This is a genomic window from Kordiimonas sp., assembly GCF_048260245.1.
Taxonomy (GTDB): domain Bacteria; phylum Pseudomonadota; class Alphaproteobacteria; order Sphingomonadales; family Kordiimonadaceae; genus Kordiimonas.
Genome location: NZ_JBLXGZ010000008.1, coordinates 1 through 57,671, shown reverse-complemented (window position 1 = coordinate 57,671; position 57,671 = coordinate 1). Strand labels below are relative to the sequence as shown.

44 protein-coding genes, 1 tRNA gene and 1 riboswitch (1 of these 46 running past the window's edge) are annotated in these 57,671 nt (G+C 57.0%); of the genes, 22 read left to right on the top strand and 23 right to left on the bottom strand.

The window, feature by feature from the left end; translation table 11 throughout:
- Together ACN0VM_RS06305 and ACN0VM_RS06300 are read right to left on the bottom strand one after the other, a co-directional pair.
- Positions 1-1,158, bottom strand: the 5' end (the start) of a protein-coding gene (locus ACN0VM_RS06305; RefSeq protein ID WP_417450010.1) for an efflux RND transporter permease subunit. 1,968 nt of this gene lie to the left of the window's left edge; 1,158 of the gene's 3,126 nt are visible here — the first part of the coding sequence; its start codon is at positions 1,156-1,158; its stop codon lies off the left edge, out of view.
- An 11-nt stretch (positions 1,159-1,169) separates the two neighbouring features.
- Positions 1,170-2,357, bottom strand: coding sequence for an efflux RND transporter periplasmic adaptor subunit (locus tag ACN0VM_RS06300; protein WP_417450009.1), 1,188 nt, complete (start codon positions 2,355-2,357; stop codon positions 1,170-1,172).
- Positions 2,358-2,589: 232 nt separating this feature from the next.
- On the opposite strand from ACN0VM_RS06300, the gene ACN0VM_RS06295 reads away from it, so the two are divergent.
- The 5 genes from ACN0VM_RS06295 (at position 2,590) to ACN0VM_RS06275 (ending at position 9,779) form a co-directional block, all read left to right on the top strand.
- The gene (locus ACN0VM_RS06295; protein ID WP_417450008.1) at positions 2,590-3,300 is read left to right on the top strand and encodes an ABC transporter ATP-binding protein; all 711 of its coding nucleotides are present in this window, start codon (positions 2,590-2,592) and stop codon (positions 3,298-3,300) included.
- Positions 3,297-5,681, top strand: a complete 2,385-nt coding sequence (locus ACN0VM_RS06290; RefSeq protein ID WP_417450007.1) for an ABC transporter permease — start codon at positions 3,297-3,299, stop codon at positions 5,679-5,681. The genes ACN0VM_RS06295 and ACN0VM_RS06290 overlap by 4 nt, the downstream gene beginning before the upstream one ends.
- Positions 5,682-5,691: 10 nt before the next feature.
- Positions 5,692-6,897, top strand: coding sequence for an efflux RND transporter periplasmic adaptor subunit (locus tag ACN0VM_RS06285; RefSeq protein ID WP_417450006.1), 1,206 nt, complete (start codon positions 5,692-5,694; stop codon positions 6,895-6,897).
- Between the two features lie 187 nt (positions 6,898-7,084).
- The gene (locus ACN0VM_RS06280; RefSeq protein ID WP_417450005.1) at positions 7,085-8,575 is read left to right on the top strand and encodes a PAS domain-containing sensor histidine kinase; all 1,491 of its coding nucleotides are present in this window, start codon (positions 7,085-7,087) and stop codon (positions 8,573-8,575) included.
- A gap of 100 nt (positions 8,576-8,675) precedes the next feature.
- The gene (locus ACN0VM_RS06275) at positions 8,676-9,779 is read left to right on the top strand and encodes a DUF2855 family protein (RefSeq protein ID WP_417450004.1); all 1,104 of its coding nucleotides are present in this window, start codon (positions 8,676-8,678) and stop codon (positions 9,777-9,779) included.
- Here ACN0VM_RS06275 and purD read toward each other — a convergent pair.
- Positions 9,776-11,053 carry a phosphoribosylamine--glycine ligase gene (gene purD / locus ACN0VM_RS06270; RefSeq protein ID WP_417450003.1) on the bottom strand — a complete coding sequence of 426 codons (1,278 nt, stop codon included), beginning with the start codon at positions 11,051-11,053 and terminating at the stop codon, positions 9,776-9,778. The genes ACN0VM_RS06275 and purD overlap by 4 nt on opposite strands.
- A 112-nt stretch (positions 11,054-11,165) precedes the next feature.
- Between purD and xseA the strand changes: the two genes are divergently transcribed.
- From xseA to ACN0VM_RS06255, 3 genes are all read left to right on the top strand, one after another.
- Positions 11,166-12,656: an exodeoxyribonuclease VII large subunit gene (xseA, locus tag ACN0VM_RS06265; protein ID WP_417450002.1), complete on the top strand. Its 1,491-nt coding sequence runs from the start codon at positions 11,166-11,168 to the stop codon at positions 12,654-12,656.
- 66 nt (positions 12,657-12,722) lie between these two features.
- Positions 12,723-13,571, top strand: coding sequence for a M23 family metallopeptidase (locus ACN0VM_RS06260; RefSeq protein ID WP_417450001.1), 849 nt, complete (start codon positions 12,723-12,725; stop codon positions 13,569-13,571).
- A gap of 9 nt (positions 13,572-13,580) precedes the next feature.
- Complete coding sequence (locus tag ACN0VM_RS06255; RefSeq protein ID WP_417450000.1) at positions 13,581-14,261, top strand: TorF family putative porin; 681 nt, start codon at positions 13,581-13,583, stop codon at positions 14,259-14,261.
- A 26-nt stretch (positions 14,262-14,287) separates the two neighbouring features.
- Here ACN0VM_RS06255 and ACN0VM_RS06250 read toward each other — a convergent pair whose 3' ends face one another.
- The 7 genes from ACN0VM_RS06250 to hutI all read right to left on the bottom strand — a co-directional run bounded on the left by ACN0VM_RS06250 (position 14,288) and on the right by hutI (position 24,578).
- Positions 14,288-15,139, bottom strand: coding sequence for a 3'(2'),5'-bisphosphate nucleotidase CysQ (locus ACN0VM_RS06250; RefSeq protein WP_417449999.1), 852 nt, complete (start codon positions 15,137-15,139; stop codon positions 14,288-14,290).
- A 39-nt stretch (positions 15,140-15,178) separates the two neighbouring features.
- Complete coding sequence (locus tag ACN0VM_RS06245; RefSeq protein WP_417449998.1) at positions 15,179-16,519, bottom strand: TldD/PmbA family protein; 1,341 nt, start codon at positions 16,517-16,519, stop codon at positions 15,179-15,181.
- Positions 16,520-16,618: 99 nt separating this feature from the next.
- On the bottom strand, positions 16,619-17,512 hold the full coding sequence (locus ACN0VM_RS06240; RefSeq protein ID WP_417449997.1) for a dienelactone hydrolase family protein: 894 nt from the start codon (positions 17,510-17,512) through the stop codon (positions 16,619-16,621).
- Between the two features lie 122 nt (positions 17,513-17,634).
- Positions 17,635-19,767: a TIR domain-containing protein gene (locus ACN0VM_RS06235; RefSeq protein WP_417449996.1), complete on the bottom strand. Its 2,133-nt coding sequence runs from the start codon at positions 19,765-19,767 to the stop codon at positions 17,635-17,637.
- Positions 19,768-20,083: 316 nt separating this feature from the next.
- On the bottom strand, positions 20,084-21,592 hold the full coding sequence (locus ACN0VM_RS06230) for a UbiD family decarboxylase (RefSeq protein WP_417449995.1): 1,509 nt from the start codon (positions 21,590-21,592) through the stop codon (positions 20,084-20,086).
- Positions 21,593-21,655: 63 nt separating this feature from the next.
- A complete protein-coding gene (locus ACN0VM_RS06225) occupies positions 21,656-23,266 on the bottom strand; it encodes a hypothetical protein (protein WP_417449994.1) in 1,611 nt (536 codons plus the stop codon).
- Positions 23,267-23,357: 91 nt separating this feature from the next.
- Complete coding sequence (hutI, locus tag ACN0VM_RS06220) at positions 23,358-24,578, bottom strand: imidazolonepropionase (RefSeq protein WP_417449993.1); 1,221 nt, start codon at positions 24,576-24,578, stop codon at positions 23,358-23,360.
- A gap of 76 nt (positions 24,579-24,654) precedes the next feature.
- Between hutI and ACN0VM_RS06215 the strand changes: the two genes are divergently transcribed.
- Genes ACN0VM_RS06215 through hutG form a run of 5 tightly spaced genes read left to right on the top strand, consistent with a single transcriptional unit; the run spans position 24,655 to position 30,821 of the window.
- On the top strand, positions 24,655-26,025 hold the full coding sequence (locus ACN0VM_RS06215; protein WP_417449992.1) for a formimidoylglutamate deiminase: 1,371 nt from the start codon (positions 24,655-24,657) through the stop codon (positions 26,023-26,025).
- Positions 26,025-26,753, top strand: coding sequence for a histidine utilization repressor (hutC, locus tag ACN0VM_RS06210; RefSeq protein WP_417449991.1), 729 nt, complete (start codon positions 26,025-26,027; stop codon positions 26,751-26,753). The genes ACN0VM_RS06215 and hutC overlap by 1 nt, the downstream gene beginning before the upstream one ends.
- A 27-nt stretch (positions 26,754-26,780) precedes the next feature.
- Positions 26,781-28,442, top strand: a complete 1,662-nt coding sequence (gene hutU, locus ACN0VM_RS06205; RefSeq protein ID WP_417449990.1) for a urocanate hydratase — start codon at positions 26,781-26,783, stop codon at positions 28,440-28,442.
- A 13-nt stretch (positions 28,443-28,455) separates the two neighbouring features.
- Positions 28,456-30,009 carry a histidine ammonia-lyase gene (gene hutH, locus ACN0VM_RS06200; protein ID WP_417449989.1) on the top strand — a complete coding sequence of 518 codons (1,554 nt, stop codon included), beginning with the start codon at positions 28,456-28,458 and terminating at the stop codon, positions 30,007-30,009.
- The gene (gene hutG / locus ACN0VM_RS06195) at positions 30,003-30,821 is read left to right on the top strand and encodes an N-formylglutamate deformylase (protein ID WP_417450073.1); all 819 of its coding nucleotides are present in this window, start codon (positions 30,003-30,005) and stop codon (positions 30,819-30,821) included. Before hutH ends, hutG begins: the two co-directional genes overlap by 7 nt.
- Here the strand turns inward: hutG and ACN0VM_RS06190 are convergent.
- The 3 genes from ACN0VM_RS06190 to ACN0VM_RS06180 are packed head-to-tail and all read right to left on the bottom strand — an operon-like array spanning position 30,805 to position 33,013.
- A complete protein-coding gene (locus ACN0VM_RS06190; RefSeq protein WP_417449988.1) occupies positions 30,805-31,260 on the bottom strand; it encodes a methyltransferase family protein in 456 nt (151 codons plus the stop codon). The two genes, hutG and ACN0VM_RS06190, sit on opposite strands and share 17 nt — an antisense overlap.
- Positions 31,261-31,270: 10 nt before the next feature.
- A complete protein-coding gene (locus tag ACN0VM_RS06185; RefSeq protein ID WP_417449987.1) occupies positions 31,271-31,684 on the bottom strand; it encodes a VOC family protein in 414 nt (137 codons plus the stop codon).
- Positions 31,685-31,693: 9 nt separating this feature from the next.
- On the bottom strand, positions 31,694-33,013 hold the full coding sequence (locus ACN0VM_RS06180) for an amidohydrolase (RefSeq protein WP_417449986.1): 1,320 nt from the start codon (positions 33,011-33,013) through the stop codon (positions 31,694-31,696).
- 204 nt (positions 33,014-33,217) lie between these two features.
- Here ACN0VM_RS06180 and ACN0VM_RS06175 point away from each other — a divergent pair.
- The 6 genes from ACN0VM_RS06175 (at position 33,218) to ACN0VM_RS06150 (ending at position 42,817) form a co-directional block, all read left to right on the top strand.
- Positions 33,218-33,307 (top strand) — tRNA-Ser (locus ACN0VM_RS06175).
- Positions 33,308-33,533: 226 nt separating this feature from the next.
- Positions 33,534-34,556, top strand: a complete 1,023-nt coding sequence (locus ACN0VM_RS06170; protein WP_417449985.1) for an MraY family glycosyltransferase — start codon at positions 33,534-33,536, stop codon at positions 34,554-34,556.
- A gap of 174 nt (positions 34,557-34,730) precedes the next feature.
- Positions 34,731-36,554 carry an autotransporter assembly complex protein TamA gene (locus ACN0VM_RS06165; RefSeq protein ID WP_417449984.1) on the top strand — a complete coding sequence of 608 codons (1,824 nt, stop codon included), beginning with the start codon at positions 34,731-34,733 and terminating at the stop codon, positions 36,552-36,554.
- On the top strand, positions 36,551-40,858 hold the full coding sequence (locus tag ACN0VM_RS06160) for a translocation/assembly module TamB domain-containing protein (protein WP_417449983.1): 4,308 nt from the start codon (positions 36,551-36,553) through the stop codon (positions 40,856-40,858). The genes ACN0VM_RS06165 and ACN0VM_RS06160 overlap by 4 nt, the downstream gene beginning before the upstream one ends.
- A gap of 191 nt (positions 40,859-41,049) precedes the next feature.
- A complete protein-coding gene (locus ACN0VM_RS06155) occupies positions 41,050-41,589 on the top strand; it encodes a PAS domain-containing protein (protein ID WP_417449982.1) in 540 nt (179 codons plus the stop codon).
- Positions 41,582-42,817, top strand: coding sequence for a methyl-accepting chemotaxis protein (locus tag ACN0VM_RS06150; RefSeq protein WP_417449981.1), 1,236 nt, complete (start codon positions 41,582-41,584; stop codon positions 42,815-42,817). Before ACN0VM_RS06155 ends, ACN0VM_RS06150 begins: the two co-directional genes overlap by 8 nt.
- Before the next feature lie 84 nt (positions 42,818-42,901).
- Here the strand turns inward: ACN0VM_RS06150 and ACN0VM_RS06145 are convergent, their stop codons facing one another.
- Together ACN0VM_RS06145 and ACN0VM_RS06140 are read right to left on the bottom strand one after the other, a co-directional pair.
- The gene (locus ACN0VM_RS06145; protein ID WP_417449980.1) at positions 42,902-44,626 is read right to left on the bottom strand and encodes an alpha/beta fold hydrolase; all 1,725 of its coding nucleotides are present in this window, start codon (positions 44,624-44,626) and stop codon (positions 42,902-42,904) included.
- Between the two features lie 55 nt (positions 44,627-44,681).
- The gene (locus ACN0VM_RS06140) at positions 44,682-45,620 is read right to left on the bottom strand and encodes a hypothetical protein (RefSeq protein ID WP_417449979.1); all 939 of its coding nucleotides are present in this window, start codon (positions 45,618-45,620) and stop codon (positions 44,682-44,684) included.
- 128 nt (positions 45,621-45,748) lie between these two features.
- A riboswitch (cobalamin riboswitch) is annotated at positions 45,749-45,954 on the top strand.
- 151 nt (positions 45,955-46,105) lie between these two features.
- Between ACN0VM_RS06140 and ACN0VM_RS06135 the strand changes: the two genes are divergently transcribed.
- On the top strand, positions 46,106-47,974 hold the full coding sequence (locus ACN0VM_RS06135; RefSeq protein ID WP_417449978.1) for a TonB-dependent receptor plug domain-containing protein: 1,869 nt from the start codon (positions 46,106-46,108) through the stop codon (positions 47,972-47,974).
- Between the two features lie 61 nt (positions 47,975-48,035).
- Here the strand turns inward: ACN0VM_RS06135 and ACN0VM_RS06130 are convergent, their stop codons facing one another.
- Both ACN0VM_RS06130 and ACN0VM_RS06125 read right to left on the bottom strand, forming a co-directional pair.
- Complete coding sequence (locus ACN0VM_RS06130; protein ID WP_417449977.1) at positions 48,036-48,563, bottom strand: fused DSP-PTPase phosphatase/NAD kinase-like protein; 528 nt, start codon at positions 48,561-48,563, stop codon at positions 48,036-48,038.
- 6 nt (positions 48,564-48,569) lie between these two features.
- On the bottom strand, positions 48,570-49,436 hold the full coding sequence (locus tag ACN0VM_RS06125) for a thioredoxin family protein (RefSeq protein ID WP_417449976.1): 867 nt from the start codon (positions 49,434-49,436) through the stop codon (positions 48,570-48,572).
- Positions 49,437-49,634: 198 nt separating this feature from the next.
- On the opposite strand from ACN0VM_RS06125, the gene ACN0VM_RS06120 reads away from it, so the two are divergent.
- Entirely contained in the window at positions 49,635-50,723 is a 1,089-nt protein-coding gene (locus ACN0VM_RS06120) for an SMP-30/gluconolactonase/LRE family protein (protein ID WP_417449975.1), read from the top strand.
- Between the two features lie 93 nt (positions 50,724-50,816).
- The gene (locus ACN0VM_RS06115) at positions 50,817-51,182 is read left to right on the top strand and encodes a hypothetical protein (RefSeq protein WP_417449974.1); all 366 of its coding nucleotides are present in this window, start codon (positions 50,817-50,819) and stop codon (positions 51,180-51,182) included.
- Between the two features lie 12 nt (positions 51,183-51,194).
- On the opposite strand, the gene ACN0VM_RS06110 is transcribed toward ACN0VM_RS06115, so the two are convergent.
- The 6 genes from ACN0VM_RS06110 to ACN0VM_RS06085 all read right to left on the bottom strand — a co-directional run.
- Positions 51,195-51,737, bottom strand: a complete 543-nt coding sequence (locus ACN0VM_RS06110) for a hypothetical protein (protein WP_417449973.1) — start codon at positions 51,735-51,737, stop codon at positions 51,195-51,197.
- A 132-nt stretch (positions 51,738-51,869) separates the two neighbouring features.
- Positions 51,870-52,613 carry a Crp/Fnr family transcriptional regulator gene (locus ACN0VM_RS06105; protein ID WP_417449972.1) on the bottom strand — a complete coding sequence of 248 codons (744 nt, stop codon included), beginning with the start codon at positions 52,611-52,613 and terminating at the stop codon, positions 51,870-51,872.
- 103 nt (positions 52,614-52,716) lie between these two features.
- Positions 52,717-54,387, bottom strand: coding sequence for an AMP-binding protein (locus tag ACN0VM_RS06100; RefSeq protein ID WP_417449971.1), 1,671 nt, complete (start codon positions 54,385-54,387; stop codon positions 52,717-52,719).
- 22 nt (positions 54,388-54,409) lie between these two features.
- Positions 54,410-55,591 (bottom strand): acyl-CoA dehydrogenase family protein, encoded by a 1,182-nt coding sequence (locus ACN0VM_RS06095; protein WP_417449970.1) that lies wholly within the window; start codon positions 55,589-55,591, stop codon positions 54,410-54,412.
- A gap of 137 nt (positions 55,592-55,728) precedes the next feature.
- Positions 55,729-56,598 carry a 3-keto-5-aminohexanoate cleavage protein gene (locus ACN0VM_RS06090; protein WP_417449969.1) on the bottom strand — a complete coding sequence of 290 codons (870 nt, stop codon included), beginning with the start codon at positions 56,596-56,598 and terminating at the stop codon, positions 55,729-55,731.
- Positions 56,599-56,600: 2 nt separating this feature from the next.
- The coding region (locus ACN0VM_RS06085; RefSeq protein ID WP_417449968.1) for a biotin/lipoyl-containing protein at positions 56,601-57,671 on the bottom strand (1,071 nt) is incomplete at its 5' end.

The following is a 57,671-nucleotide window of genomic DNA, read 5'->3' as shown; positions in this document are numbered from 1 at the left end:
GAAGGTTGACAGCATGTTGATGGAAATGCCCAGCGCAGGCAGGAATATAAAGGCACCTGCATAAGCCGTCGCGATACCCATGGCTACCCAGAAGGCAACTTTCGGGCGAAGCGTCAGCATCAGTACAATAATCACCAGGATAAGGCCCTGAAACGCGGAGCCGCCGATGGTATTCATCCGGCTTTGGAAGGCTTCGTTATTGTCAGTCCACAGTGTCAGCTTTGCACCCGCTGGCAGGCTTTCCTGGCGGTCGGCAACCCATTTGTTGATAGACTCCGATGCCTTGACGATATCCATACGTTCTGTGGTCATAACCTGCAACAGAACGGCCGGCTCACCGTTCAGCGTCGCGAGGATTTCGTTATCCTCGAAACCGTCAACGACATTGGCGACATCACCAACGCGGATTGTCGCCCCGCCATCAGTTTGGCGCACGATGATGTCGTTGAAATCATGTGCTGTATCAGCCATGTTACGTGCCGTGATCTGGTATTCACCAGCCTCGGTACGCACAGAACCGCCTGAGGTATTGATAGAGTTGTTGCGAATAGCAATGGCAACATCGGCAAAACTCAGGTTGTAGCGACGCAGCGACTCTTCCGATACTTCGATCGATACTTCCTCGCGGCGTACGCCAAAAAGCTCAACGATTGAGACCGATGGCAGTTGAGCGGCCTCACGGCGCAGCTTCTCTGCCAGTCGCTTCAGTTCACGTTCCCCCAGGTCACCATGAACAGCAACCCGGATGAATTCGTCCCGGTTTACCCACTGGGAAACGCGAGGCGGTTCAATATCGCGGGGCAGGCTGGAGATGGAGTCGACGCGAATTTTAACGTCGTTCATGAACTGCGTGAAGTCGACGCTTTGCTCGGCAAGGATATAGACTTCGCCGTACCCTTCGCCCGAGGAAGACCGCACCCATTCGATATTATCAAGGTCCCGCACAGATTCTTCAATCCGGGCGACAACCTGTTCTTCCACTTCCTGGGGGCCAGCACCAGGCCAGCTTACGGAAATCTCAAGGCCGGGGAAACGTACCTGTGGGTCCATTTCCCGTTCCATTGAAGAGAAGCCTGCGACACCGGCCAAAAAGATACCGATCATCAGCAGGTTGGCAGCAACCCCGTTGCGTGCCCACCATTCAATGAGTTTATTCATGGTTGCCTCCCCTAGCGCGAAGCGCTGTCAAGATCGTTTTTGGCGCTGCGGGTAATAGGCACTGCGGCCATCCCGTCGTGTGCGCCGCGCACCGGTGATGTTACGACTTTTTCACCGGCAACAACACCTGCAGTCACAATGACCTGGTCAGCAGAGGTGGAAAGAACATCGACCGTCCTGATTTCCAGCTTGTCATCTTTGATGACATAGACCTTGTCTTCGCTCCGCAGGGCGTCCCGTGGCATCACAAGAGCACTTTGGGGTTGCACACCTTGAATATCCGCGGCCACAAAAAGGCCAACCGCGAGCGGCATGCCATACTCTGATGTCTTGCCGTAAGGATCTTGAACTTCAGCAACGGCGTACATCAGGCGGGTCTGTTGGTCCACAGAGGCATGGGTGCGCACGATGCGGCCTTGCCATACGTGTTCATTACCGCCAAGGCTGGCGTGCAGGCGCACTTTAGGGGCATTCTCGCCGGAGGCGACAAATCCGATCGGCAGGGTAAGTTCACTCAATTGACGGTCGGTCAGCGGCAGGCGCACTTCGACTTTATCGGTCGCAAAAACGCGGCCCAGCTTGGCCCCGACCGTAACATATTGGCCGATACCTGCCGTGCGTTCCAGCACCCGCCCCTTGAAGGGAACCTTGATCTGGGTACGCGACAGATTGAGTTTGGCATTGTCCAGGTCGGCTTCAGCGGCGCGAAGCTTGGCTTGTGCCTCAGCCACTTGTGGTTGGTTCAGCGCAAGCGGCGTGGGCTCGCCGTCTTTCACCCAGTCCTGCCACTGTTTGCGTTTGATGCGGGCATCAGCCATTTCTTGCTCAAGCTTCACTTTGGCTTCTGCAAGGCGGGCTTCTGCGCTTGTCACCGTCAACTGGTAATCGAAGTCCTCGATCTGGATCAGGGCTTCACCGGGCTCAAAGCCAGCGCCTTCGGCAAACGAATCGGAAATGGAGATGATGCGGCCTGCTACCTGTGGTACCAGGTCAATCTCGGTTTTGGGGCGAACTTCGCCTTGTGTCCTGACAGAAAGCACGACGTTTTCGGCTCGTACCTCATCCACATAAAGGGAGATAGGGCGCGCCACTTCTTCTGTTTTTTCAGGGGCTTCTTTTGCTGCAGCCAGTACCATAACGGAACCAACCCCAGCCGCCAGCACCAGAACAGGTGCGACAAACTTAAGTATTTTCCTCACTGTCATCCTCGCGTTTTGCTGTGTGGCTTTGCCACTTTATTTTTTGTGGCTTATGCCACTATTTGGTTATCGTTACACATATATATCAATCCTATATAGTTGTCACGGGCTTAATTTTAAAGAGCCCATGCAACCATATGTGACCATTCGCCGTCTAACATCTTATATGATAAAGCCGTATATATATTGCTAACGCTGTTGGAATTTTATTCCATGGCATGGGGACGCAATTGTGAAAGACACATTATGCTTTGAAGTGGAAGGCCTGACCAAGGAGTACGGGGAAGGCCATTCCAAGGTGCGCGCCCTGAGGGGTGTCAACCTCACCATACGGGATGGTGAAATCATTGTGTTGTTGGGGCCTTCGGGCAGCGGCAAATCAACCTTGCTCAACATTCTTGGCGGGCTGGATAGCCCGACCGACGGGCATGTGCGCTTTCACGGTATAGACCTTGGCACCATGAGCGAACGCGCTCTGACGAATTATCGTCGCAACAATATCGGCTTTATATTCCAGAACTATAACCTCATGCCGGGGCTGACAGCCGAAGAAAATGTCGAACTCGTTACCGAGATTGCGGTAAACCCACTGCCAGCGGCGGAGGCGCTCGACCTTGTCGGGCTCAAGGAACGCACACATCATTTTCCGTCGCAATTATCGGGCGGTGAACAACAGCGTGTTGCCATCGCGCGCGCAATTGCCAAACGTCCCAGCGTGCTGTTCTGTGACGAACCCACCGGCGCGCTTGACAGTACCACAAGCCTTAAGGTGCTGAACGCGCTCGATACCGCCGCGGCAGAGATGGATACAACCATGCTGATGGTGACACACCACCAGGGTATCGCCCCGCTTGCAGACCGAGTACTGCATTTCCGCGACGGTAACATCGAAAAGGAAATACGCAACGAGAGCCGCGCGAAACCGGAGGAAATAGAGCTTTGAACCTTGCCGGGATCATACGCTTTGTCAGCCCGCTTGACCGTAAGCTTATCCGTGACCTGTGGGGTATGCGGGGGCAGGTACTGGCGGTCAGCCTTGTGGTGGGATGTGGCGTGGCGTTGTATGTAATGATGAACGGCACACTTGTGTCGCTTCAGGACACACTGGACGCTTATTACAGCCGTTACCGCATGGCGGATGTGTGGGCCCCTGCACGGCGGGCCCCGCTGACCGTGATGGACAAGTTGCGCGCCGTGCCGGGTGTTCGGGTCGCTGAAGGCAGAATAACCGCAGCGGCACTTCTGGATATGGCGGGCGAGCGAGAACCAGTGAAAGCACGCATTGTTTCTCTGCCTGAGGGGCGACAGCCAAGGGCCAATGCTGTTTATCTCAAGAGGGGCAGGTTGCCGGAGCGCGGCAGCGAGCAGGTTCTGGTTGCTGATGATTTTGTTGAAGCCTATGGCCTTGACGTCGGAGACCGGATTGAGGTCACCTTATACGGTATCCGGCGCGAACTTGTTATCTCGGGTGTGGCGCTGGCACCGGAGTTTATCTATTCAATTGCCCCCGGTGAGATGATCCCCAACCCTAAGCGCTTCGCTGTTATGTGGATGGGGTATGAAGCACTTGGTCACGCCTATGATATGAATGGCGCGTTCAATGAGGCGATTTTCCTTCTGGAGCGGCAGGCGAGTGTGTCGGAGGTTTTGCGCCGGGTGGACATCATTCTGGAACCTTATGGCGGCGCAGGCGCGTATCACCGCAGCGACCAGCTATCGGATGAGTTTTTGCAAAGCGAGTTTGACCAACTCAAAACTCTCGGCGGGCTGTTGCCGCCGATCTTTCTTGGTGTTGCGGCCTTCTTGCTCAATATGGTTATCAGCCGTGTCGTCGATCAGGAGCGCGAGCAGATTGGCCTTCTGAAGGCTTTTGGCTACCGTTCACGTGATGTGGTTTTTCATTATCTGCGTTTTGCAACCGCCATTGTGGCCATTGGCGTGCTGGCAGGCTGGTATGCCGGTAACAGCATGGGGCAGGGCATGGCCAGCCTGTACCGTGATTTTTATAAATTCCCGATTTTGTTGTTTGACCCCGGTGTCGGGCTGTATGCCCGTGCGGCGCTTTACGGGGTCGTGGCAGGTGTGCTGGGCGTGCTGTTTGCTGTGCGCAAGACCGTCCGGCTCAGGCCCGCTGTCGCTATGGCGCCTCCAGCCCCCACGGACTACAGTGTGATCGGGGGCATCGGTGCATATATTCACTGGATGGATCAGGGCCTTCGCCTGATTGTGCGGCATATATTGCGCTGGCCGATCCGATCGCTGCTCACATGTCTTGGTGTGTCGATGGGGATGGCAATCATGATCGCGGCACAGGGCAGTAAAGACGCGATCGACCGGATGATATCTATGCAGTTCGAACTGGTCAGCCGGCAGGATATCACGGTGGCCTTTACCGAGAAGAGGTCACCCGAAGTGCTGAACGAACTGCGTGCAGAGCCGGGCGTGATAAAGGTGGAGCCGTTTCTCGCGGTGCCCGCCACCATTACCCATGAGCACCGCAGCAGGCATCAGGGAATAAGTGGTGTGATGCCGGGGGCAGACCTTAACATCATGCTTGACCGCAGTGATAAGCCGATTGAACCCGCGCCGAAAGGGGTGACCTTGTCAGAAAGTCTGGCGGAGGTCCTTGATGCCAAGCCGGGTGACATGCTGCAGATTGAGTTTCGCGATGGCCTCCGGCGTCATGTTAGCCTGCCGGTGGCACGGACTGTATCCACCTATCTCGGCACCCCAGCCTACATGAATATGGGCGAACTGGGCGCCAAGACAGGCGAGGGCGACCGTATATCCGGCGCTTATATCATGGCGGACGCAGCCAAGCTGGATCTGCTCTATGCCCGTCTCAAGGATATGCCCGGGGTGGCTGCTGTTTCGACCAATGTGTCGTCCTACCGGGCGATGAAAGACACAATGGACCAGACCATGGGCACGATGACTTTTTTCAATTCGCTTTTTGCCAGTCTGATTGCCATTGGGGTAGTGTTTTCCAGTGCCCGCATCTCGTTCTACGAGCGGCAGCGGGAGATTGCCAGCTTGCGCGTGCTGGGCTTTACCATCACAGAAGTGAATTTCGTGTTGCTGGGGGAACTCGCGATATTGACTTTTCTGGCGCTGCCGCTTGGGGCGTTCCTTGGTTATCAGTTGTCGCTTTATATGGCTGTTAACCTGAGTTCCGAACTGTTCCGGGTGCCGACGATTGTCTCCAATGGCACGTTTGCATACGCGGCAATGGTTATTATTGTTGCTTCTCTTTTGTCGGCAGCGGCTATTGCGCGGCAGGTGGCAAAACTTGATCTGGTGATCGCGCTCAAAACGCGGGAATAGGGAGACTTTCATGGGGGCACCGCGCGCAAAAAATATCGTCTTTGGGGGCATGGTAGTTCTTGTTGCGGTTTTTCTGGTTTATGCCTTTTTGCCCGAACCGATCGCCGTTGACAGCGCAGCGGTTGAGCGCGGCGATATGCGCATCACCATTTCCGATGACGGCAAAACCCGCGTGCATGAATTATATGTTGTGTCTGCGCCGGTGGCTGGACGGCTGCTGCGACTGGACCCGGAGGTGGGCGACCGGGTTGAAGCGAAAAAAAGCCTGCTTGCTGTCATGCTGCCGACCGACCCCGGTTTTCTGGATGAACGCCGGGCGCAGGAAGCCGTAGCCGCTGTCAGAGCGGCGGAGGCGGCGCTGGGGCATGCCAACTCCGAAGTGGTGCGCGCCGAGGCTGAAGTTGAATACGCTCAGGCTGAAATCGATCGCACCAGAAGCCTGGTGAAAACCAATACCGCGAGCCCGGCTGCACTGGACCGCGCGAAACTGGCGTTTAAAACGGCGACAGCGCAACTGGAGACCGCGCGGTCAAGTGTGCGCATGCGTGCCGCCGACGTGGAGGTCGCGCGGGCGGCCCTTATCAAGCCAGACGCGGAAAGTGGCGCCGCAGGAGGTGTTATTCGCATCATGGCGCCCATCGACGGCGTGGTGCTGACACTTAATCACGAGAGTGAAGGGGTAGTGGCTGCTGGCGCCCCGCTGCTTGAGCTGGGCGACCCGGCAGATATTGAAATAGTCGCTGATTTTCTGTCCCATCAGGCCGTCAAGGTTGAAGCTGGCGCGCGGGTCTATATCGAAGGATGGGGCGGTGAAACACTGCCGGGCACCGTGCGCCGGGTGGAACCCAAGGGCTTTACCAAGGTGTCCGCGCTTGGTGTTGAAGAACAACGGGTCAATATCATCATCGATTTTGACGGCGTGGACGCTGAGACGCTCGCGCGTATCGGGCATGGTTTCAGGGTGGAGCCGCGTATTGTGCTTTGGCAACAAAGTGGTGTGCTCAAAGTGCCGACAAGCGCGCTTTTCAGGCACGGGCCCGATTGGGCAGTGTTCCAGATTGTCGACGCCAAGGCATTGCACACAACTGTGCAGTTGGGCCGCATGAATGACGAAAGCGCCGAAGTGCTTTCCGGGCTCTCGGAAGGTGATCAGGTGGTGCTGCATCCGGCGGAATCCTTGCGGGAAGGCGTCAGGGTTAAAAAACGCCAGAACTAAGCCCGGACTGCCGCCGCTGCGGGGGGCTTGGATTTCAGGCATCTTCCGCACGCGTACTGATGTGAAATCTTTGTGCATTGCAATTTTGCGCGTTGAACCTATGCTTCATGCTGCATTGGCGGGAGGCTGCTTGGGGGATATTGTTTTGAGCAGGAAAAGCCCTTCTTTACGGGGAGAATGCAACGACATGGACGGTACCGAAGTACTTCTGGACGCTTTGGCGGAAGGTGTCATGGTGCGCGACGGTGACCGGTTTGTCTTCGCCAATCAGACGCTACTCAAAATTCTCGGTTATACCGGTACTATGTCGTCTTTTCTGGAAGGCGGTGTGGAGCGCTGGGTACACCCCGATGATCGGCCTGTCGTGCGCGATTATCATGAAAGACGTTTCAATAATGGGGACGCCCCCGAAAGTTATGAGATGCGGCTGGTTCGCGAGGACGGAGAAACCCGTTGGGTGACTTGCCGCGCCAGCCTTATTGACTGGAACGGCAAGAGGTGTGTGGCTGGGTGCTTTTATGATATCACCGAACAAAAAGCCAAACACAGGGAATTGGAGCGCGCCGACAGTATTTTTCGAAATATCTTTCGCCTGACACCAGAGGTCATGCTGATCTCCCGTCTCTCCGATGGTGAGATTATCGACGTGAATCCGGCGTTTCTCAATATGTTCGGCCGTCGCCGAGATGAGGTGATTGGTTTGGCGACGCCAGACCTTGATATATGGGCTGACCCGACATTTTTGGGACGGTTCGTTGAAGAACTTAAAATGACGGCTTCAATGACTGACGTGCCTACAACTGTCAGGACGCGCGGCAACCTCATTCGTCATTTTAGGATATTTGCCCAGAAAGTAGATGTCGAGGGCGAACCAATGCTGTTGCTGATCGGCCGGGATGTAACCGAAGACCTTGTGCAGGCGCAGGAGCTTCAGCGTTCCAAGGATACGGCCGAACTCGCGAACCGCGCCAAGTCGGAGTTTCTTGCAAATATGAGCCATGAACTGAGAACGCCGCTGAATGCCATTCTCGGTTTTGCAGAAATCCTGCGCGACGAGATGGTCGGACCGCTTGGCAGTCCCCGTTATAAGGAATATGCACAGGATATTCACGAAAGTGGTACACACCTCCTATCCATTATTAACGATATTCTGGACCTGTCGAAGGTGGAAGCTGGGCGGCTTGAAGCTTACCTCACATGGATCAACCCGCTCGAGAGTCTTGAGATGTGCATGACATTGGTGCAGCAGCGTGCCTTTGAGGCCAGCCTCTCGCTTGAACACCATTTTGACCAGACGGTGCTGATTGAAGCCGATGAACGGCTCATCAAGCAGATCGCCCTCAACCTGCTGTCCAATGCCATCAAGTTCACTGAACCGGGTGGCAGTGTGTCCATGAAGCTTGAGAAAACTGGTAACGGCGGTTTGTGTCTCAGTGTTTCTGATACGGGCATCGGCATGACGGCAGGAGAAATTAAAATCGCCAAGCGCCCGTTTGGGCAGGTGGACAGTAGCCTCAGCCGCCGTCATGAGGGCTCCGGGCTTGGTTTGCCGCTTGTGTCGGCCTTTTCCGAAAAGCTGAATGCCACCATGACGATAGACAGTCGTCCGGGCTATGGTACACGGGTGAATGTTGTCTTCCCGCCCTTCAAGGTGAAAGTGCGCACAGGGGCAAACTGACCCGTGAAACAAGGCTGTTTTAATAGCCCGCCCGACAATAAAATGTGGAATTATCCCTCTTCCGTCCTATCGTCAAACCTCATACGAGGAGGGTTTTTCAATGACGCAGACAGAACAGGTTATCCGGCTTTTCACTGATAAATCAGCGATAGGCACCACACACATTGATAGCCAGGACGAGAACTTGTCACTGGAGGACGGGCAGATACTGGTCGCGCTCGACAGTTTTGGACTGTCCAGTAATAATATTACCTATGCTGCCCTCGGTGATTGGCTGAACTATTGGAAGTTTTTCCCCACGGGCAATGATGCCTACGGGCACATGCCGGTCTGGGGGTTTGCAAATGTGGTCGCATCGGCCAATCCGGATATCGCTGTCGGCGAACGGTTTTACGGATATTTCCCCATCTCCAGCCATCTTCGCATGCAGCCGTCGCGGGTGACCGCCCGGGGCTTTCATGATGATATGCCACACCGGCGAGAGTTGGTGTCTGCCTATAATTTTTATACCCGCTGCAGCACTGACGCTGGTTATTCCCCGGATATGGAGGACTATCAGATGCTGTTTCGGCCCCTGTTCATCACTTCTTATATGCTGGCGGATTTCCTGGCAGATAATGATTATTTCGGCGCCAAGCGTCTGGTGGTTTCAAGTGCATCGAGTAAAACGGCCTACGGCACGGCATATTGCCTTGCCGGTCAGGACGATGTTGAAGTGGTGGCCCTGACATCGGCGCGGAACGCGGAATTCGTGCAAAGCCTTGACTGCTACGACAAGGTTGTCTCTTACGAAGAGTTGAATACGTTGGGGCAGGAGGTGCCGACCGCCTATATAGATTTCTCCGGCGCGACCGACTTGCGTATGCGGATACACAAGTGTTTTGGCGACAGCCTTGTCTATGACTGTTTTGTGGGCACGGCAGCGAACACCGGTGAACGCGTCAAGGTTGACGTGCCGGGACCGAAACCTGTCTTCTTTTTTGCGCCTGATCAAATCAAGAAGCGTAACAAGGACTGGGGTCCGGAAGGGGTAACAGAACGGTTCAGCGCGCAGGAGAAAGTTTTTTACCTGAAGCTGGGGGAAGGTGCCACGCCTTGGATGGAGGTTGTATCCCGTCGCGGTATGGAAGGCGCGCAGGAATTTATCGCTACTCTTTTTAATACAGGGGGCGATCCTCGTCAGGGTATGGTGGTCAAGCTCTAGGACGTTTCGCGCGCGACAGCCCGCCAGCCGATGTCGCGACGGCAGAAACCCTCAGGCCACGTAATAGTGTCCACGGCAGCATAGGCGCGGGCCTGCGCTTCTGTGACGTTCTTGCCGGTGGCGGTTACGTTCAGGACACGACCACCGGTCGCCAAGAGTTTCTCTTCCTTACGCTTGGTGCCCGCGTGGAAGATATGCGCGCCGGTTTCAGCTTCAGCAGCCGCGAGGTCGCTGATCTCTGAGCCTTTGTCATATTTGCCAGGGTAGCCCTTGGCAGCCATCACTACAGTCAATGCGGCATCGTCTGACCACTCGGGACTATGCCCGGCAAGTTCACCTTTTGCAGCCGCTATCAAAAGCGGCACAATGTCGGAGGTTAGCCGGGTCATCAACACCTGACACTCAGGGTCACCGAAGCGGCAATTATATTCAATCAGCTTTGGCCCCTCATTGGTGATCATCAGCCCGGCAAAGAAGACACCCTTATACGGATGCCCCATGTCCGCCATGGCTTTCACGGTGGGTTCGATAATCTCGGCGGTTACGCGCGCGCACACGGCATCGGTCATCACGGGCGCGGGGGAATAGGCACCCATGCCGCCGGTGTTGGGGCCGGTGTCGCCTTCGCCCACAGCTTTGTGGTCCTGTGCAGTCGCAAGGGCGAGGGTGTTTTCACCGTCGGACAGCGCGAAAAAGCTGGCCTCCTCGCCTGTCATGAATTCCTCCACAACGACCTCTGCTCCCGCAGTGCCAAAACTGCCGGCAAACATGTCGTCGATGGCGGCGTTTGCCTCTTCAACGCTTTGAGCGATAATTACGCCCTTGCCTGCGGCGAGGCCATCTGCCTTGACCACAATGGGGGCGCCCTGTTGGCTGACGTAGGCTTTGGCGGCGTCGGCACTATCGAACCGGCCATAGGCTGCCGTCGGGATATTATATTTGGCGCAAATATCTTTGGTGAATCCTTTGGAACCTTCAAGCTGAGCGCCACCTTTAGTAGGCCCAAAGGCAAGGATGCCTTCGCGGTCAAGATCATCCACAAGGCCAGCCACCAGGGGCGCCTCAGGGCCGACAACAACAAAGTCGATTTCCATCTCGCGGCAGAAGTTGATCACCGCATTATGGTCGCCCATGTCGAGCTCCACACAGGATGCAACGTCCCCGATACCGCCATTGCCAGGCGCGCAATAGAGCATTTCCACCATCGGGCTGCGCGCAATTTTCCAACAAAGGGCGTGTTCGCGGCCACCGGAGCCGAGGACGAGAATATTCATATTTTTTCACCTGTTATATGGTGGGTTGCTTGAAGGCTGCCCCCTTGTATCATAGGTTCCCTGTCACTCAAGCCTGAAGTGCCGGGTGCGACAATCGGAATAGGGATAACGCATGTCAGATAATTTGCCGGAAATGCCGGGAAGTGAAACCTCCTCAGCCAGCAATGCCTATGAGTTCACGGTGTCGGAGCTTTCTGGTGCGCTCAAACGCTCGGTCGAGGACCGCTTCGGTCATGTGCGGGTGCGGGCTGAACTGTCGGGGGTTAAGCGTGCGGCATCGGGCCATGTGTATTTCTCCCTCAAGGATGACAGCGCAGTGCTGGACGGTGTGTGTTGGCGCGGCAGCGCGCAGCGGCTCGCTTTTGTGCCTGAAGACGGCCTCGAGGTGATCTGCACCGGCAAGCTGACTACATATCCCGCGCGGTCCAAATACCAGATGGTGGTTGAGAATATGGAACCGGCGGGTGCCGGTGCGCTGATGGCGCTTCTGGAGGAGCGTAAGAAAAAACTGGCGGCTGAAGGCCTGTTTGACCCGGCGCGCAAGCGGCCCATTCCTTTCCTGCCCAAAGTGATCGGCGTGGTGACCTCACCCACAGGGGCGGTGATTCGCGACATTCTGCACCGCTTGAATGACCGTTTCCCGCGCCACGTGCTGGTATGGCCGGTGCTGGTGCAGGGGGAGGGGGCGGCGGCACAAGTCGCAGCAGCCATCAAAGGCTTTAACACGATGGACGGCGGCGGCGCCATGCCAAGGCCGGATGTGTTGATTGTTGCGCGTGGCGGCGGCTCGATTGAAGACCTGTGGGCTTTTAACGAGGAAATTGTGGTGCGTGCTGCAGCGGAAAGCGACATTCCGCTGATCTCCGCCGTGGGGCACGAAACCGATACTACCTTGATTGACTATGCCTCTGACCTGCGGGCACCAACCCCTACGGGCGCGGCGGAAAAAGCTGTGCCGGTGCGCGAGGACTTGCGGGTCTATATCGCTGACCTCGGGCGGCGGCTCTCGGGCCTCAAGGGCGCGATGATCCGCGACCGTGAAGAGCGCTTGCGGGGGCTTGCCCGCGGCCTGCCTAGCCCGAAGGATATTCTTGGGCTTGCGCAGCAGCGCTGGGATGACCTGTCGGAGCGCCTGCCGCGCGGCCTTATGGCCGTCGCGCAGATCAAGTCAGCGCAGCTTAACCGCCTTGTGGGTGGCCTGAGCCTCGGGCGCCTCAGGCAACTTGCAAGCTATCGTGGTGAGCAGTTGAACGCCAGTGTCAGGCGGCTTGAGCCAGCCTATGCCCGCCGACTTGAGGATCTCGGCCGCAGGCTTGAAGCGTCGGGGCGTATGCTGGACAGCCTTTCGTATGAGCGCGTGCTGGACCGCGGTTATGCGCTTGTTGAAGACGCTGGCGGCACGCCGGTGACAAAAGCGGGCAGTTTGAATGCGGGTGATCAGGTCAAGGTACGTTTCTCAGACGGCGTAAGCGACATGCAGGTAACCGGTGCAGATGCCGCGCCGCCAGTGCCGCCCATGGCCAAAACCAAGGCCAAAGCAAAACTATCCACCAAGCCGAAGACGTCACCCAAGGACGATGGGCGACAGGGCAGTTTGCTCTAGCCAGCCCGGATATGCGTGGCGGCGGGTGCCGTAATTTTGCCGCCATTATCAGCCAGATGGAATGTCATGACCGATACATTTACCCATACACTTAGACGTTTTGCTATCCTTGTTTGTGTCACCGTCTTTGGCGCATTTTCGCCCGTGCTCGCGGTTGAGCTATCAGGTACCCCTGCGCAAGGGGGCATGATGTGGGGGAAGGTCAAAGCCGGGGCAAAGGTCAGCCTGAACGGCAAGGCAGTGAATGTAGGACCTGATGGCCATTTTGTCATCGGGTTTGGCCGTGACGCCCCAGCAAATGCCAAGCTTGCGATCCTGCACCCCGACGGCACGGGGGAAGAACAGGTCATTGAAATTAAAGCCCGGCATTTCGAGATCGAACGTGTGGATGGCCTGCCGCCCAAAACCGTGACACCGCCGCCGGAATGGCGGAAACGCCGCGCCAGAGAAACCGGCATGGTGCGGGATGCGCGCGGTCATCTGACGAATGAGCTGGCCTGGACAGGAGGCTTTGTGCGTCCGGCCGAGGGCCGTTTCTCGGGCTTCTATGGCAGTCAGCGCATCTTGAACGGCAAACCGAGAAGCCCGCACTATGGCCTTGATATAGCGGCCCCTGTGGGCACGCCGATTGTGGCACCTGCAAGTGGCATCGTGCGCCTCGCGGTGCCGGATTTCCTGCTGGAAGGCGGGATCATTATTATCGATCACGGCTTTGGCGTGTCATCGACGCTCTTCCACATGAACAGTGTGGACGTGGAGGTGGGTGTTACGGTAGAGCAGGGCGAGCAGATCGGTACCATCGGCCAGACGGGGCGTGCAAGCGGGCCCCATGTCGACTGGCGCGTGAACTGGCGGGACGTTCGGCTTGATCCGATGTTGCTGATTGAACCAGAGCCCATGAACGGGCCGTTTTAGGATGGGACTATGAAAAACATTCTTTTCAGTGCACTTGCGGCTATCTGTCTCAGCCATGCCTCGTTTGGTCAGGAAGACAAACCATACAGCATTGATGGTTATGTCGGTATTGCCAGCGACTACCGGGACCGTGCACTCAGTCTTTCGGAGAAAGACCCCAGCATTATGGCGTCTGTTGGTCTTTACCACGATAACGGCTTTTATCTGGGTGGCGGTATTGCTGCGATCAGCGCAAGTGCCGGCGGCGATGCCAAGGCCAATATCTATGCGGGTTATAACTTTGATGCTGGCAGCTTTACATATGATCTTTCCGTGGAGCTGGATAGCATTCACGGCGATGGCAGCAGCTATTATCCTGAACTGACCGGCACGGTCTCGCGTGACTTTGGGCTCGTGTTTATTCGCACAGGCGCCACCTACGCACCGGACGGTCGCTGGAGCGCACCAGACAGTGACAGCTTTTATCTGTTTACTGATCTCGAGGTGCCGGTGCCGACCTTGCCGGAACTGACAATTATCTCCAGACTTGGGTATGACATGCGGCAGGACCGCGCCAACCTGTGGGATTGGGGTGTCGGTCTGTCAGCCTTCATCAATACCTTTGAACTGACACTTATGTATGAGGACAGCTCGCTAAACGGCGAAAGGGGTAATGGCGCCCTTATTGGCGGCGTCAAGTTCTACTTCTAGGTATCATTGCCAGTGGCAGCATACCGTCAAGCCGCCGCGTTCCGCCACCGGGCCAGTGCGGGTTCCACCCGTTCCATCAGCGACGGTAAAAGCGCCGGGCAGCTTGCCACGATATGATCGTGCAGCGGTGTTTGGCGGTTGAACATGAGCGTGCGCCCTGTGCCGGTTGAGAGATGCCCGCCCGCCTCAGAGATGATCAGGTCAGCGGCGGCGACGTCCCAGTCATTTTTGGGCCGAAGCGTGACGCAGCAATCAAACTGGCCATCGGCGATTTGACAGATGCGCAGTGCGATGGAGTTGGCTTGCTCGGTGTGCATATCCTCGGGCCAAGGTGTCGGCCACAGCTTCTTGGACTTGAAAGCCGAGGGGTCACCCATCATGCGGGCAGCCGCAAGGTTGCTTTGGTCCGACACGCGGATGTTCAGACCATTTTTGGTGGCGCCACGACCAGTTTCGGCAAAATAAAATGCATTTTTCACTGGCGCATAAAAGGCGGCGATAATCGGTTTTTGTTCCTGCACCAGCGCAACCGAAATACCCCAGTCGTCCCCGCCTGATAGAAATGCCCGTGTGCCGTCGATTGGGTCGACAATCCACAGCCTGCCACAGCGCAAACGGTCTGAGTGATCTTCGGTTTCTTCCGATAGCCAGCCGTAACCCGTGCGGTTTTGCATCAGGGTCGTGCGCAGGAATTCGTCTACTGCGAGGTCAGCTTCGGACACCGGGTTGTCAGGAGATTTATCCCACTGGTGGATGTCACGGGCAAAGTAGGAAAGCGCGATGCGTCCGGCTTCTTCCGTCACCCGGCGCAGCAGACGGGCATCGTCTGCCAAATTCCACGGGCAGGTGGTTTCGTCAAATGCCTCTGTATTGGTCACGCTTGCCTCATACGTCTTGTTCAGGCTTGTTGCAGGGCTTCAAGCCCCGGCAATCATCATGCCGTCAATCCGGATCGTCGGCGAATTGGTACCGTACCGGAACTCAAGGTCAGATGCTGGCACAAGATGCCTGAACATTTCCTTAAGGTTGCTGGCAATGGTGATTTCGCTTACCGGGCCACATAGCTGGCCGTTTTTGATGCGAAAGCCAGCGGCACCCCGACTATAGTCCCCGGTGACACCATTGACGCCCATGCCAATCAGTTCTGTGACGTAAAGGCCGTCTTTGATATCGGCCATCAAATCTTCGGGGCTCATCTCTCCTGCGTTCATGTAAAGGTTGCTTGTGGTAATGCCCGGCGGGGATGAGGTACCCCGGCTGGCATGTCCGGTGACATCAAGCCCCAGTTGCTTGGCAGTTGCGGCGTTCAATAACCAGCTTTTCAGCACGCCGTTCTCAACAAGGTTCTGTTTGCTAACACGCACACCTTCGCCGTCAAACAGCTTGGATTGCAGGCCGCGCCGGCGGAGCGGATCATCGCTTATGGTGACCCCGGGCGCCAAGATCTGCTCGCCCATCTTGTCCTTGAGGAAACTTGAGCCGCGCGCAACGCTCGCGCCATTGATGGCGCCTGCAAGGTGACCAAGTATGGAGTTGGCGGCACGCGGCGCAAACACAACAGGCAGCTTGCCGGATGGCATGCGCACGGGGCCAAGGCGGCGCACAGCGCGCTCGCCCGCTTCGCGCCCTACCCAGCCTGCGCTTTCAAGGTCACCAAAGTGGCGGGCGGAGGTAAATTCATAGTCGCGTTCCATACCGGTGCCTTCACCGGCAATGGCGGACGAGGAAACCGAGAAACTACTGCCCTGATAGTGCCCGGAAAAGCCGTGGCTGGTCGCAAGCGTTATTGCCCACGATGCGGCGCTGGCCCCGGCACCCGCCGAATTGGTCACGCCTTCAACTGCGCGTGTGGCGTCTTCGGCCTCGCGGGCGAGCTCTGTCAGCTTTTCCGCACTGACGTCAGTGTCGTCGTATAGGTCGAGGTCAGCGAGCGGGCCTTTGTGCAATTTGTTCTGGGGCGCGAGGCCGCAATAGTCATCGTCAGGCACGGCCTTGGCCATGGCAACGGTGCGTTCCACCAGATCCCTGAGGCTGTCGGCGCGGCGGTCACTGGTCGATACGCTGGCTTGCTTGTGCCCGATAATGACCCTGAGGCCGATATCTTGGCCCTCTGAGCCTTCGACATCTTCCAGTTTGCCCTCGCGCCACGACACACCGCGTGAACGTGCATCTACGGCAACGGCGTCGGCACCGTCAGCCCCCGCCTTTACCGCTTTTGAGACAAGGTCGGAAAGAAGGTCGAGTGTGCTGTCAGCCATGAAGTATCCTGAGGGCAAAAGTGAACATATATATGCGCGCCAATAAGCCACAGTTGGCGCGTCGGTTCAACGTCTTCTTGATGCGGGCTTGGTCGTCGCTTACTTCAGGTATTTCTCAAAAAACGCTAAAGTACGGGCCCAAGCGAGTTCTGCGGCATGGGCGTCATAGCGCGGGGTGGTGTCATTGTGGAACCCGTGGTTGGCACCCTCATACATATGCATCTCATAGGCTTTGCCGTGCTCCTTGAGTGCGGCTTCATACGCAGGCCAACCAGCGTTCACCCGTTCGTCCAGTTCGCCAAGGTGAATTAGCAGGGGCGCTTGAATGGCAGGGACATCTTCGGCCGGCACACCGCCACCATAGAAGGGCACCGCAGCTTTCAGGCTTGGGATTTTGGCGGCGAGACGATTTGAAACGCTACCGCCAAAACAAAAGCCCACACAGCCCACATTGCCGGTGCAGGCTTCATGTTCCTGCAGGTGTGAAACGGCGGCGGCAAAGTCCTCAACCATCTCATCGCGGTCCCGTTCGCGCTGCATGGTGCGGCCATCGTCGTCGTTGCCAGGATAGCCACCCAAGGGAAACAATGCATCGGGCGCGAAAGCGATATAGCCCGCGACAGCAGCTCGTCGCGCCACGTCCCGGATATAGGGGTTAAGGCCGCGATTTTCGTGGATCACCACAACGCCCGGTCTTTTATTCATCGCAGACGTACCTGTGGGCATAACCATATACCCCATCATATCGCCTGCGCCCATCGGTGAGCGGTAGGGCACATCCTGTGCCGTGATGCGGGCGTCGTCGGGCTTTACCTGCTCGGCCAGCGCATAATTAGGCAATACGCTTTCCGCCAGTGCGGCAACGGTGAGGCCACCAACCGCATATGCGCCCAGCTTTTCAAAAAAAGCCCGCCGCGACATCAGGCCATGGGCATATTTATCATATAGGTCCAGCACTTCTTGCGCTGGCCTGATGGTTTGGTGTTGTGTCATGGCATATCCCCCGATTCGCAAAATGTTGTGCCATATCTACCATATCTTGCCCATGTGGCGGGAATGACATTCTCGGGAGGCGCAGCCCGGCGGCTTTTCCGACAGCTCACAGGGCTCCACAATCAGCGCGCGGTATCTTGCCGCCTGACAATAGCCTCGGCGCGTGCGGTATCGCCCAGCTTGGTGTAGGCCTGTGATACAAACTCGCGGAAGAGAGGTGTTTTAGTTGCTGTAGCGGTTTCATAGAGATGGACCACGTGCCGCCATGCGTCATGAGCGCCAGCCTCATCGCCAGTTTTTATGAGCATATTACCTTTGAAAAGATACAGTTCACTGGCATGTTCAAGCGCGCCCGGTGCACGAAGATAGCTTGTGTCTTCACCTTCAAAATGTGCGGTCGCTTCTCTTAGCAGTTTGAGGGCACTGTCCGTATCGCCTTGTTTGTTCGCCAGTTGTGCCTTCAGCAGGCGGGTGCGGTGGGCAATCAGCCTTCTGTCGGTGCGGCTCATATCGCTGGATATGGCTTCCATGATCTGACCATTGGCGGTTGCCAGAATGTTTGCCGCGCGCTCCATGTCTCCTGCCGCGATCAAGACAGAAGCGTAATCCCGGTAGACATCGGCTGAATCCGCCAGCCACATCACGTTTAGTGGGTCCTGTTCGGTCAGCGTATTGAAGCTTTTTCGTGCCTCTTCAAGTAGCGAAAGCGCCTTATCGAGATTTTTTTGCTTGGCTTCAACCATGGCGAGGCGTTGTTGGGTCATTGCGGCGCGCCGGATAATGCGGAAGTTGCGGGGCTCGCGCTCAAGAATGTCTGCATAAATCATGTAGCGATGCAGGTAGGCCTCTTTCGCGTCAACATTTCTGCCCAGCACCATATATGTATTCGCCAGGTGCAGGTAACTGCTGGCCAGATTAACCCAGTGCTCTTTGACATCGGGGTGGTTTTCCACAACCCAGCGCCTTCGCGCCACACTATTGAAGCAGTTCTCAAGCGCTTCCTGTGGTTTGCCCAACGGTATATACTGCAGATAACAAAGGTTGGCTTCGGAATCGGCCAATTCTTCGGCCCAGCGGGTTTTCCGGATATGGTTTGCCAAATATTCCGTTGAGGGGGTGGTTTCATACCCGACGCGGTTCAGGCGCAGCCGTTCAGTGAAGTCCCGCTCAGCCGCAGCATAATCCCCTTGGCGCCGACTGAGATAGCCGGAGAAAAACAAGGCGGTCTGATAGCGCATTATCGCAGTCGAATCATTAGGGTAGCGCTGGAAAAGATCCTTCGCCCAGACAAGGGCCGTATCGAAATATTCGCGGGCGCGCGAACTTTCGCCCTTGCGTTCCAGTGCCTGCCCGAGGCGCAAATAGGCCGGGATGATTTGCGCCAGTTGGTGCAGGCTCATATTTTCAACGCCAAGATGGTTGAGGCGTTCAATGAATTTCTTTGAGGTGCGCTCCAGCACCCGCAGGCTCCCGGCCGTGATCAATTCATCATATACGGAGGTCATGATGAAGACCGTGAGCTCTTCGATTTCCCTAGTGTTTCTTTCTGCTTCCAGGCTTTTGGCTTTGGCAAGATTAAGCGCATCCTGAGCCTGATTGCGGGCATGGAACGCATCAAGGGCGAGCGCCCCCATCGCCGCCATGCCGACGCTGGCGGCAATGGCAAATGCGGTCACCCGTTGTTGGCGTCGGTGGTTTTCCCGCCTGACGAGGTCATTAAGGCCAATGCCCAGCATGCCGGCAATCAGCTTAAGGACTGCGTGGCGTTTGCCATCGCCGCTTTCGCGTGCATCCGCGGCCAGTCCGACGGCGGAAAAACCGGCCTGCTGGCCCTCTGTGGTGAACTTGTGCCGCAAGGCCTCAGGGAAGCATTCATTTACCGGGCTGTCAGCAAAGGGTATGCCATCGACAATGACACAGAATATTTTGTCGTCACCGTGCAGGCGCTTGAACTCCGCAATTTCACGGTTGACCAGTTTGGACTGTGCACCATCAGGAGAACATACAACGATCAGATACTCCGATGTGGCAATCGCCTCGAAAATATGGTCGGTCATATGGCCGGAGGCGGGCAATTCGTCCCGGTCCCGAAAGAAGCGGCCCAATCGTCTGGGGAGCGGGGCATCAGGGTGACTTTGCCTGATGTGTGAGGGGATGCGGTAACTCTCAAGTGCTTTCAGCAGCCATGAGGACCATTGATCGTCCCGGTGACTGTAGCTGATGAAAGCTTTGTATTTATACTCGCGCTTGTCCAAGCTCGCCCCCTGTTTACGAACATTTTTGACTATAGAAACCTATGCCCGCCATACCAGCCCTGATCCAGTCCATGCTGGTTTATTGTTTCGCTACTGTGGGGTTATGCGCAACACTTTTAAACGTTTATTCCGCGCGGAGAGCTATTTTTTTGATATTCATGTGCTTTACCGAACCATGGGCAATACTGTTGTCGCTCTGTCGCGCCCGCACCGCAGGCATTGTGGCGTGAAAACAGGACAAGGATAATGGGAGGGGCGCCAACCATATCTTGTGGAACGTATCGCGGTATATTGGCCCAGCCGCCTTACTGCCGCCTTACTTCCAGATTGGTTTGCCGTCGCCCGGAATGCCGAGGCTTTCCCAAAGCGCGTCCACTTTCTCGACCACGGTGCTTTCCATATAAATTTCGCGGCCCCATTCGCGGCTGGTCTCGTTGCCAACCTTATTGGTGGCATCAAGACCCAGTTTGCCACCAAGGCCCGATTTGGGGCTGGCGAAATCGAGATAGTCAATCGGTGTATTCTCTACGGTCACAATGTCGCGCACCGGGTCCATGCGGGTTGAGATGGCCCACATCACATCCTTCCAGTCGCGCGCGTTAATATCGTCGTCGACCACAATAACAAATTTGGTATAGACAAATTGTCTGAGGAAGGACCACACGCCCTGCATCACACGCTTGGCGTGCCCGGCGTAGGCCTTTTTCATGCTCACCACCGCGATCCTGTAGCTACAGCCTTCAGGCGGCAGCCAGAAATCGGTGATCTCGGGGAACTGTTGCTGCAAAAGCGGGATGAAAACCTCATTCAGCGCTTCGCCCAATATGGCAGGCTCGTCCGGTGGCCTGCCGGTATAGGTGCTCAGGTAAATCGGTTTTTCGCGCATGGTGATGGCGCTGATGGTGAACACCGGGAATTTCTCAACGCTATTATAATAACCTGTGTGGTCACCATATGGGCCTTCATCGCGGTAGTCTTCAAGGCTGACATGGCCTTCAAGTACAATCTCTGCCGTGGCGGGGACCTGCAGGGGTACGGTTTTGCAGTCGACCAGTGGTACTTTCTTGCCGCGTAACAGGCCTGCAAACTGATATTCGCTCAGGGTATCCGGCACGGGTGTCACGGCGGCCAGTATGGTACCGGGGTCTGCGCCGATGACGACGGCCGCCGGGATCGGCTCCCGCTTTACATCTTTCCAGCGCTGGTATTGTTGTGCGCCGCCCCGATGCTTCAGCCAGCGCATCAGCGTCTGGTTTTTGCCCAGCTTCTGCATGCGGTAGATGCCGAGGTTATAATTGTCTTCCGATTTGTCCGATGGCCCCTTAGTCACCACCAGCGGCCATGTGATCAGCGGCGCGGGTTCGCCCGGCCAGCAGGTCTGGATCGGTAGTTGGTCAAGGTCGATATCATCGCCTGTAAGCACGACTTCCTGTACCGGGCCCTTCTTGACCCGCTTGGGACGCATCGATAGCACTTGCTTGGCAAGCGGTAGCAGTTCAAGCGCATCCTTAAAGCCGCGTGGCGGTTCGGGTTGGCGGAGGAAAGCAAGGGTTTCACCCACTTCGCGCAACTCATTCGGTTCGCGGTTCATACCCCAGGCAACACGTTCAACGGTGCCGAAAAGGTTCACCAGCACGGGCATGGCGCATTTTTCGCCATGCTCGTTCACCACATTTTCAAACAGGATCGCCGGGCCACCCGCATGCAAGACACGGGTCTGGATTTCGGTCATCTCAAGCTCGGTCGACACCTGTTCCGTTACGCGGACAAGGCGGCCTTCACGCTCAAGGCGGTCGATAAAATCTCTGAGTGAATCGTAAGCCATAGCTGCCTTATAAACGCAGGTTTCCGCCGCGCCAAGCAGAGTTGCAATTGCAGCTCATCGCTTTCAGGTTTTTTTGCGCATTTCTGCCAAATATCTAGCTTGCCTGTTTTTTTTGTCAGTTGCACGGCTGGCCGGGTTTTTTGAATCACCCTGCGCGAAGAAGCGGCCCTTCAACCGGTCAAAGCTGCAGTCGTGCTGCATGGTAAGGAAGCACAGCATCAAACCGGCTTGATCAGCATAGAAGCATTTTTCGCCGCGGTCCCGTGCCGCTGCCATGCGCGCATGCATGAAATAGCTTGCCATGCGCGCGAAAGCCTTGTGGTTTGGGTGACTCTTGACCGCAAAGGCACCTGCGGAGATATTGCCCCACAAAGCGCCGGTGCTGTACGCGGTCTGAAGGTTCATGGTGGTGCCCAGCAGGATTGCGTCGCTATCATCGCGGCCGTCCCAAAGGGTTGATATGTCCCGCACTATTACGCCATCAATATCCGAAATCGCAACAAAGCTGTATTTTTCCAAATAGAATGGCAACCAGATGTACCGGGCAGTGATGCAATGCCCGAGAAATAGTTCCGGGTTGGTGTGTTCTTGTGCCGGGCTCGCATTTTCGCCCAGAAGCAGGTCAGGGTTGATGCCTTTGGGGCCGCTATGGTCGACAGAAACGTTTATTTTGATGCCGTGGCTTGCCTCAAACTGGTCAAGTACCATGCTTTCTGGCTCAAACCCCACGCAGTGCAGATGAATGGTGCCCGCAGGGGTGTTGTGCGCGAAACTTTCACAAAGATTGGCAAAAAACCGCTGGAAGTAGGCTTGGTCGGCGCTCAGCAACAGGCAGCCACTTGAAGGCGCGTGGCGGAAAGTGTGCTTGACGGTGCTGCTGTGCCAAGGGGCGGCATTGTTCGCGGGCGCCAGCGCGCGGGCGCGGAGGTCCGCCAGCGCCTCCGTAGGCATGACGTGTTCGCTGGGGCGGAAAAACTCCGTCGTTCGCCCGGCCGTGTTATTGGCCGCAACAAAATCGGTAACTGAATCGCGCACCTTGCCATCCAGACATTTTTGCAGGCCCCTATAAATATGGATATTTTTATCCGGCCGGCCAGCCAAACGCTCAAGCGCAGCAATTGCTTGCTTTGGGGTGGGGATGTTGTCGGAAGCGGGCTTCCCTGCAGTTGCGCTTTTGCGGGAATGGAAACAGGCCCAGAAATTGAAATCGCACACATAGCTGAAATGAGGTTCATTGGCGGATGCACGCTCCAGCCAGAGACTACTCAGTTCATATAGCCTGGCCCAGTTTCTGCGCGCCGCCTGAATGAGGATGAAGTCAAAAAGCAGGCGTAAGGGTAGTGCTTCGGCTGTAACATCGGACAAAAAGACATAATTGGTGGAAGCACTGAAACGTGATAACAGGCTGGCAACCCTCATTTTTTCTTCGGCGGTTTGCCCGGCCGGGTCTGTCATCATCCAACGGCTGACGCGGGTGCCTATCAGATGGCGGTCGTCATGAGACAGAATTACACGCGGTGCCCACCAGTAAATGGGGAACTGAAACGACCGGTGAAACGCGGTTTCGTCTTCTGTCTTATGCACGCTACGCAGCATGGCGGCGGCTTTGTCGGTCAAAAGTACGGCAGGGTCATCCTTGGACATCGTCATGATTTCTGAGATGTGGCGGAACATGACGGCCAAACCTTCCCGAACGCGTTGCGGATTCGATTATCGCCTACAGCTTTAGAGTCCAAAAGCCGGCTGGGTCAACCGTAATATATGACTAGGAAAAAATGCGAACTGGCATAACCCCGCCAACATAATAGGCAAGTTCTGCGGGTTCGCTGATGTCAAATAACAGAATATCTGCGCGTTTGCCCACTTCAAGCGTGCCGCGGTCGTCGCCAAGCCTGAGCGCACGGGCTGCGTTTATGGTGATACCGCGCAGGGCCTCCTCTGGCGTGAGGCCAAAAAATGTGCAGCCCATGTGCAGCATAAGCTGAAGTGATAGCACGGGTGACGAACCTGGGTTAGCATCGGTCGCCAGTGCCATGTTCACACCAAACCGGCGGAACATCTCGACAGGCGGTTTTGTGGTGTCCTTGAGCACATAAAAGGCGCCCGGCAGCAGCACAGCCACAGTGCCAGCGTGCGCCATGGCACGCGCGCCTTCATCATTTGTATGCTCCAGATGGTCCGCCGACATGCCACCGAATTTGGCCGCAAGTGTGGCGCCTGACAGGTCGGACAGTTGGTCTGCGTGCAATTTGACGCGCAGGCCGTGTCTGGTGGCGGCTTCAAACACCCGTGTTGTCTGTTCGGGCGAAAAAGCAATGCTTTCACAGAAGGCATCAACACAGTCAGCCAGTTTTTCCTGTGCAACGGCGGGGATCATCTCTTTGCAGACAAGGTCTATATAGCCATCGGCATCATCTTTGTATTCAGGCGGCAGCGCATGGGCGCCTAGGAACGTGGTGTGGATATCCAAGCCCGCAAGCTCGCCCGCGTGTTTGGCAGCGCGCAGCATCTTCAGTTCATCCTCAAGCGTAAGGCCGTAGCCGGACTTGATCTCAACTGTGGTGACACCGTCCAACTTGAGGCGGGCAAGGCGTTTGGCCGCGCTTGCCGCCAGTTCATCCTCGCTTGCCTTGCGGGTGGCTGTCACGGTGGAGAGGATGCCGCCACCGCGTTTCGCGATTTCTTCGTATGATGCACCGTTCAGGCGTTCTTCAAACTCCCGCGCGCGGTTACCGCCATAAACAATATGGGTGTGACAGTCGGTAAAGCCGGGCAGGGCCCAGTGGCCGGCGGCATCCACTTCTTCCCGCGCCGCACTGCCGGTGAATCCCTCGGCAGGTCCAACGTATTCGAGTCGATCGCCCTTCGTCGCGAGCACACCGCCCAAAACCGCTCCATAGGGTGCACCACCTTCGGTCATGGTGGCAATGTTCACATTGCGGATGATCAGGTCATACATAGGGTTGGCGTCCTTTCGGCTCATCATGCAGCGGTTTATCATATCTGTCGCTTGACAGAAAGCCTCACTTGTATGAACTTGTATATACAAGTTGGGGGCGGTCATGCAAAAGCATTATTTCAAAGAAGGACTGATTGGTGGTGACTGGGTCACGGGTATCCGCCTGCATGTTGACGCAGGCGGGCTGATCAGCAAACTTGAGACCGACGTGAAACCGGCGAAGGGTGAGGCGGCGCATGGCACTGTGCTGCCCGCGATGCCAAATCTGCACAGCCATGCCTTCCAGCGCGCTTTTGCAGGGCTGGCCGAATTCAGGGCGCCGGGCCAGTCCGACTTCTGGAACTGGCGTAATGCCATGTATCATTTTGCCGCGTACATGACACCTGAGGCCGTGGAAGTGATCGCCAGTGCGCTTTATATCGAGATGCTGAAAGCAGGCTATTCGGCTGTCGGTGAATTCCATTATCTGCACAACAGCCATGTGGATCAGGCGCTGGCCATGTCGCGCGCTATTATTACGGCGGCGGAACAAACTGGCATGGCGCTGACACACTTGCCGGTGCTATATCAAATGGCGGATTTTGGTGGTGTACCTGCGAACAAGGGACAGGCTCCCTTTCTGCATGAGGACGATGAGTATGGCCGTCTGCTGAAAATTCTGCGGCCCCGCCTTACGGGGCGGCATAAGCTGGGCCTATGTTTCCACAGCCTGCGGGCCGTGCCGCAGGCGGCATTTGCGCCCGCCATTTCAGCGATGAATGAGCTGGATGACAAGGCGCCGATACACATTCATATTGCCGAACAGATGCGCGAAGTGGATGCCTGCGTGAAAGCCACCGGCAAACGCCCGGTGGAGTGGCTGCTGGCCAATCAGCAGGTTGATGCGCGCTGGTGCCTTATCCATGCGACCCATGTCAACGAGGCCGAGTGGCGCGGCATTGCCGAGCGCGGCGCGGTGGTGGGCCTGTGCCCGACAACTGAAGCCAACCTGGGCGACGGCATCTTCCCTGCGGCTGAGTATCTCGCGGCGGGCGGGTGCTTCGGCATCGGCTCCGATAGCCACATCAGCATAGACCCCCGCGAGGAATTGCGCCTTCTTGAATATGGCCAGCGCTTAACCCGGCACGCCCGCACTGTGCTGACAGCGGCGGATGGCGGCCATACAGGTGAATATTTGTGGCGGCAGGCTGCGATGGGGGGTGCGCGGGCACTTGGTCAGCCAATCGGCGAAATTGCGGTAGGCAAGCGCGCAGACCTTATTGTGCTGGACCGCACCAGCCCTACATTTGCCGCCAGCGCCTACGGTCAGGTGGTAGACGCCTTTGTTTTTGCAGGCCAGCCAAACCCCGTCAGTGACGTAATGGTCGCAGGTGAATGGGTGGTGACCTGCGGGAAACACGCCAAAGAAGACGAAGTCTTCGCAAACTATAATGACCTTGTTGGCCGCATTGCCGCCAAGATGGAGGACATGTGATGACCCTGCCGCTACCGCGTTACGAACAGGTCAAGCGCCATATCATGGAAGCTATTGAGGCGGGCAGCTATGTGGCGGGCGACAAACTGCCAAGCGAGAACGAGCTTGTGCGTGCGCTGGGTGTGTCGCGCATGACAGTGAACCGCGCGCTGCGGGAGTTGACAGAAGAAGGCCATATCCTGAGGCGTGCGGGCATGGGTAGCTTTGTAGCGGACCGCCGCATGCGCGGCCACGCGGCGGATATCCTCAGTATCCGTGAGGAGTTGGCTGCGCGCGGTGAGCGTTGGTCCGCCGATGTGTTGGTGCTTGAAGCCCGCGAGTTGCCGAAGGATGTTGCCGCTGAGTTTGGCTGGCAGGAACGGGCGCACGCCTATTACCTCCTTGTGCTGCATAAGGGAGGCGGCGTGCCCATGGAGCTTGAGGAGCGCTGGGTAAACCCGGATGTGGCGCCGGAATTGATCGCGCAGGACTTTGCCCGGCAAACACCAACAGATTATCTGCTGGCGGTCGCGCCACTCCTTCGGGCCGAACACGTTGTGCGCGCCGTTGGGGCCAGTGCACGTGAAGCCAAACATCTTGAAATTCGTCGCGGCAGCCCGTGTCTTGAAATCGGCCGCCGCACCTGGACCGGGGAGCGTGTCGCAAGTTACGCGCGGCTCCTGTACCCCGGTGACCGCTACGAGCTGACGGCGCGTTTTTCGCCTGTCGGCGCTTCAAGCAACAGCTGAACACCCGCGAAGAAGGGACATGAAAATATGAAAAATCGCCCCGATATCCACGCACCGCACGGTGCCACGCTTTCGTGCAAGAGTTGGGCAACGGAAGCGCCCATGCGCATGCTGATGAACAACCTTGACCCTATGGTGGCCGAGAACCCAGAAGATCTGGTGGTATACGGCGGTATTGGGCGCGCTGCCCGCAACTGGGACTGCTATGAGGCGATTGTCGCCACACTCAAAGGCATGGACGAAGATGAGACATTGCTTGTGCAATCCGGCAAGCCGGTGGGTGTCTTCAAAACCCACATAGATGCGCCGCGTGTGCTGATCGCGAACTCCAACCTCGTACCCGCATGGGCGAACTGGGACCACTTCAACGAGCTCGATAAAAAAGGCCTGATGATGTACGGCCAGATGACGGCAGGGTCATGGATCTATATCGGTAGCCAGGGCATCGTGCAGGGCACGTATGAAACCTTCGTCGAAATGGGTCGCCAGCACTTCGGCGGTGACCTTTCCGGCAAATGGATTTTAACCGCAGGCCTTGGCGGCATGGGGGGCGCACAGCCGCTTGCGGCTACCATGGCGGGCGCGAGCTGCATGGCGATTGAGTGCCAGGAAAGCCGTATCGATTACCGGCTCAAGACCGGGTATCTCGACACCCGGGCTGATACAGTCGAGGAAGCGCTGGCGATTATTGAGCGTTCGCACAAAGACGGCAAAGCCATTTCTGTTGGTGTACCCGGTAACGCCGCCGAAATTCTGCCCGAAATGGTGAAAAAAGGCATCCGGCCTGACGTTCTGACAGACCAGACGTCCGCCCATGACCCGGTGAACGGCTACCTGCCGGTCGGCTGGACGGTTGAGGAATGGTTCACCAAACGCGAGACGGACCCAAAAGCAGTAGCCGCCGCGTCCAAACCGTCCATGGCGGTACATGTGAAGGCCATGCTGGCCTATCACGAAATGGGTGTGCCAACGGTTGATTATGGCAACAACATCCGTCAGGTCGCGTTTGATGAGGGTGTGAAAAACGCCTTCGACTTCCCCGGTTTTGTGCCTGCCTATATCCGCCCGCTGTTCTGCCGCGGTATTGGCCCGTTCCGCTGGGCTGCCCTCAGCGGTGACCCGGAAGATATCTACAAGACGGATGCGAAGGTGAAAGAGCTGCTCCCCGATAACCCACATCTGCATAACTGGCTTGATATGGCGCGGGAACGTATCCAGTTTCAGGGCTTGCCTGCGCGCATCTGCTGGGTGGGCCTGGAGGACAGGCACCGCCTTGGTCTTGCTTTCAATGAGATGGTTAAAAATGGCGAGCTGAAAGCCCCGGTGGTGATTGGACGCGACCATCTGGACAGTGGCTCGGTCGCGAGCCCGAACCGCGAAACCGAAAGCATGAAGGATGGCTCCGACGCGGTGTCGGATTGGCCCCTTTTGAACGCGCTTCTGAATACCGCGTCTGGCGCTACATGGGTCAGCCTGCACCACGGCGGCGGTGTTGGCATGGGCTACAGCCAGCATTCCGGTGTTGTGGTGTTGTGTGACGGCACAGAAGCTGCGGCCAAGCGTGTTGGTCGTGTGCTGTGGAACGACCCGGCCACGGGTGTCATGCGCCACGCTGACGCCGGCTACGATATCGCACAGGAATGTGCGCGAGAAAAGGGCCTCAACCTGCCGATGCTGGCAAAGGCATAGAGAAGGGCACGTCATGAGTAACCATCAAATGATCCGCAAAGCGGGTGAGTTCACGCTTCACGACCTGAGGCATATATATGAAAAGCCAACCGAGCTGGCGCTTGACCGCGCGGCGCAAAGCCGGATTGAAGACGCCCGCAAAACGGTGACGGACCTAATCGAACGCGGCGAGACAGCCTACGGCATCAATACCGGCTTTGGCCTGATGGCCAATACACGCATCAAGGCGGCGGACGTTAAACGCCTGCAGGAAAACCTTGTGCTCTCGCACGCTACCGGCACCGGGGAGCCGCTCAAGGACGGGGTGGTGCGGCTTGTGCTTGCGCTCAAAGCCACCTCGCTGGCGCAGGGGCACTCGGGTGTGCGGCCACAACTGATAGACGCGCTGCTCACGCTTCTCTCTCATGAGGTTTATCCTGTCATTCCGGCAAAGGGGTCTGTGGGCGCATCGGGTGATTTGGCGCCGCTTGCCCATATGTCTGCCGCGCTGCTGGGGCACGGTGACGTGCGTCACGCAGGCAAGGTCATGACTGCGAAAGACGGACTCAAAATCGCGGGGCTTGAACCCATGACGCTGGAAGCCAAGGAAGGCCTCGCGCTTCTCAACGGCACGCAGGTTTCAACAGCGCTTACGCTTTCCGGCCTGTTCGAGATCGAGAACGTCTTCGGCTCTGCCATGCTTGCGGGTGCGATGAGCGTGGACGCGATGAAAGGCAGCGATGTGCCGTTCGATGCGCGTATCCATGCCGTGCGCCGCCAACAGGGGCAGATCGACACGGCGGCAACGTATCGCGCTTTACTGGAAGGCTCCGAGATCCGCCACAGCCATGACGACTGCGAAAAAGTGCAGGACCCTTATAGCCTGAGGTGTCAGCCGCAGGTGATGGGGGCGGCCCTTGGTGTGATGCGCCAGGCAGCAGAAACCCTGCTGATAGAAGCTAACGCGGTGACCGATAACCCGCTTATCTTCCCCGAGGAAGGCGATATTCTCTCAGGCGGGAACTTCCACGCTGAACCGGTGGCCATGGCCGCTGACATGCTGGCGATTGCGGTGTCTGAAATCGCGTCGATCTCGGAAAGGCGCACCAGCCTGCTCGTGGACCCCAAAATGTCCGGCCTGCCGGCGTTCCTTGTGCAGGATGGCGGGCTTAATTCCGGCTTCATGATTGCGCAGGTGACCACCGCCGCGCTGGTGAGTGAAAACAAAACCTACGCCCACCCTGCCAGTGTTGATTCTATCCCCACATCCGCGGGGCAGGAGGACCACGTATCCATGGCGACCTTCGCCGGACGTCGCCTGCATGACATGGCAGAGAACGCCGGCGCAGTGGTTGCCATTGAACTGCTCGCGGCGGCGCAAGGGGTTGACTTCCACCGGCCGCTGCGCTCTAGCCAGCCACTGGAGGAGGTGCACACCCACGTCCGCGAACGGGTGGATTTTTACGAGCAAGACAGGTATTTTGCCCCTGATATTGAAGCTGTGCGCCGTTTGGTGGCAGCAGGTACCCTCAACCGGTTTGTGGACAGCTTACTGCCCTCGACCTACCTAGGGAGCATACAATTTTGAGCACCGTCTATTCCCTGACACGGGGTCATAGCCCCCTCATTGTTTCCATGCCGCATAGCGGTGAGGCGCTGGGGCGGTTCGGCGCGCGCATGACAGATGCGGCGCGCCAGATTCCGGATACGGACTGGCACCTGCCGCGCCTGTATGATTTCCTGCCTGAGTTGGCGGCTACGGTGCTGGTGGCCAATTACTCACGTTATGTGATTGACCTCAACCGCGACCCGTCGGGCAAAAGCCTTTACCCCGGCCAGAATGTGACCGAGCTTTGCCCCACCACCACGTTTGCCGAAGAGCCCGTCTACCGGGGCGGCGAAATACCGGATACGTCAGACGTGGGCGCGCGGGTGAAAACATACTGGCAGCCTTACCATACCGCGCTTGCAGCGGAGATTGAGCGGGTCAAGGCCATGCATGGTTACGCCCTTGTGTGGGACGCGCATTCCATCCGGTCCCATGTGCCGCGCTTCTTTGATGGCCGCTTGCCGGACTTCAACCTTGGCACCAGTGACGGTGCGTCATGTGATGAAGGGCTGGCAAAACAGGTTTACGCCGCCGCAAAAGAGACCGGAGGCTTTACCAGCGTGCTCAACGGCCGTTTCAAGGGGGGGTATATCACCCGGCGGTACGGTCGTCCGGCTGAGGATGTGCACGCCGTCCAGCTTGAGCTGTCGCAGGCTACATACATGGAGGAGAGCTATCCCTTTGTGTACCGGGAAAGCGCAGCGCCAAAAGTTGCCGCACCCATCCGCCGCATGATGGAAGCCATGCTGGCCTGGCGGCCTGAAGTCGCGCGGTTCAGATCCAGCGCCTGACCCGCGCTTTGTAGGCCAGATAGTCCTTGCCAAACTTTGCGGTCAGCATGCGTTCTTCCCGCATGATATAAAAGTGCTGGATCAGTGCGATGAAGATGATGAGCGGCGCGAGCGGTGACCATCCGCCGGTAAGCGGCCAAAGCCCCAAAAGCGCGAGCACCATGGCTACATACATCGGGTTGCGGGTGACCTTGTAAGCCCCCTCCGTTACCAGCGTCTCAGATTCGCGCCCCGGCAGGAAGGTGGTGCCCGCACGCACAAAACGGTTTTTCTCCCGCACCGCGAGCCAAACGCCAAACACTGTGAGCAGCAGGCCATAAACATGTGCAAAATGCTGCCCCGTCTCAAGCCAGCCCAGCACATGCATGCTGGCAAGCGTCAGCAGAAACAGGTGCGGTGGGTATATGCGGTAAGGTTTTTCCTGTTGTTGTTCGTTCATGGCCGTTCCCTCACGTCGCAAAAAGCTGGCTCGGGTCTTTGAAGGCCTTGAACTCAAGCGCATTTCCTGCGGGGTCGAGAAAGAACATGGTGGCCTGTTCGCCAACCTCGCCTTCGAACCGTATGCCGGGCTCGATGATGAATTCCACTTCCGCCGCCGCGAGGCGCGTTGCGAGGTCATGCCAGCCGTCCCAGTCAAGCACCACGCCATAATGGAAACTGGGCACGGCTTTGCCGTCCACATCATTGACATCCGGCTGGCCCACAGGGGTGCCCAGGTGCACGACAAATTGGTGGCCGAAAAAGTCGAAATCTACCCATTTGTCTGTGGACCGCCCCTCGGCGCAGCCCATCAGGCCACCATAAAACGTCCGCGCGGCTGCGAGGTCATCAACGGGCACGGCAAGATGAAAGGGCTGCACCATGGGTTTCTCCTATTTTTTCATCAGGTCCATGACGGCGATAGTCATGGCTTCTACGCCTGCCTTGATAGAAGGCTCTGGCGCGATCTTGAAGAAGGGCGAGTGGTGACCCGAGACGGCAGGCCCGCCTTCCTCGGCTGCGTCGATCCATTCCTGTGGTGTACCGCCCACGTAGAAATAGAAACCGGGTACGTCCTCTTCTGTCATGGTGAATTCGGAGAAATCCTCCGCGCCCATGCCGCGCTGTACGTAGGGCAGAAGCTTGTCTTCACCCAGTTTTTCGCGAAGCGCCTTGTCGAGGCGCTCGGTCAGTTCCTCGTCATTCACTGTTGTGGGCGCGCTCGTGACCGAAAGCTCCACCGTTGGCAACATGTCTTCGGGCAGGCCAGCCACGCGGCCGGTGTTCTCTGCAATGCGCTTGATGCCCGCCAGCAGCTTAGCGCGCACGGCTTCGTCGTTTGAGCGTACCGTCAGCGTCAGTTTCGCCTCGTCCGAAATGATGTTGTTTTTGTTGCCTGCGTGGAAAGTACCCACGGTGACCACGCCCGGATCAAGCGGGGAAATCTCGCGCGAGACAAGGGTCTGCAACGCGTTCACGATTTGCGCGCCAATCACAATCGGGTCCTTGCCCAGATGTGGCGAGGCCCCATGCGTGCCCACGCCGTGTACGGTAATGTGTACGCTGTCGGATGAGGAGAACATGATGCCGCTTTTATAAACCACCTTGCCTGCGGGTACGCCCGCGGCCACATGCAGCGCCAGCGCATAATCGGGCGTGCCGAAACGTTCGTAGATATCGTCTTTGATCATGGCTTTCGCGCCGGAAATCACCTCCTCCGCAGGTTGGCCCACGAGCATCAGTGTGCCGGACCATTTGTCCTTGTGCGCCACAAGGCGTCGCGCCGTGCCAATGAGGCTGGTGATATGCATATCATGGCCGCAGGCGTGCATCACCGGCATCTCGACGCCGTTCATATCCACCTGAGTGGCTTTGGACTGGTAGGCAAGCCCGGTGTTTTCCTTGATCGGTAGGCCGTCCATGTCGGCGCGCACCATGACCAGAGGGCCGTCGCCATTTTTCATTTTGGCAACAACGCCTGTGCCTGCAACACCGGTGGTGACATCAAAACCGAGCTCTTTCAACTCTGCTGTAATTTTGGCTGCGGTGCGGGTTTCGCGGAAGGAAAGTTCCGGGTTCTCGTGAAAATCCAAAAACAACTTTTCAAGATACGGATAGTCGCTGGCGACTTCATCGCCAAGATCTGCGGCAAAAACCGGTGCGCTGATGGCCGTTGCGATCAGAAGTGCTGTGGCATGTTTCAGGTATTTCATTGCTGTATCCCCCCAAGGCAGGCTATTTGTTTTTAATCGAGGGTGATATTTCTGCACACCAATAGCTGTCTTGGCAATGCCTGGATATGTCGCAGGGCGGTATCGGGCCTGAATCCGTCCAATTCATTCGGCAGGATGATTTTTTTTTACATCGGTGAAATTGTGTCGTTGACTCGGGGGGGGCGCTTGGGTATTCACGGCGGCGGAGAGGTGGCTGAGTGGTCGAAAGCGCTCCCCTGCTAAGGGAGTATACTGGCAACGGTATCGAGGGTTCGAATCCCTTCCTCTCCGCCACTTACCCACAAGGCGTTGTGTTTATTGAGTTTCTCCTCAGATAGAGACAATTTTCCCCTAGTCTTCCCCACACATTGTTTTTCAGTTAGTGTTGTGTTTGTCACATCATGCCTTAAAACTGCACTTTAGTTTGCCATGGCGGGTGGTGAAGTGCGGATGATTTGTGGAAAACTTTAAGTATCCCCTATATACTGCGCGGCATTCTTTGAGATGGGGTACGTTATAAATGAATATTGTTTTTATTTTGATGGGGGCTCTGGCAGTTGTGCTGCTGGGCTTTCGGGCGCAGGCCATTGGCCGCGCCCTCGGGCTGCTTGATGACCCAAGCTCCGAAGCTCATAAATTTCATGCAAACAAAACCCCGTTGGTCGGATCAATCCTTCTGGCGGCGGGCATGGTGTTTCTGGTTGTCGATATTTTCATCAGCGACCTGCACCGTGAATATTTGTCTATCTCCTGCTTTGCTGGCGCCATGTGTGTGCTCGGTATTATTGACGACAGGGTCAAGCTATCCTGGGTCAGCCGTTTTTTCACGCTATGGCTTATTGTCGCGGCGTTGATTGCCGTCTCACCGGATTTGCTGATCAGTGATCTGCACTGGTCGTGGGGGATGTCCACCCACCTTGGCTCCATTGCAGGGCTGCTGTTTACCGCCCTGTGTTTGGTTGGCATGGTCATCGCCCTGAACATGATGGACGGTTTCAACGGCGGGATACTGTCGCAAGGTATCGTCTGGTCGCTGATATTTGCGGTCCTGTCGGTATCACAACAGGCGGTAATGCTATATCTCGCGTTGGTGCTTGGTATCATCTTCGCCTTTAATATGGCGGGCCGCCTGTTCATGGGGGACGGCGGGGCCTACGCCCTTGGCCTTGTAATGGGCGCTTCGGCAATCTTGATGTATTCAACCGAAAGCACCAGCCCGGTCTATGCCGATACAATTGTCGTGTGGCTGGCGTTGCCGGTGTTCGACTGCCTGCGGGTTATTTTCTGGCGCAAGCTGAACGGACACAGCCCTTTTCTCCCGCGCCGCGATCACTTGCACCATCTGATCATGCGCCGGGCGGGGCCAAAAGCGGCGCTTGCCTATGCTACGACCTTCACAGCATCCAGTGGTGTTTTCGCGCTGTATTTTCCGCAACTGAGTTATCTTGTCGTGTTTGCGCAGCTTGGCGTGTTGGCGCTTTCCGTCGCGATTTTGTCCAAGGCTGAACGCGTTGAGAGCGCCAAGCGGGTCGCCGCGGAATAAGGGCTTGGGCTGGCGCGCCTCGACCCCGTAAGAAAGCCTTTCCGGTGCATGTTGCGCCGGCAGGGTGGCAGGTATAGCGGGCTATGCGCAGTTGCGGGCAGGTGCTTTTTCCGGCCGCGTGACGGTAAAACCTTTTAACTGCCACATTTGCACGTTAGGTCTGGCTTTCACGCTATGCCAACACAAAAACATCCGGGGGCCAACTCGGTGCGCGCCACACTCGCTGCCACATTTGCTTCACTTCTGCTAACCCAGCCCCTTACGGCGCAGCCTTCTTGCGGCAAGAGCGGCTTTGCCGTGGGGTTCACGCTTGATGTGCCAGAACGGCAGAAATCCCTGCGCAATCTATTGTTGTCCGTTTCGCGCCTTGAGGAGAAGGACGGCGACTGCGTGGCGTCACTCGCAAGGGTGGATTCCAGCCTTGACGCAGACATTGAAACTTTCAGGCGGGTCCTGAAATCCGAGGGATATTATAACGCGGTGCTGGACAGCCGGGTTGAAAACGCGGGCGACAATGTGAGCCTGGTGGTGTTTGTCCGCCCCGGGCCGCGCTATGGCCTTGAACAAATCACCACGACTTTTATCGAGAACGGTAGCGAAGTCACCCTCGAGAATGCAGAACCATCGCTCATTGAGGGGCAAACGGCCCGGTCGGAGGATATCGTCGCCGCCGAACAGCAATTGCTGAACTTTCTTGGCGACCAGGGCTATCCTTTTGCCCTGGCAGATGAACGGCAGGTCATTGTGGACCACGCAACACGTGGTGTTGCTGTGCACTACCGTATCGACACCGGGCCGAAACTGCGCTTCGGAGCGATACAGTATCAAGGACTTGAACGCACCGAAGCGTCTTATCTGGACCGCATGGTCCCCTGGATGGACGATGAGCTGATCGAGCAGTCGGAAGTCAACGAGTTTCGCAAGCGGCTTATGTCTTCGGGGTTGTTTCGCTCAACTTCTGTCACGGTTGAGCGACCGGAAAACACTGCAGAGACAGCCGAGGTGAACCATGCGCCTATCGCGGTGAAACTGGAAGAAGCGCCACCGCGCCGTGTTGAACTGGGTGCCGGGTATTCCACAGGTGAGGGCTTTGATACTGAGGCATCGTGGTCTCACCGAAATGCCTGGGGTCGGGGCGAAAACCTTAAGCTGTCGGCACGGGTGGGGGAAAGTGAACAAACCTTGCGCGGCGACTTGCGTAAACCGCATTTTCGCCGCTATGAGCAAACGCTGAATTTGACCGCGCGGCTGGGCCGGGAAAACACGCCAGCCTACAAGGCGCATCTGATCGAAACCTTTGCCGGGCTTGAACGGCGGTTGAATGAGCGGCTTGTGGCGTCGGTCGGAATTTCGGGCAAGGCCACACAGGAACGCGACGACGGAGTGCGCACCGAATATGTTATTGCGGGTCTGCCATTGGGACTGGGCTATGACAGCACAAACTCGCTGCTTGATCCTAAAAACGGGTTCAGGGCGCACATGCGGGTACAGCCCAATCAATCACTGATTGGCGATAGCTTCTTTTTCCTCAGCAATGAATTAAAGGCATCGGCCTACTGGACACCGGGTGAAAATGGCCGGGTCACGCTTGCGGCCCGCGTGCGTGCGGGCGCCACGTTCGGCGCAGGCGAAAACCAACTGCCCCTGTCAGAGCGTTTTTTCGCCGGCGGTGGTGGTTCGGTGCGCGGCTTTTCATATCAGGATCTGGGCCCAAAGGATGATGATGGCGACCCGCTTGGTGGCCGCTCGGTGGCGGAGCTGGCCGTTGAGGCCCGGGTGCGTGTCAGCGAGAGCATAAGCCTGGTCCCTTTTCTTGATGGTGGCGCGGTCTATAACACAACCACGCCAGACTTTGGCGAGTTCCGCTGGGGTACCGGGATGGGGGTGCGCTATCACACATCTGTGGCGCCAGTACGCCTTGATGTGGCTTTCCCTCTGGGGCGCCGGGAAGGCGAAAGCGCTGTTGCAGTATACCTCAGTGTGGGGCAGGCATTTTGAGCGCGGATAAAAACATAACCCATCACCCCGGCGACGGCTGGCGCAAGACAATCCGGCGCGTGCTGCTTGGGCTGGCGATACTGGTTGCGGTTGCTGCGGGCCTGTTGGGTGCGTCCCTTTTGTGGGCTCGTTCCGAAGCAGGCATGGCATGGCTGGCGACCCGTATAAGCAGTGATCTTGACGGGAACGGCCTTGATATTGAGGTCGCGGCTCTTGAGGGGGATATCTTTTCGCGCTTTTCCGTCCTTGGTCTTCGTATTGCGGACAGGGAAGGGGTTTGGCTGTCGGCGCCGCGCCTGACGGTCGAGTGGGCGCCGTCGGCCCTGTTGTCGCGTCGTCTTCACATCATGGAGATTGCCGGGCAGCCGGTTGCGGTATCCCGTATGCCAGTAGCGGACGCATCCCAAAAGCAGCCGTCAGGGAGCGGGGAACTGCCGCTGGCGATCCGTGTTGATACGGCGTCCCTGCCCATACGGTATGATGGTGACAGCTACACGCTCGCCGTGACAAAAGCTGCGTATAAAAACCTGACATTTCGTGGCCAGGCAAGTCTCGTAAACGCGGACAATACTGACAGGGTTAGCGCCCTTTTTTCATGGGCGGATGATACTGCCGCATTTGCCGCAAAGGCGGATGTGCAGGGTCGGGCTGGTGGGCTGGTCGCGGGGCTGCTTGGCTTAAAAGGGGGCGACAGTGTGGCCGTCACGCTTGACGCCAATGGCACGACGGAGGAATGGACCGGCAGCATTGTCGCGACGGTGCCGGAAAAACTGTCGCTCCAAGGTGAAGCTGAAGGGCAGGGCGACCGTTGGAATATAGGACTGCGGCAACAAGAAAACGCCTTTGTGCCTGAGGCACTGGCCACGCTGTTCGGCGGGGCGGCGGAGGCTGATATCCTGCTGCGCCCCAGGAGCATGTCGAACACACAAGTGGATATAAAGCTTCGTGCTGAGGGCGCTGATGTGACCCTTGCCGGGCGGGCGAACCTTGACGGTGGTTTCAGCCTTACAGATGGCGACCTGAGCCTGGAGCTGGCACAGTTTTCCACTGAAAGCGTGAATATGGCCAAGGTGGCCCTTCGGGGTGAACTTGAGTTGCATGACAGCACCGCCAACCTTACCTATACCGCCCAGATGCAAAAGCTCACCACTGCGGGCTTGGTCTTCACCGGTATTGATGCGTCGGGCACTGCGGCACTCAATGCTCAGGACCTTACGGGCGAGGTAGCGGCACTGGCCCTCAACCTTACACCGCCGGGACTGGAGGAAACCCGCGTCCGAGCCGCGGATGGACGTTGGTCCTACAATATGAAATCCCAAGCCTGGCAAGTGTCTGCCTCACAAGCCACCGGGTCCGGGCTGACCGCGCGGGATGCCATGGTCAAGGGTGGGGCAGGCGGTATTAAGGCCGCTTCCGGGCAAGCCGAGGTACCGACGGCATTCCTCACCCGCTGGCATGACGGACAGCTTACCGGCGGACGTCTGCTTCTTGATATTCGCTCGACCGGTGTGACCGAGGACAGTGCGCGGCTGGTTGGCACCATCAAGGGTGAAAAGATTACGTATGATAGCTCCGCAATCGCCGAGCTTGTCGGGTCCGCGCCGACACTTGAGGCCCGCCTGGTTATCACGGGCAGCAAGGTCAATATAAGTAAGGCGACCCTTGTGGCATCAAATCTTCAGGCTAACGCCACGGGGCAGGTGGGAGGCAAATCCATCGATCTGGATTTCAGTGGCAAGATTGGCGCGCTGGAAAACCTATTGGGTGAGAGTGCCATTCTCGCGGGTGAGACGGCTTTCTCTGGTTCGGTGAAGGGGGATAGTGCGGCCCCGACCATACTGTTTGAAACCACTCTGGCTGAGATAGATGCCTATGGTCTGCCCTTTAATAACCCGCGCATCACACTTGCGCTTTCAAAGGCTGCCCAAGGGAACGCGGGATTAACGGGTGAAGTGGCATTGCTCGCCGACAGTCCGGCAGGCGCCACCAGTCTTAAAAGCCCGGTAGCGTTCACCAACGGCACCCTGCGCTTGGCGCCCATAAACCTTACAGCCCCGGGCCTTGAGGCGACGGGTGCCCTGTCGTGGAGCGGCGATGCGGGGCTGAAGGCCGAGATGACCGGTCAGCTGCGCGACCTCGCGGGTAAAGGCTTGCGGCTTCGGGGCGATGGCTCAGTTTCGTTTAATGTTGCCATGCAGGGCGATAATATGGAGGCGGGTGTCACGCTTGACATGGCTGAATTCAGGTTGGTGCGTCCGGGGCGGTTCCCGCTTACGGTTGAGATTGCAAAGGGTAATGCCCATTTCCGCAAGCAAGCCACAACCATCAGTTATGACGCTGATATCTCCGCCCGCAATATCAACTATGGTGCGCAAAAAATCGATAGCTTCAGCATTAACGGCACATCGTCCGACAATGCGCCGATGATCGCCGATCTTAAAGGTTATTATGGTAACCGGTTCGACCTCAATATTGCGGCCCATCCCCGCAAAGGCGGCGCGGATATGGACATCACCGCAGTCTATGGCGATGCCAGATTTTCTACCCGTGATCCGCTTTTGGTGCGCTGGGGCGGGCCGCAAGACCTGCTTGTTGAATTGCCTGTCACGGATGTGGCCGGAGGCACGCTGCAGGCAAAGCTCTCCCTCGAGGCGCAGGACCTGAATATTCAGGTCAATGCTGACGCCTTGTCCATGACCCTGATGAACCTTGTCCGTCCCGGTTCGGTTGAGACCGGTACACTGGATGCAGACATCACCTTTGAGCGGCAAGCCGGCACCGAGACCGGTAACGCGGAGATAACGTTTCAGTCGCTCACGTTGCCGCGGTGGCGGCTGGCGGCAGCACCGGACGAATATGCCGGTAAACTGCGTGCGACCATGCAGGAAGGCGCGCTTACCTTTGAGGGTGGGTTGACAGAGGCAGGCCGTGAGTTTGGTAGCCTGACCGGTAAAATACCATATGAAAGACTGGATGGGCGTCAAGGCTATGCCATTCGCGCTGGTGCACCGCTGGCGATGGAAATTGTCTGGAGCGGCGATGTCGCCCCGGTGTGGCTGCTGGCGCGGCGGCCGGAGCACATGTTGACCGGGACCCTCGACGGCAAGATTACCCTGTCCGGCGATCTGAATGACCCGTATTTCGAAGGCCAGTTGGACCTCAAGGATGGTCACTATGAATATGAGCCATTGGGTCTTGTTGCCGAGATCGAGGTATTGCGTGTTGCGGGCACACAGGAGCAGATTGAGTTGGCTGAATTACGTGCCAATGACGGGGACGGTGGTATGCTGACAGGCGAAGGTGCGTTTGCGCTATCATCCAAACTCTCCTTCCCCGGACGCTTAACTGCAAAAATGAGCGATTTTCAGGTGGCGCGCCTGGATGAGTTGAGCGGTAAGGCCTCTGCTGAACTCGTGTATGAACGCACGGAACAGGCAGCCACGCTGTCCGGTCAGGTGGAAACCGGGCCAATGCGGGTGAAAATGCCCAAGGAACTGCCGCGCGGTGTCGTTGAGATTGATGTGATCGAGATCAATGGCACGGAAGACAACGGGGGCAGCGCCCTTGCCAATGACCCGCAGAAGAACTTGCCGACCAACCTCTCCCTTGCCATTGAAGTACCCGGCCGCTTTTTCTTTGAAGGCAGGGGGCTGAAAAGTGAATGGCAGGGCGAGCTTATGCTTGGCGGCACCAGCGATGAGCCCGAGATCACCGGCAATATGTCTATTCGCGATGGTTCCTTCAGTTTTGGGAGCAAGACTTTTGAAATAACTAACGGCCAACTGGCGTTTCGGGGTGGTTCGACCATTGACCCGGATATTTCGGTGACGGCTGTGCACAGTACCCCCAACCTTGAGGCCCGATTGCAAATCAGTGGGCCGTCATCGGCGCCGGAATTCACGCTGACGTCCAGCCCATCCTTACCGGAAGACGAGATTATGGCGCGTGTGCTGCTTGGCAAGTCAGTCTCGGACTTGTCTGCGTTCCAACTGGCTGAACTTGTGGTGGCGATGGATACATTACGTGGCGGCGGAAGTTTTGATGTGATGGGTAAGCTCAGGCGTGGGCTTGGTCTCGACACGCTCTCTTTCGGGCGCATTGAAGACGATGACGAGACGGCGACGACAATAACCGGTGGCAAATATCTGCGCAAAAATATCTATCTGGAGGTTGAGACCTCGACCGCAAGCAGCGAGACGGCAACCAGGCTCAAGATCGATATTACCAGAAACCTGCTGGTGGAGACTGAGCTTGGCCCCCGGCAAGGCAGTAGCCTAAGGCTTAAATGGTTCTGGGATTACTAAGGAATCTGCTTTTTTTATATGGCCAGCCATATGGAATTCTGCCCGGCTAGGCGCATTACATTCACAATTAGTGTTTTGGATAAACTTATTATTAACGCTGATGGCCTAAGGAAGGTCTATCATATAAATGGCCCGCGAAGACGGTATATCAGGCGGTATCCTGTCAGAGGGCTTGATCAGGTGGTACCCATATGGCGAAGCAAAAAGTGATTCCTGTTGATCAGGAACTGACCTTCAGTCCCGACGAGATTATTGTCTCCAAAACGGACAGCACTGGTAAAATACTGTACGCAAATGACGTTTTTTGCCGGCTGGCGGAAATGGGGACGACCGATGTCATTGGTATGCCCCACAGTATTATTCGGCATCCGGATATGCCGCGCGCCATCTTCAAGCTTTTATGGGACAGCATCGGTGCCGGGCGGGAAATATTTGCACTGATCAAGAATATGTCGGCGACCGGTAAATATTATTGGGTTGTGGCCCATGTCACGCCGTCGCTGGACAAGGACGGCAAGATCATCGGCTACCACTCCAATCGTCGGGCTGCCTCCAAACAAAGCGTGGCGGAGATCATTCCCTTATACCGTGAGCTGAAAGCCGAGGAAGCGAAACATTCTGATCGGCGGGCCGGGCTGGAGGCGAGCAATGCGCTGTTGACCGCCAAGCTTGAGGCTGTCGGCAAAAGCTATGATGAATTCATCTGGGGCGTAGGAGAGAGCCGTGTTTAATAATTTTGGTGGGAAAGCAGACCTGCGCGACCGCATAACGGCTCTCGAGCAGGAACTGACGGCAAAAAACCAGAAACTGGCGCTGTATGATAACGCGTTCGAGAAGATGCAGGCTGTGCTGAATGCCGCAAAATCGGGGGACCTTGAAGTTCGGGTCGAGGACTGGGACAACTATGGTGCCCTCTCTTCGGGTATGTCCAACCTGAACCGTGTGCTTGACCTTGCTGACGCCTTTGTCAGGGAATCTACCGGGTCGCTTGAAGCGGCGTCCGATGAGAAGTTTTATCGGCAGTTCCTTCGTACCGGTATGATGGGTAGTTTTGGCGCGGGGGCCACCACGATCAACAAAACCATTGACGGCATGCAAAAGGCCAAAGCGCGGGAGGAAGAAAATCTCGGGCGTATCACAGCCACGTTTGAAAGCAGTGTCGGTGGGTTGATCTCAGGCCTTCTTGAAGCCGTCGACAAGGTTGACCATGTGGCGGCAACCCTGAAACAGGTCGCGCGGGATAATCAGGTCCTTGCCGCAAGCGTTGCTGCCTCGGCTGAGGAAGCCAGTACCAATGTGCAGACCGTTGCCTCGGCCGCGGAAGAGTTGACCGCGTCGGTGGAAGAGATCGCCCGGCAGGTGCAGTCTTCTTCCGAGAAAACAGGTGCGGCATCCGATCAGGCAAGGGGCGCCTCAGGTACAATTGATACATTGCAGGCGGCGTCTGACACGATCGGGCAGGTGATTAATCTGATCAGCGATATCGCAGAGCAGACAAACCTTCTGGCCCTGAATGCCACGATTGAGGCCGCCCGTGCGGGTGAGGCCGGCAAGGGTTTTGCCGTGGTGGCAAGCGAAGTGAAGTCTTTGGCAAAACAAACGGCCACAGCCACGGAAGAGATCGGCATGCAGGTGCAGGCTATACAGGATAATACCGGCTCTACCGTAAAAGCGGTGAGTGGCATCGCCGGGACCATCTTATCCCTCAATGAGATTGCGACCGCGATTGCCTCCGCCACCGAGGAGCAATCTGCCGCGACAAATGAGATCAGCCGGAATATTCAGGAAGCGTCGGCCGGGACACAGGATGTGTCTGTCAACATTGGCAAGGTGAACACCGCAGCGACGCAGACAATGGACAGTGCCGAGGAACTTGGACATGCTGCGATCGAACTGGGCAAGTTGGCGCAGTCCCTTAAGGCACAAGCGGCTTCATTCCTTCAGGAGTTGCGGCACTGACGCCTTGAGCCACCGCTCCTGCACGGTGGAAAAGGGGCTAAACGCCCCTGCCTGCGCTGGTAGGGCGTCAGGGCCAAATATGGATCATTGAGTTTGTGAGCGACCGATAAAACCGCTGATGTCGGTCATGATGTCATTCCAGTATTTGAACATCACGGTATGCCCGATGTCCTCGCGGACCCGGATGTGCGCCTCAGGCGCTGTTTGTGCATAGGTGGTGATATCGTCGGGCGTTATATGTATGTCTTCTCCGCCGTGCCAAACAATAATCGGACAGGGAAGCCCGCTTATATCAATGGGCGGCTTGCCTGCCCGGAAAATCATCTCCGTGCTGACCCCCTCACTGGTGCGCACCAAAGTCTCACGTGTGTTCTGTATAAACTGTTCCTCCACCAGCGGGATTTCGGTAAAAAGCCGATCTGCCGACCCTGGGGGGTAAAATTCCGTAATCAGGCTGCGGCCCATTTTGTAATTGAACCCGTTCCTGAATATCCGCCAGAATCCCTTCAGAACCCACGGGTTCTTGTTAATGCGGTGATAAAAAAACTGGAAGAAATTGGCGTTGCGCTCCTGCGGGGCCTGTGGCATCGCGGGGACGCCCGCGGCAACGGTGACAGAACACACTTTACCCTTCAGGTGCAAGGCGGCCTGCAGGCCAAAGGCAGTGCCGGAGGCTTCCGCAAGGATGGAGACGCTGGCGAAACCCTTGCCTTGCACAAAATCATGCACATCCTGCGCGACAGAGGCAAAGCTATAATCGCGGTGTGGGTCCGACATGCCGAAGCCGGGTCGCTCCAGTACATATACGGCAAGGCCAGCCTCTGCGGCCTTGCTGGACTGGGACACGAGGGGAACGAGCGAGGCCAGGCCGGAGTGGAACGTGAGCAGTGGGTGCCCGTCCGGTTTGCCGTAAAGCCGATAGGCAAGCTTACGGCCATCAGGCAGACGAAAATACTTTCGTGACACAGTCGCCAGCGCGTCGCGTTTTCCGTCCGGCCCCTGCCATGTATGGCGTTGGTCAATCAATATGCGGCTCAAAAGTCCAAGTTCAATCAATAGCTTGATCAACTCTGATTGCCGGTTCAGGCCGGTCTTGGCGTAGATTGCCTTAAGCTGATTGCGCGCCGTGTGCACACTGATATTCAGTTCAGACGCTGCGTCGGACACCGTTGCCCCGGTACCAAGGTGAAGCGCCAGCCGCGCTTCCGAGTGGGTGAGGCCCAACTCACCGCGCAGTATTTCGCTGTTGTCTGTCGCAATGGAAACGGGAGAGAATACGATGCGGTATCGCCGTTTCCTGTTGGTACTGCCTGCTTCCTCATCGTCCGTGGATGGGTTGCTCATCAGGACAGCAAGCAAAGTTGTTTTGTCCCCTCTCAGGTGAAGGCGCATGAGGGTGGATTTGGCGTTGCTTTTGTCCAGCCTGCTTCTCGCATCCAGCAGAGTCTGCTGGTGGTCGTCGTCGACAAACACCAGATCCTCTTCATTCAGGGTGGATTTCAGCAAAGTATACAAAAGGGTACGCGCCGTACGGTTGGACGCGCAGATGATATTGTGCCGGTCAATTTCAAGGATGCCATAATCCGTGTCGTGAAGCTCATTGTCCTGAAAGCCGTTGAATATCTTCTGGCTAAGCTCTGCCGCCTGGTCCAGATGGCCCTGCAGGATATCAAGTGCTTCCTCATCGGCTTTGCCGATGACATCAAGCACCTGATCCCAGTTTTCCGGTTCTGACGCAAAATTGTAGAAGGCCATGACGATGCTGGCGTCATTATAGCGCGTATTTTCAGATGGCTTATCTGCCTGCATGACGTTGCCCGATCATTTTCACCCATTTGCCTTCAGTTGTGCGGAACGAAGAGGCTCAGTCGAGCCCCTTGTTCACCTCTAACTCAAGAAGGCGTTGCCTCTCGGCAGTTTCCAGAACTTGTTCGTTCAGCTCAAGGTATTTCTGGCTGCTGGATGCAAGACTTTCAAGGCCGGAAAAATCGGCACCATCAGTGGCCGGAGCAGATGTGCCCTTGGGACTGGTTGACGCAAAACTTGCCAGCCCCGACAAGGTGTTCAGGTGTGATGCGCCGATGAAGGCCGCTTTGGACGAGCCTCCCCCCAATGAAGCCGTCTGAAGCAATCCTTGTCCAGCCATGGCATGGACCCCGTCCAGCATATAGGTCTGTTCACCCGCAAGGGCCTGATCATAGGACGATAGATTGTTATTCAGCCGATTTATGGCCAGAAGCAATACATCGCCCGAAGCTCTCACGCCCGCCTGAATTTCCTTCACACGTTTCCCGGCTTTCCGCTTTTTGAGCGCGCCGGTTTCCACCTCCGCTTTCAGAGAGGTTAGCTGGTTGTTGTAGCATTGCTGTGATGTCTCGACGGCGTTAGTGACCTTTGAGAGGTCCTGCGCTTCCTGGCTCATCTGGGTGCCGTAAGCTGCAAATCTGTCGTTGGGGTCGGGGTGGTCTGTTTGCATCTGCGCGCTAAACCCGGCCACATTGTCAATGATACCGCTATATTTGTTGATTTTATTGACTGCGCCCGCAGCCTTGACAACGCTGCCACCAGCGCCGCCAAGCCCGGCGAGGCTGCTGACTGAGCCAAACAAACCGCCAAGCTTGCTGGTTTTTTCCTTGAGGCTCGTTTTGGGTGTGACGAGCGGTGCCACGTCCTTCACGCCTTCATAACATTCCTTGTAATACTTTGCCTTGAACGACTTGGCGTTGGCAGCGTCTGACGCGTAGGCGGTGCCCACGGCGAACACCATGATTGCGGCTCCGGTACGGATGAAATTTTTGGTCATTGGTAATCCCCATATAGTTGTGACCCCTGCTTGGCAGAGACGGTAATGGGGCGGCCATCATACAGCATGACCCAAATGGGCTAAAGACACGGGGTAACAGTCGGGCCTTGCCAAGACGGAGGCTTTCTATTATCAGCAGCGCAGACGGTTTCTTCGGCCATGCCGAAGACTAAGAGGGAACGCGGTTCGTCTTTGGGCAAATCCGCGGCTGTACCCGCAACTGTATGTGGTGAGCGACTGCCTCATGATCCACTGGCCCCATATGGGCCGGGAAGGAGAGGAAGGGAGCGATGACCCACAAGCCAGGAGACCTGCCGTCGTGTCGCCCATCTCGCGGTCGGGTTAACCGGTGAGAGCGGACCTCCGTACAGGCGACAAGTTCGTTGCTGTGTGCGGGGCTTGTCCGGGACTATATGTCAAGGGACTTAAGGGCAAACTCCAGCGCAGTTTTCAGGCCGTCTTGGCCCTAATGCCGGAGTTTTACCGTGTTAAAAATATCTTTGAAATCCACCCTTGTTGCCTCCACCGCGCTGGCCATTGTGCCGAGCCTGCCGTCCTTTGCCGATGACGCCGCTTCGGGCGACGTGGAAGAGCTGGTGATTACAGCCTCGCGCCGTGTGCAACCCGCCAGCGAGACAGGCAAAAGCATCAGCGTTATTGGTGAGCAGGCCCTTGAGGCGCAGCAATACAGCTTCGTGCTGGACGCGCTGCAAACCGTGCCGGGCGTGACCATTAACCAGAATGGCAGCTTTGGCGGTGTCGCCACCGTCAGCATCCGTGGTGCCAGTTCCGACCAGACGGTTGTGCTGATCGACGGTGTACAGGTTAACGACCCATCGGCCACCGGCGGCGGTTATAATTTCGCCGGGCTGGACCCGAACGGCGTTGAGCGCATTGAGGTCCTGCGTGGCCCGCAGGCTGTGCTTTACGGTTCTGACGCCATGGCGGGCGTGATCAACATCATCACCAAACCCGGACAGGACGGGCTGGCCGGCAGTGCTTTTGGTGAATATGGCTCCTATTCCAGCCTGCGTACCGGTGCCAACCTATCCGGCGGGACAGAGCGCATCACGTTCAACGTTGCGGGTAGTTATGCTGATACAGACGGTATTTCAGCTGCGGAAAGCGCTGACGGCAACAGCGAAGCCGATGGCTTTGAAAGCCTCAGTTTGCGCGGGCGCATGGGCGTGAAGCTAACCGAAGCTGTGCGGCTTGAACTCAACGCCAATTATATCGACAGCGACAAGGAAATTGACGGTTTTGCCTTGCAGGGTGACGGCTCCTACGCGCTGGGCGATACCGATGAGCTATCAAACTCGCAGGAATTTGCCGGTGCGGCACGCGCCTATATCAACCTGTGGGACGGTGTGCTGAAAAACACGCTTTCGGTGGAATATTCCGAGATCGAGCGCACCAACTATACTGCCGGGGTGGAAAGCTACGCTGCGGAAGGTGAACGCCTTAATCTTGATTATCTCGGTGCGCTCGCGCTTTCGGAAGACATGACCTTTACCGGCGGCTTGCAGCATGAGGAAGTGAAGGCCGCCAGCCAGGACCCGGAGGCCATCAGCACCGACAGTGTGTTTGGGGCGTTGTCATACACCGGTTTCAAGGGGCTGACGCTGTCGGGCGGTGTACGCGCCGATGACCATGAAACATTTGGCAGCAATACCAGCTTTGAGGCGGCGGCGTCTTACTTGCTGGTAGAAACCGGCACCCGTATTCACGCGGCATGGGGTGAGGGTTTCAAAGCACCAACCATCTTCCAGCTGACATATTTCTGCTGTGGTTTTGAGCCCAACCCTGACCTGAAGCCGGAACAAACGGAAGCATGGGAAGCAGGCGTGACGCAAAGCTTTGCCGACGACCGCATCACCCTTGGTGCCACCTATTTTGACCGCAAGACGCAAGACCTGATCATCTTCACTTACAGCGGCGGGTACCAGAACGTCTCCCGCGCGCGGGCAAAAGGTGTGGAGCTCTCGTTCGCTGCAGACCTGAGCGACACACTCGGCTTTAATGCCAACTATACCTACACAGACGCCAAGGACCGTGACACCGACACGCTTCTGGCACGTCGGCCGAAGCATCAGGCTTATGTAGCAGTCAACTGGGCCCCAACGGAGAGACTTTCCGGTGCGATCTCTGTCACCCATAATGGGCAGGAACTGGACAGCGGCACTACGTTTGTGGATGACTGGACCCGTGTCGACCTGCGTGCGGCTTACAAGTTGAATGACGTGGTGGAGCTTTATGGCCGTATCGACAACCTGCTGGATGCCGACTATCAGCAAGTGAACGGCTACGGCACACCGGGCCTGTCTGCTTATGCGGGTGTGCGCACCCGCTTCTAACGCACGGTGCGGTGACATAACACGCCGGGTGGTGCCATAATGAAATTGCGCCACCCGGCCTTTATTGGGTCTTGGCCTTCTCTGCGTCGTCAATGATGGCGCTGACGTCAGACAAAAGGCTGGTCATGCCCGCCTTTTTGCCGTGCGCAATCGCTGCGGCGGGTGACATCTTCTGCGCGAAATATCCGCGCAAAGCCAGCATCGCTCCGGCGCGGTTACCGCTGGCACAGTGGACAAAAACCGGTGTGCTTGCCAGCTTGAGCGCCGCGTCAAGGCGCAGGGCGTTCTCAAGCGTGAGGTCTGCGCGGGTGGTGGGTAACGTAATATAGGTGAGGCCCAGTTCATCAGCCACGGCGGGTTCATTTATGCTGCCTTCATCCAGCCCCTGCAGGTTGATGATCGTCGTATAGCCCGCTTTTTTGAGGTTTTCCAGATCCGCGCGCGTTGGTTCACCGCCGGTGAGGATGCCGGGGGCCAGTTGGCTGAGGTTCGGTATATCCAGTCCTGAGGGCGGTGTATCCGCCCATGATTGTCGGGTGCCCCCCGCAATAAGCAAGGCGAATAGTATGATCATGGTCAAACGGTGCATAGCGTTTTACTCCCAGTCAAAGGGGGGGTAAGTTGGAAGCTTCAGCTCGATTTCCGTATCAGAATAGGCGGCGCTGCGGCGTGCAATTGCGCGCAGGGTCGTGAGATCATCCGTTAACTTATAGCGCAAGACTCTTACCTGTTCCCACATATCATAAAACCCGTCGGGGCGCTCCTCCCGCGGTAGCGCCACCAGTGGCCCAAGGATAGTATAGGCGTGTTCTATACGTTTGGCCTGTTGTTTCTCAAATGCCGCAATTGCGTCTAGCGCCGCTTGCAGGTTTGCTTTTGGGGGCGCCGGTTGCGCCGCGCTTCCTGGTGTCAGTTGGCTGAAATAGGCGACTGTCTCAGACAGCGGAATGCTGGCGGCAGCGCGCCACTGGTACATGCCCTTGCGGTTCACCACTGCGCCGGTGGCGGGGTCGATAACAAAAACCGTGGGTGTACCATAATAAACTGGTTGGCCGAACCTGCGGGTGATGTCACTGCCGCGTTCAAGAAAACCGACATCTACCAGCCGAACCTTGTATTTTTCCTGCAGGATCTTTTGCATCTCAGGCGTGTCGAAATGATCTATCAGGCCGCGACTATCATGGCACCAGTTCGCCCCGAGAACGATCAACGCCAGTTTGCCCTCGGCTTTCGCGGCAGCAAGGGTTTCATCAACATCTGCCATGGCATCTGCGCTGGGAGCAAACGGCCCTGCATCGGTCTCATCGGCGCTTAGTGGCATCTGGAGGTGCGCGGATAACGCCGACATGACATCACCCAGTATATTACCGGGTACAGGTGGTGTGGTGACAAGTACTGCAATCGCCCCACCGAAAACCACCCATAGTCCCACCATCAATGATGGATTTTGACGCTCTCTCATAGGCACCCCCCTTTGGCGGGCGCGTTTTAGCAGCAGAATCGCGCACTATGCCAGAAAAAATGGCCTCGCCGGGTTCTATCAGCATATTCAATGCCTTAGAAGTGGAAAAAATACGCCTATAAAGGGTGTGATGGTGGCGCCGTGCTGGACGACAGGGCATCAACGCAATAAAGTTGGCCGGAGTCGGGAGGGAAAATCATGAAAATACAGTATAAAATCATGCTGGGAACGGGGCTTGTTGTGGTCGCTGCGGCGGGTGTTTTGCTTGATACGCTTTATGATGGCGGCGCATTCCGGGAAATTGTCCCGCATTTTGACGGTAGATGTGAAAAAGTCATGGGCGCCACCGGCGTCGAGGATATCACGGTCGACAGAGATACAGGGCTGGCCTATCTGTCAAGCCATGACAGGCGCAGATGGATGCGGACCGGTGAAGCTGAAGGGCACATTTACCGTTACCGGGCTGGCAGCATGGCGCAACCACTTGAGTTTCCAAACGACTACAGCGGCTCATTCCACCCGCATGGCATTGGTTTGTGGAAAAACCCGGCGGGGCATGACAGGCTGTTCGTGGTGAATCATCCCAATAGTGACGAAGCTGGCTCCCGCATGGATAGCAGCCGGTCGCAGGTCGAAGTGTTCGATGTGCTGGAAGACGGACTTCGCCATGTCCGCACGGTCAAACCCGATGGCGACTATAGCCTGAACGATGTCACACCTGACGGTCCTGACACCTTTTACGCCTCAGTGGACCGTGGCAGTTCCACCAGCTTCGGCCGCACGCTTGAGACATTCGGCAGGCTTGCCCGGGGTGGTATTGCCCGCGGCGACGCGTCCGGCATATGGCGGGTTGAAGGGGATCTGACATACCCGAACGGCATTTCAGTAAGCCCTGACGGTCGCTATCTGATGGTGGCGGAGACGACGGGAAACCGTGTTCTTGCCTACCGCCGCCGCGGGGAAGATGGCTCTCTTGAGCGCATCGCTGAAGCCAACCTTGGTACAGCGTCCGATAATATAGAATGGGCGGAGGATGGCAGCTTCTGGATCGGTGCACACCCTGTTGCATTGGCATTTCCCGCGCATGCGAGGGATGCTGCCAACCGGTCACCCTCACAGGTGATCAGGGTGCGCTTTGATGGTACCGGTTTTGAAAGCGAGGAAATTTACCTCAATGATGGCGATCCCTTGTCGGGTTCCAGTGTTGCGGCACCCATTGGAAACCGTTTCCTGCTGGGTGCCGTTTTTGAGCCCTTTTTCCTTGATTGCGAGAAAGCCGCGCCTTAATCGCCGCTTGCTAAGGATTTGCCAGGGATTTGACAGAAATCAACTACAGTCCCGCTGCGCTGCGTTTTAATGCTTGAAACGTGGAGGGATTCGTTGACCAAAAGCCGAAAAATATCAGACGATCAGGTCCAGCTTGAACGGTATCTTGATATCTGTAACAGAGTGCTGGACGCCAATCAGGACCGCTTTCCCTACAACCGCATATGGGCGGCGGGGGAGGCTGCGTTGGAGGGACGGCCGGTTGCGCTTGCCGTGGTGGATGAGGAGCCAAGAGCCCACTGTGTCGTCAAGCTTGAAGGCCACCATATCGAGGCTGCGGAAGGCGGGGGTGAAGCCCCGCCGGTATCCCGGTTGAGCAAAAAATATATCGAGGATGTGCTTGCCAATCCGGACAAATATATCGCCGACCCGTCGCTGATAGACTGGCGCTGGCTGATGGGCGGGAAGACCTCCAGCTAGGCTGTACTGGGCCTATATATGTTTGTCGTATAAAAGTTTCAAATAAAGCCGCAGTGACTTGCTTTTAGCTGCCAGCGCCGCTTCTTCCATAAGGAAGGGCCATTTCACAAAATCAACTACCAGAATAATGGCATCAACTGTCACTCCGTCATCGGCCACGGGTAGGGCCAGAAGTGTCACGTGCGAGATGTCTCCTGAAGGCCCGACATATGGCATGATATCGATGTTGGGCATTCGTGCATCTGCCACATCAGCAAGGAATTGCCAGATTTTACTGCCTTCTCCCTTGCCGGGCAGTTCGGAAAGCCGCTTTCCGGTATAATTCTCCCGCGTGTTTTCAAGGACAGCATCGCCCATATGGCGGAACCGAAAATCACGCTGAGGGGAGATAACATCATGCACAACGATGGTGCGCCGCGCCTCATCACCACAATGCGCAAGGATTGTTTGATAATCAGGTACCTGTTCGCTGACTATGGGGCAATGCTGTAACCATATTTTAAGCTGGTGTTCCTGATGCGCAGAAATGCGCTCCAGTTGGGGGGAGAGCTGCATGGCCGGGTTCACCTGTCATTGACGCACTTTCCCCAAAAAGTGACCTTAAACCTCATACTCGACGACGCATCCCAAACTCACCGGAAGATATAGCGGATGGCGGGTTAACAGCAGGTAAAGGTGGGGCGTGTGTCAGTGCATATCGTCGCAGGGAAATTCGTTTGAGCAGGCACTGCATGAAAAGCGCGACATGGTTTGAAGCGTCGGGATCACGACGGTGGCCCCCTTGACCGAAATGCCGGTTTCGTCGCGCAGTTTATTCAGTGCGCGCGAGAATGTCTCGGATTTCATGCCAAGACGTGCTGCGATCAGAGACTTGTCATAAGGCAGCTTCAGTTCAATAGGGCCGGGGTCATCCCGGTGACACAGACGCAGCAGGAAACAACCGATGCGCTGCGATGCGTTTTGCAGAGTCAGGCTTTCAATCTCGCGGGTCTGTTGTTTGCGGTGACGCGACAGCGAGGTCAACATGGCCAGCGCCATGCCGTTATCGTCTGTGATGGCTTTTTTCAAGATAGCGCTTGGCAGCCTCAAGACCCGCACATCCTCAATGGCTTCTGCCCCGAAGGAGTAGATACCGTCTTCCAGGGTCGCGGATTCGCCGAAGATATGGCCGTTTGTGAGCATATCAATGACCGCCTCGTGGCCATCCAGCGTCTCGCGGAACAGCTTAATCCAGCCGGAAAGCACGATATAAAAGGCATCCGCATCTTCACCCTGCAGGAAAAGCGCTTCCCCTTTCCTGAGCGTTTTCACCGTCGCGGCCTGTACGAAGTTCTCCAGCAGGCTTTCGCTCGCTTTGGCGAACAGGCTTTGGCGCACGAGAATGTCTTTCGTGTTGATACGCATCGAATTCTGAACGGTGTCATGTGCCATGTGCCAAACTTTCTGAGTTCAGGGAGTATCGCCAGTTGGCGAATGCCTGTGCAACAGTTAGTACAAAATACCGCAAGAAAGGTTAATAGCGCAACGAGAACCGTTAATTTTCGTAGATAAGCTCGATACTGCCACCTGATATACGGCTGGCGACATCGTCAATCATGGCGCCATAGCGGTCAAGCACCCGCTCCCGGCGCACCTTCATGGTATGGGTCAAAACGGCGTTTTCAATGGTCCACGGCTCGCTTGCGACAATAATGCCGCCAATTTGTGCGTGGCGCTCCAGGCCCGCGTTGATCTCGGCGATCAAGCTGTATAGCGCGGCTTCAAGCTTGTCTGGTTCCAGCGTTTGCGCCACTTCTGACGCCACCAGCATGGTCACGGGCTGAGGCAGGCCGTGGCCGATGATACAGGCCTGTTCCACCAGTTCAGATTGTTGTATCTGCGTCTCAATCGGTCCGGGCGCGACATATTTGCCCTTGGCGGTCTTGAAGGTTTCCTTCACCCGGCCGCGCAGATGCACATAGCCGTCTTCATCGATAAAGGCGCGGTCGCCGGTGTGTACCCAGCCATCTCTGAAGGTCTCGGCGTTTTTGTCGGGCGCATTATAATACCCCAGGCTGATGCCGCGCGCGCGCACCAACAGTTCGCCCTCATCCGTGACGCGCAGTTCCACACCCTTGATCGGCTTGCCGACAGACCCATGCCGTGGCTCATGCCCCGACGTGGTGGTGATGGGCAAAATCTCCGTCTGGCCGTAACCGTCCAGCAAGCTGAGGCCAAAGAGATCAAACCATTCCTTGGTTGCAGGCGGTACCGGCGCGGTGGTGGACAGCATGGATTGCACGCTGGCGAGACCAAGCTTTTCGCGGATGCCAGCGGCAACCACCGCTGCGTTGGGGCCGGTCAGCGCGGCCTTCAGCGCGCCCGCGTCTCCGCCAGTGGCTGCCAGCACGCTTTGCACCAGCTTTTCCCATATACGCGGCACCCCGAAAAAATAATCGGGCCTGGCATGGCGCACATCTGCGGCAAATGTTTCAAGGTTTTCATTGAAGTGGATGACCCCGCCCACACGAATGGCATGCAGCTCGATCACCAACCGTTCAGCCAGATGTGCCAACGGCAGGTATGAGAAAAAGCGCCAACCGGGCACCGAATCGGTTTCTTCCACAAGGCCGTCCGTCGCGCGGGTCAGGCTGTTCAGTGAATGCATGACCCCCTTGGGCTTGCCCGTGGTGCCGGAGGTGAAGATGATGGTGGCTACCTCGTCAGCGTCCGGCATCGGTGGTGTGGGCAGTTCGGTAGCCGACGCGAGGAAGGCGTCCCATGTGATATCGCCCAGTGTTTCGGGGATGCCGGGCAGGGTCACCACGGTGATGCCACCCGGCAGGTGGTCCTTCACTTCCGCCCAATTGGCGCTTTCGCCCAAAAACAACAGCTCAACATCGGCAAAATCCAGCACATAGTGGAAGGTATCAGGGCGCATGGTGGTAAACACTGGCACGGTAACGCAGCCCGCACGCAGGATGGCAATGTCTGCCATGATCCAGTGCGCTCGGTTCTTCGACAGGATCGCTGCCTTTTTTCGCTCGCCACCAAAATGCCTGTTGATTGCCGCGGCGGCCCGGTCGGTGATCGCCCTGCCCATGGCCCATGTATAGGTGGTTGGCTCACCGCCGTGCAGATCCACCAGCCACGGCGTGTCTCCCTGAGCAGTTGCCCAGTGGTTGACGTTATCCAGAACATGTCCCGGCGCTGTTTGTTCTACCATCTTCCCGTCCCCCAACGTTTATTCAGGCCTTTAACAGTTCCTTGGCGATGATCGACTGCCGCACTTGATTGGTGCCCGCGCCAATCTCAATCACCTTGCCTGAGCGGTACAGGCGGTTCACCTCGGTCTCGCGCATGAAGCCCATGCCGCCGTGGATCTGCACCGCATTGTCCAGCACGCGCATCAGCGCGCGGCCGGTGTGCAACGCATTCATTGCCGTGCGCATATGCACTACGCCGCGGCCGCCGCCGCCCTTCTCAAGGTCGTTTACTTCCCTCAGCAGTTGGTAGCTGGTGGCGCGCATGGTCTCCACATCCGTATACATGTCTGCCAGCATGCCCTGCACCAGTTGGAAGTTACCGATGGGTTTGCCAAACTGTATGCGCTCCTTGGCGTAGGCAAGCGACAGGTCCAGGGCGCGCTGCGCCACACCAATGGTGGATGCACACAAAAGCACGCGCTCAATATTCAGCCCGCTCATGACAACTGCAACGCCGCCGTTCTCATTGCCGACAAGGTTTTCCGCAGGTACCCGGCAGTCATCAAACACCAGTTCGCCCGTTGGGCTGCCGCGCCAGCCCATCTTGTCCAGCTTCTGCGCGACAGAAAAACCGGGGAAATCTTTTTCCACAATAAAGGCGGAGATGCCGTGCGGCCCCGCTGCCGGGTTGGTTTTGGCGTAGATCAACAACACATCGGCGACCGGGCCGTTGGTGATGAACATCTTGCGGCCATTCAGCACATAGTCGTTGCCGTCCCGCGTGGCCGTTGTGGCCATTGATCCCAGTGCATCCGACCCCGCGCCCGGTTCCGTAAGCCCCAGCGCGCCAATGGCGTCGCCTTTTACAAAACGCGGCAGATATTTGGCTTTTTGCACCTCATTCGCGTTGCGCACAATATTGTTGACGCACAGGTTCTCGCTTGAGCCCCAACTGGCAGCGAGGCAGTGGTTCCAGTAGGAAAAGGCCTCCGCTACCAAAGCCTGCGAGATAAAATCCAGCCCCGCGCCACCAAACTCCTCCGGTACGGTGGTGCCCAGCATGCCGGCATCTGCCATCGCGCGGTATTCTGCGTCCGGGAACCAGTCGTCGTCGTCCATGCGGGCGAGCAAGGGATGCATTTCCTTTTCGCCGTAGCGCCACGCGCTGTCATAAAGCGCCTGATGGTCTTCTGTGAATCCGAACTGTGCCAGATTGGGCTGCATGGTCTTGTTCTTCCCTCTATCTTTATCAACTTCCCATATCGTCATTCGACGGCTTGACCGGCGAAGCTATGTCTGCAGTGCGTCCAGGCCCTCCCCAGGGTGGTTCACACAGAAGTGTGGCGCACAAAGGTGAGGCCCTACCGCCAAGCCTGCGCTTTGATAATCGCGCGGGTTTCCGCCGGGCTTGTGATCTCGCGGCCCGCCTTGCGTGCGCACGCTGCCAGCGCTTCGATCATTTCGCCGTTTGACCGTGCCCTGTCGCCATTTGGCAGGTAAAAACAATCCTCAAGCCCGGTGCGCAGGTTGCCGCCCAGCTCCGCCACCCGTTCATGCACCGGCCACACGTCGGCGCGGCCAATCAGGGTGGCCTGCCATGGGCTCTCCGGCTTTTTGTATTTAACCAGCAGCGGCAAGAGGTCGGCGTCACACGGCATGCCGGATGCTACGCCCATAACGAAGTTATAATCCGCGTGGTCCATCATGCCGTTTTCCATATACAGGCCAACGCTGCGCACGATGCCGACATCAAAACATTCAAATTCCGGCACGATATTATGCTCTTTCATCACCGCCAGCATTTCGGCCACTTTCTCAACCGGGTTGAGGAAAGTCATGGGCGGCCACGCCCAGCTGCCATCCTTGCGGGTTTTCAGGTAATTGAGGCTGCCTGCGTTCAGTGCCGCCATCTCGGGCTTGTTGTATGCCAGATAGTCCAGCACCTCGCCTTGTTCGCGCCCGACCACACCGGTGGTCATGTTGATCACCACGTCGGGGCAGGCGTCCCTGATTGCGTCGTTAATCTCTTTTGCCAGCGCACCGTCCCAGCTTGGCAGGTGGCCTTTGCCACTGGTCTGCTGCCGGTAGTGGCAATGCATGATCGTCGCACCCTGATCATAGGCCGCCTTGGCTTCCTGCGCCATCTGCTCGGGCGTGACGGGCACGTTATGCACCGTGGGGTCTGTCAGCACACCGGTCAGCGCGCAGGTGAGGGTTATTTTATCGGCCATGGTTATTCCTTCTCCGGTGTGTCTGATGCTGTTGTCTCTGTTTTCTCTGCTGCGGTGATTGTGGCGATGGCGGCACGGGCCTTGACCTGATCAGCAACCTTCACGTTTACGCTTGTCACGGTGCCTGCGATATCGGCGCGGATGTGATGTTCCATTTTCATCGCCTCAACGACGCAGATCAGCTCTCCGGCCTCAACCACCGCGCCTTCTGCTGCGGCAACGGCGACAACCTGACCGTCCATCGGTGCGGTCAGTATGCCGCTGCCGCCCTTGGCGGTGCCTTCCGCCGCGCGGTGGGTGATGTTGGTGGCGGTGATGTGCATGGGACCAAGGTCGATGAAATGGGTGTCGCCATCTTTTGCCACGACAAACCGGTACCGTTTGCCGCCCACTCGGCAGATATCGTCCTCGATACTGAACGATTGTTCGGTATCTTCATGTTTTACGCTCACCTGCCATGCCGTGCGGTCCCGGTTGGTACGAATCTCCAGCGGGAAGGCCTCGCCTTCAACTTCAAGGGTGATGCGCTGATAGGCATCATGGCCCGTGCGCCAACCTGCGAGCTCAGCCAGCGGGAATTTCGCGCACGCCGTCGCCACCAAAATCGCACCTGCACACATGCTCAAATCCCTTGCACACATGCCGGGCGCTATTTCTGCCGCGTCCAGCGTGTGGGTGCGGGTCAGCGCGTGGGTGAAATGCTCGCTCGCCAGAATGTCTGACAAATAGGCCTTGTTGGTTACAAGGCCCGCGATACGCATGGCTTTCAGCTCTGCCGCCAGGGCCTCGACCGCTGCGCGTCGGGTGCTGCCGTGCGCGATGATCTTTGCCAACATGGGGTCGTAAAACGGGCTGACTGTATCGCCTTCAGCCACGCCAAAATCATTGCGCACTTCCTGCACACTTTTTGTGCGCATTTTATGCAGGGTGCCTGTTTGTGGTAGGAAGCCTTTTGTGGCGTCCTCGGCATACAGGCGCACCTCGACTGCATGGCCACTTGCGCGGATATCTTCTTGATTATACGGCAGTTTTTCACCGCGTGCCACACGGATCTGTTCTGCCACAAGGTCGAT

Bases quoted from the DNA above. Each gene is read 5' to 3' on its own strand.
- ACN0VM_RS06285 (WP_417450006.1), top strand. From the start codon at position 5,692: ATGGGGGCACCGCGCGCAAAAAATATCGTCTTTGGGGGCATGGTAGTT.
- ACN0VM_RS06280 (WP_417450005.1), top strand. From the start codon at position 7,085: ATGGACGGTACCGAAGTACTTCTGGACGCTTTGGCGGAAGGTGTCATG.
- ACN0VM_RS06275 (WP_417450004.1), top strand. From the start codon at position 8,676: ATGACGCAGACAGAACAGGTTATCCGGCTTTTCACTGATAAATCAGCG.
- purD (WP_417450003.1), bottom strand. From the start codon at position 11,053: ATGAATATTCTCGTCCTCGGCTCCGGTGGCCGCGAACACGCCCTTTGT.
- xseA (WP_417450002.1), top strand. From the start codon at position 11,166: ATGTCAGATAATTTGCCGGAAATGCCGGGAAGTGAAACCTCCTCAGCC.
- ACN0VM_RS06260 (WP_417450001.1), top strand. From the start codon at position 12,723: ATGACCGATACATTTACCCATACACTTAGACGTTTTGCTATCCTTGTT.
- ACN0VM_RS06255 (WP_417450000.1), top strand. From the start codon at position 13,581: ATGAAAAACATTCTTTTCAGTGCACTTGCGGCTATCTGTCTCAGCCAT.
- ACN0VM_RS06245 (WP_417449998.1), bottom strand. From the start codon at position 16,519: ATGGCTGACAGCACACTCGACCTTCTTTCCGACCTTGTCTCAAAAGCG.
- ACN0VM_RS06240 (WP_417449997.1), bottom strand. From the start codon at position 17,512: ATGACACAACACCAAACCATCAGGCCAGCGCAAGAAGTGCTGGACCTA.
- ACN0VM_RS06230 (WP_417449995.1), bottom strand. From the start codon at position 21,592: ATGGCTTACGATTCACTCAGAGATTTTATCGACCGCCTTGAGCGTGAA.
- ACN0VM_RS06225 (WP_417449994.1), bottom strand. From the start codon at position 23,266: ATGTTCCGCCACATCTCAGAAATCATGACGATGTCCAAGGATGACCCT.
- hutI (WP_417449993.1), bottom strand. From the start codon at position 24,578: ATGATGAGCCGAAAGGACGCCAACCCTATGTATGACCTGATCATCCGC.
- ACN0VM_RS06215 (WP_417449992.1), top strand. From the start codon at position 24,655: ATGCAAAAGCATTATTTCAAAGAAGGACTGATTGGTGGTGACTGGGTC.
- hutC (WP_417449991.1), top strand. From the start codon at position 26,025: ATGACCCTGCCGCTACCGCGTTACGAACAGGTCAAGCGCCATATCATG.
- hutU (WP_417449990.1), top strand. From the start codon at position 26,781: ATGAAAAATCGCCCCGATATCCACGCACCGCACGGTGCCACGCTTTCG.
- hutH (WP_417449989.1), top strand. From the start codon at position 28,456: ATGAGTAACCATCAAATGATCCGCAAAGCGGGTGAGTTCACGCTTCAC.
- ACN0VM_RS06190 (WP_417449988.1), bottom strand. From the start codon at position 31,260: ATGAACGAACAACAACAGGAAAAACCTTACCGCATATACCCACCGCAC.
- ACN0VM_RS06185 (WP_417449987.1), bottom strand. From the start codon at position 31,684: ATGGTGCAGCCCTTTCATCTTGCCGTGCCCGTTGATGACCTCGCAGCC.
- ACN0VM_RS06180 (WP_417449986.1), bottom strand. From the start codon at position 33,013: ATGAAATACCTGAAACATGCCACAGCACTTCTGATCGCAACGGCCATC.
- ACN0VM_RS06170 (WP_417449985.1), top strand. From the start codon at position 33,534: ATGAATATTGTTTTTATTTTGATGGGGGCTCTGGCAGTTGTGCTGCTG.
- ACN0VM_RS06165 (WP_417449984.1), top strand. From the start codon at position 34,731: ATGCCAACACAAAAACATCCGGGGGCCAACTCGGTGCGCGCCACACTC.
- ACN0VM_RS06155 (WP_417449982.1), top strand. From the start codon at position 41,050: ATGGCGAAGCAAAAAGTGATTCCTGTTGATCAGGAACTGACCTTCAGT.
- ACN0VM_RS06145 (WP_417449980.1), bottom strand. From the start codon at position 44,626: ATGCAGGCAGATAAGCCATCTGAAAATACGCGCTATAATGACGCCAGC.
- ACN0VM_RS06140 (WP_417449979.1), bottom strand. From the start codon at position 45,620: ATGACCAAAAATTTCATCCGTACCGGAGCCGCAATCATGGTGTTCGCC.
- ACN0VM_RS06130 (WP_417449977.1), bottom strand. From the start codon at position 48,563: ATGCACCGTTTGACCATGATCATACTATTCGCCTTGCTTATTGCGGGG.
- ACN0VM_RS06125 (WP_417449976.1), bottom strand. From the start codon at position 49,436: ATGAGAGAGCGTCAAAATCCATCATTGATGGTGGGACTATGGGTGGTT.
- ACN0VM_RS06120 (WP_417449975.1), top strand. From the start codon at position 49,635: ATGAAAATACAGTATAAAATCATGCTGGGAACGGGGCTTGTTGTGGTC.
- ACN0VM_RS06110 (WP_417449973.1), bottom strand. From the start codon at position 51,737: ATGCAGCTCTCCCCCCAACTGGAGCGCATTTCTGCGCATCAGGAACAC.
- ACN0VM_RS06105 (WP_417449972.1), bottom strand. From the start codon at position 52,613: ATGGCACATGACACCGTTCAGAATTCGATGCGTATCAACACGAAAGAC.
- ACN0VM_RS06100 (WP_417449971.1), bottom strand. From the start codon at position 54,387: ATGGTAGAACAAACAGCGCCGGGACATGTTCTGGATAACGTCAACCAC.
- ACN0VM_RS06095 (WP_417449970.1), bottom strand. From the start codon at position 55,591: ATGCAGCCCAATCTGGCACAGTTCGGATTCACAGAAGACCATCAGGCG.
- ACN0VM_RS06090 (WP_417449969.1), bottom strand. From the start codon at position 56,598: ATGGCCGATAAAATAACCCTCACCTGCGCGCTGACCGGTGTGCTGACA.